This window comes from Phycisphaerae bacterium (assembly GCA_019636475.1).
Classification (GTDB): Bacteria; Planctomycetota; Phycisphaerae; order UBA1845; family UTPLA1; genus JADJRI01.
In genome coordinates this window covers 749,730-807,400 of sequence record JAHBXN010000001.1, presented here as the reverse complement: position 1 = coordinate 807,400, position 57,671 = coordinate 749,730, and the positions used below count along the sequence as shown (strand labels likewise).

The 57,671-nt window shown below is 59.5% G+C and carries 50 protein-coding genes, 1 tRNA gene and 2 pseudogenes (2 of these 53 cut by a window edge); 41 read left to right on the top strand and 12 right to left on the bottom strand.

The annotated features are described in order from the left end of the window. The 7 genes from KF841_03155 to KF841_03125 all read left to right on the top strand — a co-directional run. Positions 1 to 185: the 3' end of an efflux RND transporter permease subunit gene (locus KF841_03155; protein ID MBX3394345.1), read on the top strand. 2,932 nt of this gene lie to the left of the window's left edge; the window shows 185 of its 3,117 coding nt (coding positions 2,933-3,117); its start codon lies off the left edge, out of view; it ends in the stop codon at positions 183 to 185. Between the two features lie 473 nt (positions 186 to 658). Then, positions 659 to 1,027 (top strand): helix-turn-helix transcriptional regulator, encoded by a 369-nt coding sequence (locus tag KF841_03150; protein MBX3394344.1) that lies wholly within the window; start codon positions 659 to 661, stop codon positions 1,025 to 1,027. Beyond that, positions 1,024 to 1,962, top strand: a complete 939-nt coding sequence (locus tag KF841_03145) for a PD-(D/E)XK nuclease family protein (protein ID MBX3394343.1) — start codon at positions 1,024 to 1,026, stop codon at positions 1,960 to 1,962. Before KF841_03150 ends, KF841_03145 begins: the two co-directional genes overlap by 4 nt. 41 nt (positions 1,963 to 2,003) lie before the next feature. After that, on the top strand, positions 2,004 to 4,211 hold the full coding sequence (locus KF841_03140) for a hypothetical protein (protein ID MBX3394342.1): 2,208 nt from the start codon (positions 2,004 to 2,006) through the stop codon (positions 4,209 to 4,211). Between the two features lie 13 nt (positions 4,212 to 4,224). After that, positions 4,225 to 4,668 (top strand): hypothetical protein, encoded by a 444-nt coding sequence (locus KF841_03135; GenBank protein MBX3394341.1) that lies wholly within the window; start codon positions 4,225 to 4,227, stop codon positions 4,666 to 4,668. Further along, positions 4,668 to 5,792 carry a hypothetical protein gene (locus KF841_03130; GenBank protein ID MBX3394340.1) on the top strand — a complete coding sequence of 375 codons (1,125 nt, stop codon included), beginning with the start codon at positions 4,668 to 4,670 and terminating at the stop codon, positions 5,790 to 5,792. Before KF841_03135 ends, KF841_03130 begins: the two co-directional genes overlap by 1 nt. Before the next feature lie 512 nt (positions 5,793 to 6,304). Continuing rightward, complete coding sequence (locus KF841_03125; protein MBX3394339.1) at positions 6,305 to 6,508, top strand: hypothetical protein; 204 nt, start codon at positions 6,305 to 6,307, stop codon at positions 6,506 to 6,508. Between the two features lie 463 nt (positions 6,509 to 6,971). Here KF841_03125 and KF841_03120 read toward each other — a convergent pair whose 3' ends face one another. Next, positions 6,972 to 7,307, bottom strand: coding sequence for a hypothetical protein (locus KF841_03120; protein ID MBX3394338.1), 336 nt, complete (start codon positions 7,305 to 7,307; stop codon positions 6,972 to 6,974). A 1,339-nt stretch (positions 7,308 to 8,646) separates the two neighbouring features. Between KF841_03120 and KF841_03115 the strand changes: the two genes are divergently transcribed. The 15 genes from KF841_03115 to KF841_03045 all read left to right on the top strand — a co-directional run bounded on the left by KF841_03115 (position 8,647) and on the right by KF841_03045 (position 25,854). Beyond that, positions 8,647 to 9,360, top strand: a complete 714-nt coding sequence (locus KF841_03115; GenBank protein MBX3394337.1) for a ParA family protein — start codon at positions 8,647 to 8,649, stop codon at positions 9,358 to 9,360. Between the two features lie 854 nt (positions 9,361 to 10,214). Next, positions 10,215 to 10,460, top strand: coding sequence for a hypothetical protein (locus KF841_03110; protein ID MBX3394336.1), 246 nt, complete (start codon positions 10,215 to 10,217; stop codon positions 10,458 to 10,460). Between the two features lie 46 nt (positions 10,461 to 10,506). Continuing rightward, on the top strand, positions 10,507 to 11,058 hold the full coding sequence (locus tag KF841_03105) for an antirestriction protein ArdA (protein ID MBX3394335.1): 552 nt from the start codon (positions 10,507 to 10,509) through the stop codon (positions 11,056 to 11,058). A 74-nt stretch (positions 11,059 to 11,132) separates the two neighbouring features. After that, positions 11,133 to 11,438, top strand: a complete 306-nt coding sequence (locus KF841_03100; GenBank protein MBX3394334.1) for a hypothetical protein — start codon at positions 11,133 to 11,135, stop codon at positions 11,436 to 11,438. Between the two features lie 83 nt (positions 11,439 to 11,521). Further along, the gene (locus tag KF841_03095; protein MBX3394333.1) at positions 11,522 to 12,205 is read left to right on the top strand and encodes a hypothetical protein; all 684 of its coding nucleotides are present in this window, start codon (positions 11,522 to 11,524) and stop codon (positions 12,203 to 12,205) included. A 588-nt stretch (positions 12,206 to 12,793) separates the two neighbouring features. Then, positions 12,794 to 13,435, top strand: coding sequence for a hypothetical protein (locus KF841_03090; GenBank protein ID MBX3394332.1), 642 nt, complete (start codon positions 12,794 to 12,796; stop codon positions 13,433 to 13,435). After that, the gene (locus KF841_03085) at positions 13,429 to 14,157 is read left to right on the top strand and encodes a hypothetical protein (protein ID MBX3394331.1); all 729 of its coding nucleotides are present in this window, start codon (positions 13,429 to 13,431) and stop codon (positions 14,155 to 14,157) included. Before KF841_03090 ends, KF841_03085 begins: the two co-directional genes overlap by 7 nt. Then, positions 14,141 to 17,182: a TraM recognition domain-containing protein gene (locus KF841_03080; protein MBX3394330.1), complete on the top strand. Its 3,042-nt coding sequence runs from the start codon at positions 14,141 to 14,143 to the stop codon at positions 17,180 to 17,182. Before KF841_03085 ends, KF841_03080 begins: the two co-directional genes overlap by 17 nt. Before the next feature lie 59 nt (positions 17,183 to 17,241). After that, the gene (locus KF841_03075; protein MBX3394329.1) at positions 17,242 to 18,390 is read left to right on the top strand and encodes a hypothetical protein; all 1,149 of its coding nucleotides are present in this window, start codon (positions 17,242 to 17,244) and stop codon (positions 18,388 to 18,390) included. 1,220 nt (positions 18,391 to 19,610) lie between these two features. Then, positions 19,611 to 19,853, top strand: coding sequence for a hypothetical protein (locus KF841_03070; GenBank protein MBX3394328.1), 243 nt, complete (start codon positions 19,611 to 19,613; stop codon positions 19,851 to 19,853). Positions 19,854 to 20,110: 257 nt separating this feature from the next. Next, positions 20,111 to 21,205 (top strand): DUF932 domain-containing protein, encoded by a 1,095-nt coding sequence (locus KF841_03065; protein ID MBX3394327.1) that lies wholly within the window; start codon positions 20,111 to 20,113, stop codon positions 21,203 to 21,205. Positions 21,206 to 21,330: 125 nt separating this feature from the next. Continuing rightward, positions 21,331 to 21,558 carry a hypothetical protein gene (locus KF841_03060; GenBank protein MBX3394326.1) on the top strand — a complete coding sequence of 76 codons (228 nt, stop codon included), beginning with the start codon at positions 21,331 to 21,333 and terminating at the stop codon, positions 21,556 to 21,558. Positions 21,559 to 21,880: 322 nt separating this feature from the next. Continuing rightward, complete coding sequence (locus KF841_03055) at positions 21,881 to 23,671, top strand: ParB/RepB/Spo0J family partition protein (protein ID MBX3394325.1); 1,791 nt, start codon at positions 21,881 to 21,883, stop codon at positions 23,669 to 23,671. Between the two features lie 197 nt (positions 23,672 to 23,868). Next, positions 23,869 to 24,156 (top strand): hypothetical protein, encoded by a 288-nt coding sequence (locus tag KF841_03050; GenBank protein MBX3394324.1) that lies wholly within the window; start codon positions 23,869 to 23,871, stop codon positions 24,154 to 24,156. Positions 24,157 to 24,450: 294 nt separating this feature from the next. Then, on the top strand, positions 24,451 to 25,854 hold the full coding sequence (locus KF841_03045; GenBank protein MBX3394323.1) for a UvrD-helicase domain-containing protein: 1,404 nt from the start codon (positions 24,451 to 24,453) through the stop codon (positions 25,852 to 25,854). A gap of 112 nt (positions 25,855 to 25,966) precedes the next feature. Here the strand turns inward: KF841_03045 and KF841_03040 are convergent, their stop codons facing one another. Together KF841_03040 and KF841_03035 are read right to left on the bottom strand one after the other, a co-directional pair. Next, positions 25,967 to 26,125 (bottom strand): hypothetical protein, encoded by a 159-nt coding sequence (locus KF841_03040; GenBank protein MBX3394322.1) that lies wholly within the window; start codon positions 26,123 to 26,125, stop codon positions 25,967 to 25,969. Between the two features lie 201 nt (positions 26,126 to 26,326). Next, positions 26,327 to 26,638 (bottom strand): hypothetical protein, encoded by a 312-nt coding sequence (locus tag KF841_03035; protein MBX3394321.1) that lies wholly within the window; start codon positions 26,636 to 26,638, stop codon positions 26,327 to 26,329. Between the two features lie 1,023 nt (positions 26,639 to 27,661). Between KF841_03035 and KF841_03030 the strand changes: the two genes are divergently transcribed. Beyond that, on the top strand, positions 27,662 to 27,910 hold the full coding sequence (locus tag KF841_03030; protein MBX3394320.1) for a hypothetical protein: 249 nt from the start codon (positions 27,662 to 27,664) through the stop codon (positions 27,908 to 27,910). A 69-nt stretch (positions 27,911 to 27,979) separates the two neighbouring features. On the opposite strand, the gene KF841_03025 is transcribed toward KF841_03030, so the two are convergent. The 5 genes from KF841_03025 to KF841_03005 are packed head-to-tail and all read right to left on the bottom strand — an operon-like array spanning position 27,980 to position 32,638. Next, positions 27,980 to 28,408: a hypothetical protein gene (locus tag KF841_03025; protein MBX3394319.1), complete on the bottom strand. Its 429-nt coding sequence runs from the start codon at positions 28,406 to 28,408 to the stop codon at positions 27,980 to 27,982. Positions 28,409 to 28,412: 4 nt separating this feature from the next. Then, complete coding sequence (locus KF841_03020; protein MBX3394318.1) at positions 28,413 to 29,819, bottom strand: PAS domain-containing protein; 1,407 nt, start codon at positions 29,817 to 29,819, stop codon at positions 28,413 to 28,415. A gap of 14 nt (positions 29,820 to 29,833) precedes the next feature. Continuing rightward, positions 29,834 to 30,865 (bottom strand): sugar ABC transporter substrate-binding protein, encoded by a 1,032-nt coding sequence (locus KF841_03015; GenBank protein ID MBX3394317.1) that lies wholly within the window; start codon positions 30,863 to 30,865, stop codon positions 29,834 to 29,836. Positions 30,866 to 30,878: 13 nt separating this feature from the next. Next, positions 30,879 to 31,832, bottom strand: coding sequence for an ABC transporter permease (locus tag KF841_03010; GenBank protein MBX3394316.1), 954 nt, complete (start codon positions 31,830 to 31,832; stop codon positions 30,879 to 30,881). Further along, positions 31,829 to 32,638 carry a sugar ABC transporter ATP-binding protein gene (locus KF841_03005; GenBank protein ID MBX3394315.1) on the bottom strand — a complete coding sequence of 270 codons (810 nt, stop codon included), beginning with the start codon at positions 32,636 to 32,638 and terminating at the stop codon, positions 31,829 to 31,831. Before KF841_03005 ends, KF841_03010 begins: the two co-directional genes overlap by 4 nt. Before the next feature lie 176 nt (positions 32,639 to 32,814). Here KF841_03005 and KF841_03000 point away from each other — a divergent pair, with 176 nt between their 5' ends. The 9 genes from KF841_03000 to KF841_02960 all read left to right on the top strand — a co-directional run bounded on the left by KF841_03000 (position 32,815) and on the right by KF841_02960 (position 48,726). After that, positions 32,815 to 33,801, top strand: a complete 987-nt coding sequence (locus KF841_03000) for a tyrosine-type recombinase/integrase (GenBank protein ID MBX3394314.1) — start codon at positions 32,815 to 32,817, stop codon at positions 33,799 to 33,801. A 23-nt stretch (positions 33,802 to 33,824) separates the two neighbouring features. Continuing rightward, complete coding sequence (locus KF841_02995) at positions 33,825 to 34,142, top strand: hypothetical protein (protein ID MBX3394313.1); 318 nt, start codon at positions 33,825 to 33,827, stop codon at positions 34,140 to 34,142. Between the two features lie 152 nt (positions 34,143 to 34,294). Then, positions 34,295 to 37,114: a DUF499 domain-containing protein gene (locus KF841_02990; protein ID MBX3394312.1), complete on the top strand. Its 2,820-nt coding sequence runs from the start codon at positions 34,295 to 34,297 to the stop codon at positions 37,112 to 37,114. Beyond that, a complete protein-coding gene (locus KF841_02985) occupies positions 37,111 to 38,073 on the top strand; it encodes a hypothetical protein (protein ID MBX3394311.1) in 963 nt (320 codons plus the stop codon). The genes KF841_02990 and KF841_02985 overlap by 4 nt, the downstream gene beginning before the upstream one ends. Before the next feature lie 15 nt (positions 38,074 to 38,088). Continuing rightward, positions 38,089 to 41,856, top strand: a complete 3,768-nt coding sequence (locus KF841_02980) for a DUF1156 domain-containing protein (protein MBX3394310.1) — start codon at positions 38,089 to 38,091, stop codon at positions 41,854 to 41,856. After that, positions 41,857 to 42,357: a hypothetical protein gene (locus tag KF841_02975; GenBank protein MBX3394309.1), complete on the top strand. Its 501-nt coding sequence runs from the start codon at positions 41,857 to 41,859 to the stop codon at positions 42,355 to 42,357. Next, positions 42,341 to 45,139, top strand: coding sequence for a DEAD/DEAH box helicase family protein (locus KF841_02970; GenBank protein ID MBX3394308.1), 2,799 nt, complete (start codon positions 42,341 to 42,343; stop codon positions 45,137 to 45,139). Before KF841_02975 ends, KF841_02970 begins: the two co-directional genes overlap by 17 nt. Before the next feature lie 49 nt (positions 45,140 to 45,188). After that, positions 45,189 to 46,994: an AAA family ATPase gene (locus KF841_02965; GenBank protein MBX3394307.1), complete on the top strand. Its 1,806-nt coding sequence runs from the start codon at positions 45,189 to 45,191 to the stop codon at positions 46,992 to 46,994. A gap of 514 nt (positions 46,995 to 47,508) precedes the next feature. After that, entirely contained in the window at positions 47,509 to 48,726 is a 1,218-nt protein-coding gene (locus KF841_02960) for an ATP-dependent helicase (GenBank protein MBX3394306.1), read from the top strand. Here KF841_02960 and KF841_02955 read toward each other — a convergent pair. Both KF841_02955 and KF841_02950 read right to left on the bottom strand, forming a co-directional pair. After that, a complete protein-coding gene (locus KF841_02955; GenBank protein MBX3394305.1) occupies positions 48,692 to 49,351 on the bottom strand; it encodes a hypothetical protein in 660 nt (219 codons plus the stop codon). The genes KF841_02960 and KF841_02955 overlap by 35 nt on opposite strands. Positions 49,352 to 50,855: 1,504 nt before the next feature. Further along, positions 50,856 to 51,545 (bottom strand): cupin domain-containing protein, encoded by a 690-nt coding sequence (locus KF841_02950; protein MBX3394304.1) that lies wholly within the window; start codon positions 51,543 to 51,545, stop codon positions 50,856 to 50,858. A gap of 206 nt (positions 51,546 to 51,751) precedes the next feature. Between KF841_02950 and KF841_02945 the strand changes: the two genes are divergently transcribed. The 7 genes and pseudogenes from KF841_02945 to KF841_02915 all read left to right on the top strand — a co-directional run bounded on the left by KF841_02945 (position 51,752) and on the right by KF841_02915 (position 55,170). Continuing rightward, positions 51,752 to 52,261 carry a hypothetical protein gene (locus tag KF841_02945; GenBank protein MBX3394303.1) on the top strand — a complete coding sequence of 170 codons (510 nt, stop codon included), beginning with the start codon at positions 51,752 to 51,754 and terminating at the stop codon, positions 52,259 to 52,261. 87 nt (positions 52,262 to 52,348) lie between these two features. Next, positions 52,349 to 52,744: a helix-turn-helix transcriptional regulator gene (locus KF841_02940; protein MBX3394302.1), complete on the top strand. Its 396-nt coding sequence runs from the start codon at positions 52,349 to 52,351 to the stop codon at positions 52,742 to 52,744. 3 nt (positions 52,745 to 52,747) lie between these two features. Then, positions 52,748 to 53,482 (top strand): ImmA/IrrE family metallo-endopeptidase, encoded by a 735-nt coding sequence (locus KF841_02935; GenBank protein ID MBX3394301.1) that lies wholly within the window; start codon positions 52,748 to 52,750, stop codon positions 53,480 to 53,482. Between the two features lie 63 nt (positions 53,483 to 53,545). Further along, a complete protein-coding gene (locus KF841_02930) occupies positions 53,546 to 53,806 on the top strand; it encodes a hypothetical protein (GenBank protein MBX3394300.1) in 261 nt (86 codons plus the stop codon). After that, positions 53,803 to 54,105: a hypothetical protein gene (locus tag KF841_02925; protein MBX3394299.1), complete on the top strand. Its 303-nt coding sequence runs from the start codon at positions 53,803 to 53,805 to the stop codon at positions 54,103 to 54,105. Before KF841_02930 ends, KF841_02925 begins: the two co-directional genes overlap by 4 nt. A gap of 15 nt (positions 54,106 to 54,120) precedes the next feature. After that, positions 54,121 to 54,651: pseudogene (locus tag KF841_02920) on the top strand (phage integrase SAM-like domain-containing protein). After that, positions 54,637 to 55,170, top strand: a pseudogene (locus KF841_02915) (site-specific integrase). The pseudogenes KF841_02920 and KF841_02915 overlap by 15 nt, the downstream one beginning before the upstream one ends. A 137-nt stretch (positions 55,171 to 55,307) precedes the next feature. Here KF841_02915 and KF841_02910 read toward each other — a convergent pair. Continuing rightward, positions 55,308 to 55,379: transfer RNA gene (locus KF841_02910), tRNA-Gly, on the bottom strand. 95 nt (positions 55,380 to 55,474) lie between these two features. On the opposite strand from KF841_02910, the gene KF841_02905 reads away from it, so the two are divergent. After that, positions 55,475 to 56,695, top strand: coding sequence for a site-specific integrase (locus tag KF841_02905; protein MBX3394298.1), 1,221 nt, complete (start codon positions 55,475 to 55,477; stop codon positions 56,693 to 56,695). Positions 56,696 to 56,725: 30 nt separating this feature from the next. Further along, positions 56,726 to 57,016 carry a hypothetical protein gene (locus tag KF841_02900; protein MBX3394297.1) on the top strand — a complete coding sequence of 97 codons (291 nt, stop codon included), beginning with the start codon at positions 56,726 to 56,728 and terminating at the stop codon, positions 57,014 to 57,016. 89 nt (positions 57,017 to 57,105) lie between these two features. On the opposite strand, the gene KF841_02895 is transcribed toward KF841_02900, so the two are convergent. Next, positions 57,106 to 57,671 carry the 3' portion of a hypothetical protein gene (locus KF841_02895; GenBank protein MBX3394296.1) on the bottom strand. 463 nt of this gene lie beyond the right edge of the window, so the window shows 566 of its 1,029 coding nt (coding positions 464-1,029); its start codon lies beyond the right edge, outside the window — the gene reads right to left on this strand; it ends in the stop codon at positions 57,106 to 57,108.

Here is a 57,671-nt window from a genome sequence, read left to right as displayed (position 1 = left end):
CGCGTCAGCCGATGGCAATCGCCGTCATCGGCGGCCTCACCACTTCGACCTTGCTGACACTGATTGTCGTCCCGGCGGTATATACGATCGTGGATGATCTGGTGCATCCATCAACCTGGCGCTTGGTGCAATGGTTCCGAAAGCATGATAAAAGGAAAGACGCCCTCCCTTCTTTCAAGTCATAGGGGTATTGGACGACGCGATTGGGGCCTTCGCTTCGCTCGGCGCAGTCTTCACTCGCATCGCGCCGAAGACCGCGATCTGACGGCTCCAAAATTTAGGAGACGCGACAGCCAGCTTCCTAGCGACTGTTTCCGGACTGGATCTGACGCAAATACTACATCTGTCGTAGGTTATCTGCATCGGAAGTGCTTGTCTTTATTGATGTTATGAAAGCGGGCGATGGGATTCGAACCCACGACGTCCAGCCTGGAAAATCGCCAGAAGGTGAACCTAAGCCACGTTCTGACAACGATTAACGGTTGTGGCGCAGAGGTTTGCGTCACTGATTCCGGCCTGTACGCTTACTAGCTAACAACTGTTCTCAGGCTCGTTCTGACGCAAATCTGACGCAAATCGCGCTCGGTCCCTAATCCGGCTTCCCACGAATCTCCCTCCCGAAGTTGACAAACTACTCAACGTTGAGTATATTATCAACATGGCTCAATCGTTCGGACAGCTGCTGCGGTCACGACGCCGAGACGCCGGCATCAGCCAGCGTCGACTCGCCGAGGAAGTGGGCGTGGATTTTTCCTACGTCAGCAAGCTGGAAAACGACCGAATCCCCGCTCCGGCGGGCGACACAATTCTGCGGATTGCCAAGGCCGTCCGCTGCGACGCCGAGGAGCTATTGGCAGCTGCTAGGAAAATGCCCTCTCAAGTGGAGGAGGCCATAGTTCAGGCACCTGAAGCTCAGCGCTTCCTTCAAGCCGCCTCCTCGATGAAACTCTCGCGCAAGGAGTGGGAAGCCCTGATTGGCAAGCTGGAGAGCTTGCGAGATCCTGGCCAGGAGGGCAGCAACGGATGAGTTACCGCTACTCATATTCGAGACGAATCACGCTCGATACCTGCCTGCGACAGTACTTCTATCAGTATTACGCGGCCGACAAGGACTGCCCCTTAAGAGATGAACTCAAGGCTGACGTTCGCCGCCTCAAGGCGCTGTCCAACTGTGACATGCTCGCCGGGAAGATCCTGGAACAACAGATTCGCCTTCACCTCCGTCGCGGTGCCGAATGGAGCCCCGCGTGGTTTCTTCAACGGGCACTGAATGACTTTGATCGCATCGTCGAACAGAACCGAAGTGGAGACACGGCCTCCTTGCGTTCCGACAATGCCCTTTTGGAGTTTTTCGGGCCCGATTCTGCCGCACAAGACGCCACTGGCAGGGCGAGAGGCAAGCTCTCGCTGGCGCTTCACCATTATTTCGACGCTCCAGAATTGGTCCGTTTACGAGCTTCAATCGCAGGCGCTGGCGTGACGGTTGGCAAGAAAATCTCCGGGCTGCGCGTCGGACGCTGGATCATCACCGGTGAAATCGACTTGCTCGTGTTCGATGCGGCGAACTCGCGGATCATAGACTGGAAGATCGGCATATCGCACGGTCCCCAGGATAGCCTGCAGTTGTTCATCTACTCATGGTTCGCGTCCGAAGATGCAGCTTTGCGAGGCACAACCATCACGGCCCAGCGCGCATTTCTCGGCAACGGGACGCTCGAACCACCAACGCTGCTTACCACTGAACATATCCATCGAGGTCGCGCACGTGTGTTGCAGGACATCGAGCTCATGGACGAGCTTGATCAGTACGGGCGAGAAGGTGTTGAAGAGGTATTTACGCCATGCATGAAAGAGAACGTCTGCCGGCGGTGCAAGTTCCAGTCGATTTGTCCGAAGATCACAGCCGCCCCCAACTGGAAACAAACATACGAATCGCTGCCCCTTTTTCAGGCAATGAGCTGACGCTTCAACGACTCCAAGTGCAATCGGCTGATCGTTCGCCCATGCTGCTTCAAGGCGTGTGCAGTTTGCTGAGAACCCGACACGGCGTAATCGCGGTGCCCGCCTCTTCCGCCCAAAGGGAACTGATTGCATGCAATGCGGGCTCTGCGCCGCTGCAATTGGAGGGTGATACCTGGCATGCTACGGTCCACCCCGGTTCGAATCGCCGGCTCAGTGTCGTGGCCGAGCCCGACCAAAGCGTTCTTGCTGAACTCGTGCAGAAGACCCTGGTTCATTCCTTTCATCGTTCAGACCGCTATGTCAGAACCTCTCAGTCAGTCCGCTACTGGCATGACCCCAAGCCGGAGCAGGTCGCTGGCGGCATCGAAATGCTCCCGCGCCTTTCCTTCTCTACGATTGCACTTCCGGATCTTGGAATTGGCGTCATTTTCGATTTTCACCACCTGTTTCAAACCGAGATGACAGTCGCGGACTACTTCGATGAGCACATTCCCGCGAGCGCGCGAGACCAGCGCCGCAGGGAGTTCAATCGCCTTCGGCAGCATCGCAACGATCGCCGGGGGACTCTGCTCTATCAGGTCCGGCGAACCGTAGCACAGGTATGCTATTTTCACGAGTTCGCCTCTGGCACCACCTGCGCCACAACAGGCGCCATTAAGCTGCCACATGAGACTTATGGTTCCCTTTTCGAGTATTACCAGGCAACCCGACCTTCGCTTGAGATCGCTCCAGATGACCCTGTAGCCTATGTCTCATTCCCCGGCATGATCGGCGCGAAGCCTGTCGCTGCCAAACTGCTGCGATTACGCGTTTCGCTTGACCCGCGATTCATGCCCAAGCAGCTACGATCGCGCACCACGATGCCGCCATCAGAGCGGCGCGACAAGCTCTTGCAATTGTGGCGTACCTTGAATCCGAACCCGCTCAAGACACTCGGCCTCCAAATGAACGAGGATCTCTGGCGGCCAACCGTAGATCAGCACGAATTACTTCCCTGCCCGACACTCTCATTCGGATTGGCTCGAGCTGTCCGCCCGCCTGCTGAGCCTTCCGTTCGCGCCTATCGCACATACTTTGCGAGGCGCCGCGACGCGTTGGCCAAGGGAGGCGTATTTCGATTTGAGGAGTCCGTTGGTCGGCAGCTTCATGTAGTCGTCCCTCGGTCAATTGGGGATTGGAGCGACGCCGTGACGGAGGCTCTTGTGGCGGGTGTTGTCGACCTGCTTCAAGACTTTTGCGGGCGCACGTTTAACGTGCGTGTTGTGCAAGCCGACAGCTCTGAAGAAATGGTTGCCAAGCTTTCCGGATCCACCGGGGTCGCGGTGATTGTATTCGACGACCGTGATCGAGCGGCGTATTCGATTCTGTCACACGAGCTGGCGGGCTGGCGTATCAAACGCATGACCAAATTCAAACTGCTGAAAGCGTGGCACGCTCGCAATGCACATGGACAGAATTCTAACGGTTTCGCGCGCCAATGGGATGACATACTGCTGCATTCGGTGTACGACCTGCTTAACCAGATGGAGTGTACTCCGTGGCGAATCGCAGATTGGCCGTATGAGAGCTGCTTGGCCATCGATGTAAGCGAGGCTCGCCGTTATTTCGCACTGTCCCTGCTAATTTGCCGAGACCAAGGCCTCCGCCCTGGCATCTTCCGGACGACTGTCGCCTGGCCGAAGGGCGATCACCAGCACGAAACTATCAATCCTCGCCAACTCGCGGACAAGATCGAGGCGCTAATGAACGACTACAGGGGATCTTCATTTGATCCGTTACGCTCGATGCTTGTGCTTCGCGACGGTCATGAGTGTGGATTCGAACTTCAGGGTATTCGGGAGGGCTTACTGCGATGGAAGAAGCGCGATTACCTCGCCCAGGCTGCGGTTGTCGACGTGCTCGACGTGCACAAGAAAACCGTCAAGCACGCGAGGATGTGGAAGCATCGGTTTTCGAAACCAGCGGACACCGAGAATGCACTTGAAGGGCAAGCGATATATTTGACGCCCAACACCGCCCTCGTCACCTGTACGGGCGCCGCGACGCTATCGCGGCGGGCGACGGCTGACCCGTGCATGCTGGTTGCCCACGATGGCAGTGATCTACGTCGCGGCACCAAGGGATTCTTCGCGCTCTCGCACCTGAATTTCACAAGCCCGGGCAAGGCGTATCGCTACGCGCAGCCGCTTCGAGATAGCGATGAAATCCTAAGAGACCGCGTTGCACGTGACATGAGGGGGATTAGGTAGACGGAGAAAGACCATGAGTCAGGAATGGCTTGACATACAGAGCTTCTTTTCGGATCTGTCGCTGTTGCAAGCGATCAACGATCTCTCGATCGGTATCAAGCACGACCTAGCCGGCGTTTCCGATCCCGACCGCCGTCACCGTGTCCAGCGTGCACAAGAAACGCTACGTCGGTTCTTCGCGGAGTTACAACGACTCGCCGATGTTCCCGAGCAAGAGCGCTTCTTGGGATTAGACGAACGATTGAAAGAGCTGGCGACCGGATTCGAGAACGCCCAGCGGGATGCCAGCAATTTTCACTCAACGCTTATGCGCGCCGGTCCCGGTGCGGCCGCCACGTTGCTGGACGCAAAGGACCGTCGAGCAAAACAGGAATTGCTCGATTGCCTGGCTGAGCTGCGGCGCGTTGTGTCGCGACACCAGCAGGCGAATGTGTCGGCAATCGTCGAGGACTTTTGATGCGCGCGTCGCTCGTGCATGCCAATCGAGACTTGCTGCACCAAATCGAAGTTGTGCAGTCAGCGATCGGCGGCACGCCGACCGTGCGCGAACTGACTGCCTTTGCAGGGCACGTGTCGCAGGTGTGCGCCCAACTCCGTGCCGATGTCCTTAGAACACTCAAGGATCTCGAATTTGATCTACCTGATACGCTCCCGGACATCCTTGATCAGACTCAACGCACAACGCAGTTATTTGACCTGATTAACGCTCGTTTCGCCGCGCCGATCATCCGTCACCGACCTGAAGACCGCCTTGCCCTATTGGTTCTGCGGTGGCTTCACGATTCACACGCCGCGACCGTGTCATTGCCCTTCGGAATCAGTGACGGAGTATTCGCGGTATATCCAACAGATAGAGTACCGCCGATCTACTTGCTGCCCGTCTCACGTCGCCTGACGTTGCTATATCTTCCGTTGTTGTTTCACGAGTTCGGCCATTTGTTGTACGTCTGCCGAAAGCGCGAAATGGACGATTTGGTCGCGGACTTTCAGCGGCGCGTCGGCGATGTACTGGCGCCTGCCACGGTGCGCCAGCGTGGCGCCGGCAGCAGCGATGATTCGTTTCGGCAGCGCGTGATGACCGTGTGGTACAATTGGGTCCAAGAGTTTTTCTGCGATGCTGTCGGCCTTGCGATCGGCGGCGAGTCTTTTCTGAAGTCCTTTTCTCACTATTTTCATCTTCGCTCAACCGAGGAATACTACGTTCCGCAAAAGGACCAACTTATGCGGCGCCATCCCGTCACCCGTTTGAGGGCCCGATTGCTGATTGACAAGGGGGAGCAGGCCGGTCTGCACTCAGTTACGGAGCAGATCCAACAATCATGGAACGACGCAGCCGGCCTCATGAACATCCGTGAGGACTATGAGGGCACCTGGCTTGAGGAGCTCTTCGTGCCTTTGCGCCGGACACTGGACGACATGCTCGAAGAGGCCCATCCCGAGACCAGCGCCAGCCAGAACACCGTTGCCAAATTCAATCCCGTCTCCCTTACGTCGGAGGCGTGGAGGCGCTTCGAGCAAGATCCAGGCTCCTACGGACCCTGGGAACGGCAAGCAATCGAAGAATGCCTGAGAACTGCCTGAGGCGGGCGTTCAGCCGGCCTTTCCATTTCCGTAATGGCCACGGGCGGTTTTTTGCAGGCCCCCCCGCGCACCGCGCCAGCGGGCACCTGTCAAATACCCGTCGTGAGCGATTCTTGACGGCGAGGGCTCCGCGGGCGGGTCACGCGATTTCTTCCTGGGCAAGGTTATTGGGGCGGTTCTTAGCTGGATATAATGCTGCGGGCGGCCATCCGTGGCCCCCATGCTGCTCTTTGAAAACCCGGTGGACAGGCGCGAACGAACGAGTCGCGATCACTCGGCCTTAACCCCCTCGTGGGGTTTACATGAGCCTTCCCGGTCCAGGCTCCAAACAATTCGACCGGAGAGGTTCGGCGTTCGAACGAGGCAAGACTGCCTAGGCCCTTTTTTCCTCGCGACGGTTGTTTCTCCTCCCGTGCTTGACCGGCCTTCCGCCACCGCGGAGGGCCGTTGAAGTGATTGGGTAAACCAGGTCATTGGATGAACCACTGACCTTTAACATAGGAGAACAAGCCATGGCAAACCATGACTTTGAATACAACAGGAAGCGAGGAAGGAAGAAGGGCGATCGGCGTAAGAAGGGACAGTCATCGCTGGGGCTGATCTTATGGCGGATCAAACACACGCTGGTATTGCTGGCGTTTACCGTCATGATGATCGGCATCATGCTGGCCGTGCTTCTGATTTTCGTCGCACGGATCAGGGCCAGCGGCCTCTAAAACGCCGAACAACGCGGGCGCCCGATTTTTCGGTCGTCCGCGTTTACCCTGGAGCATCTCCGCTCCAGGGTTTCTTTTTTGGGTCCTTCCGCCATTTCCGTGGGTGTGTTTCGGTAGGGTTCTGTTCGGTTTTGGACCGTTCTCGCGATCAAACGTGACTGGTGGTTCGATGTTTGGGTTTAGCGCATTCAGGCCCCCGGCAGCCCCGAATCAGGCGAAACCCCCCGAAAACGAAGGATTTCGCCCGTGCCGTACGGCCCCGTCGCGGCGCTCGGGTCGCTCCCCAGCGTTGCCCTATCCTCCGCGACGGCTCGTGCAGCGTACCGGTGGTTGCCGTCGGCCCGCAAGCGATAAACCCCTTTGTATTGCGGCCGACCCACGGAATTCGCGGAAGGGCCCTTTTTTGCTTCATCTCGTGCGCAGTCGCCCATGATCCACTGACACCAATGACACTCCGAGACTCTTACGCCGCCAGACTCGGCTGCCCATTTCTTCCGCTGGCTGGCCTCCCTTTGGCCGGTTGAAGCCCCCGCGACGAAGCAAGGTCGCGGATGATGCGATACAGCAGATTCTTCCGATCAGCCGCCACAATGTCACCTTGGATCGAAGCTGCCTCTCCGCTTCGTACCGGGTCGCAAAGACTGTTGGACTCGGATCGCGCCTTGTCCTCGTCCGCTTGAGAAATGAACTTCCATAGCCCCCGACTTATCACCGCAATGAACAACGCACACGGATTCTCTCCGACGCGCCGTGCATGGACGGCTGCTGCAAATACTCGCAACCGGTCACAGTCGCTCACGCTCACCCATCCACGAGAAACAGCCTCTCCGTAAAGCTGCAACACGCGGCTCGGGGTTCGCAGGTCATCGGGAAGTACGCGGCGCAGTAGGGCGTTTCCTAATACACCAGACTCTTCCCTGGGTTGGTTTTTGTACTCCGTTAGGAGGGATTGTTTTGTTACTGGGGGTGACAATCGGCGTGCAAACCTACGATGGGAGGGTGACACACGTTGCGCAGCGAATCGTGATGAATGCTCACGCTGAGTCCCGCCAGGCGCCGCGAGGCTAACCCGTACGCGGCCCCCGTAAGCCTGAATGTGCCAGTGGTCCGCGGAAAGCGGCGACATCCAGCCCAACTGCGCGAGCTGGCGCCGCGCTCGCTTCACGCTTCGCAGGTGCACCGAGAACGTTGACGCGATGAATGCGGCGGAGCACGAGCCCTCACAACTCCATCCGCCGTTGCGATGATAGAACACGCATCGTATCAGCAAGCCCAGCACGGTCGCTGCTTCGACAGCCGGCCTGCCGGAAGCCAAGTGCCGGATCACGGTCCGCGGAATCGCAACGCTCCGACGTTGAATCGGATGAGTGCATTGTTGAGACGCCCGACTGTGGGCTGTGCCGACGGCGCGACGCGGGGAAAAGCCAAAGTCGGCTGTCAATATCAGCTCGCTTGCGACCAATCTCCGCAAAGCCGCGCGGACTAACCGTGCATCTTTGGCCCGCACGATTTTCACGCATCTTTGCACAACGTCCGTCCGCGCCGGAGTACGTCGACGCTCACCCCTTCTCGAACGCCGTGCCTGAGCCGCTTCTTGCTGCTCCGCGACCTCGTGCAAAGCCAGATACACACGCCAATCGAAATAACTTAGCTGCCTTTCGGTTTGATACGCGTGCCACGCTACGAGGAGGTCTCTCACGGCAAGCCTCCGAAACCCACCGGGTATCCGCTCCATTTCACGTTTACTTTCGACGCCTGTGTTCATAGTGTTGTCTCCCTTTACGAGGGAAGCCAGAGCAGAGTCTCCTCAGCGGGCGGAGCACGAACTCCGACGCCGACGGCGATCACTTTGCCGTTGACGAACACCGCAGACGTGGTAGGATTGGGTTGTTCCGACCAAATCCCCCTCAATCACGCCTCAGTGTGGGTTGCTTAGCCCGTGTGGGGGCTCCTTTCTTCAGTAATTGCCTACTTAATGCCTCCCGGTTTTTCGTTTCTGGCGACGGCGTCATCCCAGTGTCGCCGCACCTTTCATTCCGATTCCAGCATACGACTCTGCGCGCATCGCGCAAGCCGTTTCTTCTTCATCTTCACGAGACTGCGTGCATGCTTGCTTGCAACCTGAACCATGAGCTTGCATGTATGCATGCTTGCAGGAATGGGCACGACTGTGTCATGGTTGCCGTATGCTTGTCGCGATCGTCAATCAAAAAGGGGGGGTGGGCAAGACGACGCTGGCAGTCCATCTGGCGGCCTGGCTGAGAGCGGAAGGACGCCGGGTTGCCTTCATCGATGCGGACGGCCAAGCCTCATCAAGTCCCTGGATTCATGCCGCCGCGCCGGAAGTCACGCTCGTCACGCACCATGCGGCCGACGAGGTCATAGAGGCTGCGGTGAGGCTTCGCCCAACACACGACCTTGTCATTGCAGATGGCCCAGCAAATCTCTCGGAAACCACTCGGGCGTTGCTGCTTGTGGCCGATTTGGCCATCATCCCCTGCGGAGTCACGCTTCCGGAGCTTGAATCGACTGCTGCGACCGTCCGCATGTTGCACAACGCCCGGGCAGTACGTTCGCCGGGCCTGCCGCAAGCCCTAATCGTCCTGACCCGAATCCGGGACAGGCGATTCCACCTGACACGCGACGCACGGGAGGCCGCCCAGTCACTTGGCGTACCCGTCTGCCGCAACGCATTCCACTTGCGTGAAGCCGTTGCAGATGCCCCTGGCCAGCGGACAGTCGTCTGGCGTATGGGGCATCGAGCGAGGGCAGCCGCGCTCGAAACCACGCAACTACTATCAGAGCTGACTGAGCACACGTATGTCCCGACAGACCACGGCGCAGATACTTAGCAAGGAACAGGCAGCGTTTCTCCGGCAGTCTGACTCGACGGCCATAACGTCGCAATCGGCAATTCCTCGGACCCGCCGGCCAACACCCCCTTTATCGCGGCGGCAGAGCCGTCATCGCGAGCTCTCATTGCCGGACAGGCCAACAATTGCGCGTCGCGATGTTCCATTGCACTCCGTCACGCTTCGTCTCAGCTGCTCACTCGTCCGGTCGCTTCGATACGCTTCCGCTCACCGTGTCCTCACTAACGCCGAGCCGGCCACCCAGCAAGCCATCGCAGAGACCGCAATTCGCGATTGGCTCACCGCGAACGGCTTTCAAATCGCAGACGAAAACACTTAGCAGCATCACCGCAGCGACGGCAACGGCAGACCCAGCCGCACCTTGGACCGGCTACGCGTAAGCAGCCCCGCAATTGCCCCACCTGGGCCACCCACAGGCTCGCTGCGCTCGCCTTCTCCCCGGCTGCGGAGAGCAGCATCGCCATCGGCCCCCACCCCCACAAAAATCATGCCAGTCCTTTATCGAGACTGTTTGCCGCAACAGGCAACGGCCGAAAGTCCAATCGATTCGGACCCTCGCACGCCGGACTGTCATGCTTTTTGCACTCGGAGGACACCGCCCCGCCGCCGATGGCGACGCCGCTCAGTTTCTTTTGAAAGGCTGACTGAAAACTCCAGGGTTCGTGAAAGTTTTCAATCAGCCTTTCAAGTGGGCAGGGCCCACTTGAGGGTCGAATCGCTGGGGCGAAGGCCGCACCGATTCGGTGATTCGAAGCGTCGGACCGGAGCATTACCGGATTTGAAACAACTTGGACGCGGTGCAGCCGCGGACAAAAAAAGCAGGAGAGGAAGCCATGAAGATGAAAGGAAGATGTTCGCGATGCGAGCAGCATTGGAACTTCAAACACACTCGCTGGGAGGATTTGGGGCTGGGGGAAGACGACACCGTCGTGCTGGTTTCGTGTCCCGAATGCAACCCGATTCAAGACCGAATTGGATTCTTTGGAAAGAAGACGCTCGCCTTTCTGTTTGCGGTCCACAGCCCGGACCGAAACCCGCGAGATGTTCGATTTTTGCAACTCGAGATTCACCAAGGTTAGACAAACAACACCGGCGGTGTAGCCGCCGATTCATTCAATGGGGACCATGAACACACAAGAGACAGCAAACAAACCGAGGATTTATGTTGCATCCTTGGCGGACTATAACGCCGGACGCCTGCATGGCTGTTGGATTGATGCAGGCGAGTCGTACGAGGAAATCCGCGAGCAGGTAAGGAAGATGCTCGCTGAGTCGCCCGAACCCATCGCCGAAGAGTGGGCTATTCACGACTATGAGAATTTCGGTACGCTTCGCCTCTCCGAGTATGAAGACTTGGAGCGCGTCGCCCAGGTCGCGCGACTCATCGTCGAACACGGGCCAGTCTTTGCCGAATTGGTGAGCCACTTCGGTGGCGCCCGTTACGTTGACGACGCCGCCCAATGCATGGAGGAGGGGTATCGCGGGGCCTTCGATTCGCTCGCCGACTTCACCCAGGAGACGATTGAAGACTGTTACGCCGCTGAGTTGAACAACCTCCCCGACTTCATCCGCTATCACATCGATTACGAGGGAATCGCTCACGACATGGACCTGAGCGGCGATGTGTTGACGATTGTGTGCGGAGGAAAGGTCCACGTTTTCGACAGCAATCTGTAAGCATCTTCAATCAGTCCAACTTCCAATAATCGCCGCCGGTGCAGCCGGCGGCATTTAATGCAACATGAGGAAACATGAAACTCCTAACGAACAAACTCCGACGACAGATTCCGCCGCTCGGTGCCACCGAGAAGGATGCAGACCCTATTCTCTGGGCACGATTCTTCGTGCCCGGGCTGGAGACGGCCTATTACCCGATTGAGTTCGACGGCATCAACCGCTTCAACGGCTTGGTGAAGGCCCTGAATGTTGAGTCGATGAGCTTTTGGCTTGACGACTTGGAGAACTGGCGGTTTTCGGGTGGACGGCGACACGTGCGTGATCGTCGCTTCCGCCCGGTTCGGCTCAGCCAATGGAAGGCATCCAACACGTGCGATTGAATCGCGACGTGTATGCGCAACTGAATCAATTCGCCCGCCGGTGGAGAAATCCGGCAGGCTCTCACACCTGACTAACGAGGATTATGAATGCAAAGACCGAATCACACATCATCGAGAAACTCGACGACTTCAAAAACAACCTGTCATCCATCGTCTCCTATCCCGAGCGATGCAACCTCTGGGGAGACGCCAGGTATCGCGGCAACTGCGATGGACGGCTATTCCTGGGGCTCGTCCTTCGCTATGGTGCTAGCCGCATCGCAGACCCGATGATGGGCTCGGGAACGACCCGTGACGTGGTGAACTGGCTGAACCGAAAGACCGGCAGCGATATTGAATTCTGGGGCAGTGACCTCAAGAGTGGATTTAATCTCCACGCTCACAACCTGACGGGCCAATACGACCTGATATGGGTTCACCCGCCATATTGGAACATCATTCGATACAGCGACAATCCGGCGGACCTCAGCACCTGCGATGATTATTCGGCTTTCCGGGAGCGGCTCACGGTTTGCCTGCGCCGATGCTACGCCGCGCTTGTTCCCGGAGGCCGACTCGCTGTGCTCGTCGGCGACATCCGAAAGCGGGGCCGGTATGTGTCAATGTCAAGGGACCTGTTCAACCTCGAGGGCGAGCTCGGCGAGCTGCGGTCCGTCATCATCAAGGCCCAGCACAACTGCCGCTCTGACGGCAGGTCGTATGGGTCGCTGGAAGACGTCCCGATTCGCCATGAGGTTTGCGTTATCTTCCGAAAGCCCGAACGGTAACCGGCGAGAGGGGGGGCGGTCGAGGCAAGCAAGAGCAGCCCCGCGGCTGTCGTCAACGGGCAGAATCCAGCGTGTCTGATGGCCGGCCGGCCGGCCTCGGAATTCCGACCGAAGTACCGCCCATTTCGGCAAGCGGAACTCGCTCGGATTCCCCCGCCGCAGCCGCCCAAGCCGCTCCCCGCTGCGCGGGACATCCGGCTCGCACATTCTTTTTTCTTCGCTTCGCGACCAACCACATCCCCGCCATCCCCCCGTCTGCGGCCTCGACTGACCGCCCGGCCGCTCCCCGCAACCCGTCGAGCACCAGCTCGTCGCCGACCCGGATTCCCCAGTCTGCGACTTGGGACATCCACCCCCAGCCCTATCATCGTTCAGGTGAACATGGCACGCTCGATGGCACGTTGCATCGTCTCTTTTCGTGCCATGTCAATTCTCAGCCATTCCCATAAAGACCTTCGAGGCATGGCTTTACATTCGGGATTCATGAATTCGCGATAGAGGGGTCTGGCGCCCTTCGCTCTGGAAACACAAAGTCGTACGACGTATACTGCGAGCCCGGAGGCTCAGGCGGCCCAGTGAGTCCCGGCTATGCTTCGGACAGATCGAGATAATCAGATCATCGAGGCGCTTGCGTGTTGCGTGCGATTGTTCTCGCTGCAGCAGCTCGCGGAGTCTTGGTGGCGGGAGAGTGCCGAACCGACCGTCCCAGCCCGTCGGCGCCTGTCGCAACTGGTTTCCGCCAGGTGGCTCAGCGAGAGCCATGTCCATGCCGGTCCCTTGCTCAATTTGAGCCGTCCCATGCAGACATGGGCGCCCGGTGAACTCGCCCCCGACTGCGAGCGCATTGCGCGTGCCCTCGCCCAACGCTGGGCATCAAGCGAGCCACCGGAAAGGCTCACGGTCTTTGTGGCCACGAAAATAGCCCATCGAGAGTTTGGTGGCCCCCCCAAGCCCAAGCGCCTCGACGCGCTCTACGCAACACACGATTTGAACCTTGCGACGGTGTACCTCCATTTTCGCAGGCATCGGCCCCGTGATGCAGACGCTTGGGTTGGCGAGGACCTCCGGCCCAAGGCGGGCTTCCGAATGAAGGATCCTGACGCCGTCCTGGAATACGCCGACGGGCAACCGGACCTCGTCATCGAACTAGGCGGGAAGTACAGCAGGGCTGACATACAGGCGTTTCATGACGATTGCGATCGACGCGGGAGGCGCTACGAACTATGGTAGAACCCGCTCGTCCATCCGGCGTTCGCATCAATGCGCACGACGCTCGCATCCTCGGCGACCATGTTGGCGTCTTCCGCATGACGACCTACGAAGCGCTTAGACGGGTCTATTGGCCCGATGGCGAAATTGATGCCGCCAAAAGCTGGGTTCGCAGAATGAAGTCAGCTGGATACCTCAGAGGCGCTCCCCTGTATGGCAATGTTCGATACTTCTATCCCAGTCATCAAGCCGTCACCGAGTTTCGCCTCGAACCGGGTGCCCAAGGCTTTCAGCGGCCAACCCGCTTGGCGGAAGTTTATGGCCGGCTGGCATTCTGCTGCCTGGGCGAACGGCCGTACCGGCTTCTCAGTCCCAGCGTTTTTTGTCAGGAGTTCCCGGAGCTGGTGATTGGCAAGAAGATTCCCGAGGGGTACTACTTGGACGATTCAGCCAGCCGACGACGTCTGGGCTACATCTTTGTAGACACGCGCCGTGAACCGCGCGCCATTCGTGCGCGTTTGAAGGACTTGATCAGCGAGCGGATTGGGAATGAAGCCTGGAAGCATAATCTGATTCGACCGCGATTGTTCCTGTTCGCCATTGTGACGATCCGCGAGCGAGCCGCCAAGCAGATTGCGCGGTATCTCGACGGTCTGCACCCGGAGATTGAATTCCGCTTCGCGCATTTTCCGGAACTGGGCGAACTCTTACCTACGGAGCGAGGCAATGCGTCTCAAGCCTGACAACGGCCTCGACCCCCTTGCTGTCGAGCAATTGCCTCCCGTTGAAGGAATGGAGCTCGACCACCGCACACAGATTCTCTCGCCCAAAGAAATCGCGCGAGCGGCGCGTTGGATGATCGTTGCTGTTTCCGTGTGGGGGGCGATTCTCGCGCTGGGGCTGAGAATTGTCGCAGAGCTTACCTCTACGACTGCCTTCCTCTGGGTTGCCATTCCGCTCATCGTGATTCAGGCGCTCTATCTGATTGTCGTTCGCGCGCCAGCGTTTGAGACCGTCGGCTGCTTACTCGTAGCACCGGTGATCTGGCTTCTTAGCCAACTTGCCGCTGCGGAACTGCAGGGCCTCATTTGGTTGCTCGCGCTCGCCTTCAGCCTTCCGTTCTGTCACGCGATGATCACCCATCACGCCTATTGGATGCATGCCCATCCCCAACTCCAGCGCACAACGCGGCTCAAATGGCGCTCGGCTTGGCCAGTCGTCTCTCTGTGGCACTGCCTCAGCAGAGTTTGGGCGCCGAATAAGCACACGCCCGATACCAACACGCCGCTTGTTGCCGCCGAAATCGCGGAACGCGCACGCTACGACTTTGGATACGTGTACGTCATCGTCGCATTCCTTGCGGCTCTGCTTGTCCAGCTCCTGATTCCCCGACCATTCTTCGGGGGCATCTGCGCGGTGTTCACGTTTAGTGCGCTACTTCTCATTTACGGGGGCTATCAGGCTGCGATGTACGATCGCAAGCAAAGCATCGGCAACATTCTGGCCCGCGTCTGCCATGGCTGGAGCAACTGGCTGACGTACAATTTGCACGACACGCCCGCACCCGGCGTATTCCGCAGTCCCCATGGCAACGCCCGACGCCGACAAACCTCAGCGTACTGCGCGACCATCCTGACGGCCCTTGCCGTCGTTCCGCTCTGCGCGTACTTCCCGCTCATGGCGCTAATTTGGGGACCTGGTCCGTGGGAGGTGGCAGCCGCCAAGTCCTGGGCGTTCAGCGAGGTCATTCGCGACCACCGCCTTTTGCTGGAGCCTGAGCCGCGGGCCATATCCGATGCGTATCTACGCCAACTTTCCGCGACCGACCGTGAACGATTCGATGCGGCATTCAAGCAGCAACAGCGAGTCGGCGGACAACGCCCAACCAGCCTTCCCCTCGACTCGCATGAGTCCTACCTTCTCGCGACCTTGCAGGGCATATCTCGCGGTGAGCCGTTCTTTTTCATTTCCTTTGCGATTTCGGTGCTCGCCTCAGCGCTTGCAGCGCCGGCCTTGCTCTTTTTGACTTCCTTTGCCGTCGGTGCACGCGTCCTACTCCATCATCACGCGACCTTAGAGGGTGACGCGCCCGCCGATGGCGACCAGACTCAACCGGCTGCACGATATCACCGCAAGCGAGTTGTATCCCGCTGGCAGGCCTATGCCGAGCGTTTGGCCGAATCCGAATTCAGCGCACAGAATGCGGAGAAGCAGCTCGTTCGTGAGGCTGACCACCTCTTTCTCGGATTCAATCCCGAAGCTGATTACCCCGTCCTTCTTGATGCGCGCATCCTGGCCGAACACGCGCACATCACCGGCGATTCCGGTTCAGGCAAGAGCGCGCTGGGCATCGCGCCGCTGGTGGCTCAACTGATTGGGCGTCCTCAATCAAGCGTCGTCATCATCGACCTCAAGGGCGACCCGGCCTTGTTCGAGGGCACGCGCCTGGCCGTGAAGGCTGCCAATCTGCGGCAGAAGAACAAGAACAATCGGATCCAGTTTCGATGGTTCACGAATGTTCCGGGCCGAACCACGTTTGGCTTCAATCCATTCTTGCAGTCGCACATGGAGCATATGACCCTTTCGCAAAAGGCCTCCGTCCTGCTGCAGTCGCTTGGACTGGATTACGGCGAGGGGTATGGCACCTCGTACTATTCGGCGGTCCACCGTGACACCCTCGTTAAGGTGCTGCGCGATGATCCTCGGATCAATTCTTTCCGAGCCCTGCAGAAATACTTTGTGGACGACCTGCGGTCCCGGCGCCACGACTTGCACATCGACAAGAAGCAGCTGGAGGAAGCCGCTCACCTGTACACGGTCGTTGATAGCCTCTCAGAGTTCGATGCACTCAGCATCACGCCCGAGAGCGTATCCAAGGAGATTCTCGAATATCAGATCGATATGCCGGCCGTGGTGAGCCGTCCGCACGTCATCTATTTCTATCTTCATTCCGCCCTTGAAGAGACGGCAGTGCGCGAGATCGCCAAGCTTGCGCTGCACTCGCTCCTCAGCGCCGCCGTCCACAGGGGACGGTCGGGGCACCAGGTCTACGTGTTCATTGACGAGTTCCAGCAGGTCGTTTCCCAGAATCTCGAAATCATCCTGCGGCAGGCGCGCAGTGCGGGCATGGCTGCGATTCTGGCAAATCAAACGATCAGCGATCTCAAGCGTCGCGACGTGGATCTGATTCCGACAGTGCAGGGCAACACGCGGTATCGTCAGGTCTTTTCCGCCAGCGACCAGATCGCCCAGGAAATGCTAAGTCGCGCCTCCGGTGAGAGCATTTACTATCTGGCTTCGGCCGAGATGATGGCCAGCTACCTACTGGCGGACCAGGTCGCCAAGCGATTCGGACAACTCATGCCGTGGGCTTCCCCGACCGACTCCGACCCGGAAGGTTCTCTTTCGGTCACCGAGCACATCGGTCCCCGCATGCGCCCGTCGGACATCCTGCACTATAGCGATCGAGAGCGCTTCAGTATTGTGCAGGTTACGCGCGGACGTGGCCTCACCCAATACGGCGGTTGCTCGTTCCCCATGGTTTCGGATTTCCACATCACATTCAAGGAGTTTGAGCAACGCGCCGACGCGCCCTGGCCGCAACCGCGGCCAGGTACCATGATACAGGCGCCGTCGGGGGTGTCGGACTCACGCACCAAGGCCGCTGAGGTTGTCGCGGAAGTGGCTCGCACGCCTCATCAAAAAACGATGGTGCAACGACTTCAGGACCTGCACACATTGCTCGAGGAAGGAGAGCCAGAGAAATGATATCACGCGAGCGCCTCAACACATTGCTGCCCGTCCGCGCGTCCGGCGGTCGAATCGTGATGTTTCTCGGCGTGGTCTTGGCCGTGACCGTCATCGTCCTGGTCGTACGCTTTGCGATTCCGCGTGTATCCCAACAACAACCCGTGGTTCCGGAACAGCCGCCGGTCCTATCTGCCGAGAAGAACATCGTCGACTCGATGGACCGCGAACGACGCAGCATGAATCGCGTCAAACTCCAAGCCGCAGCCCTTGAACTGAAAGAAGCGCAGGCGGCCCTCGCCGGCCTCAAGCAGCAACTGGAAGCTTGGGACACAGAAGTGCTCGCGCTCATGAACAACGATGAAGGCCGCCGGTTGGCGGCCGACGACGGTCTTGTCGAGAAGTTTGCCGCTTCATTTCGAAAAGAAGACCTCTGGACAGTCGCGCAGCTTGAGGCGGCCGAAGCTCGGCTGAAGCTCTTAATGATCCCGGTCGAAGAAGCGACCAAAGAAAACACCGGCGACTACGCCCCATCCGCCGACTGGTCCGCACAGGTCGAACGCGAGCAACAGGCGCTCACGACTGCGGCGAAGGCCTATATGGACCTTCGGCAGGTCATTATCACCACATTGCGTAGCGCCCCTCAAGCCCCGGCACAAATCACGCTTCAGGAAGCGCTCGACCGGTTGGACAGCAGACTCGCCCAAGAGCGGGCAGAGGTCATCGAGACTGCCGTCCGCGACGAGCATCAGCGCAAGACCGAGGAACTTGCCAAGGCCGAGGCCGAGCGTGCACGCACGGCTGCCGAGCAACAAGTGGCCCAAGTCGAGTCCGCTCGTTTGCGCGCTTTGGCACAAGATGCCGCCGTCCAGGCTAAGTATCAGCCGTTCCTCGCGAAGGGCCGCTTTCTCATCAACCATCCGGACATCTTGGGTTTCTCGTCGAAACACCTTTTCATCGATGGTCCGGCGGAACTCCCATCGTATAACGACCTTGTGCGTTGCGGTGCAACACGTGACTTGAAGACCTTCATAGCGATCGGAATCGGCAAGTCGAAGTTCTATGGACCGTACACGAAGGGCCGTCGTTATTTCGAACGCAACGACCGCCCGCTGTGGACGACCGCCTATCCCCAGACCGATGCACAATGGGCCGAGTATCGAAAACTCTTCGAGGAGTTCCAGCAGCTTGCGCCCGTATGGCGCGATATGGGCTTGCTCAGACCCTGACTGGCGTAAAAAAAAGAGGCGTAGGGAATCGCTCCCTACGCCAAAACCGATTAGTGACCTTCTCTCAACCAGGCCGACATCCGATCAACGCACCGTCGTGCATCGTCAATGTCTTCCGGCCGAAAGGACTTCGCTATCCGGTTGCGTCCCAACGAGCGCACCAAGTCGAGGTTGAAGTACCGCTCTCCTTGTCCGTTCCAATTCTGCCATGCGCGAATCACCATTTGCCCATAGCAAAACTCCTGGAACGGCGGCTTCGAGCCTGGCGGAATGTCAACCATGACCGGAGCTTTCGGCCGGTCCGAATTGGCCAAACGGAAGCTCTCTGGTCCGATGAGAAGAAGTCGAAGTAACCATAACATAAGCGTTTTTACTCTCAGTTAGTGCTGTTGATAATCCCTCCTGATTCCACACCGCCACCTTGCCAACAGCCCATGGGCCGGAGGAAGCTAGCGCTGCTATCAGCAGATCATCACCAACACGCCGGAGCTGGTCCTTGCGTCTCTCATCGCCTTCGCTTGTTGGGGAAGATGCCCGCGCACTTGTAGGGCCCCGGCGGGCGAGGGGCCAACGAAACCCACGAAGGGGTTGTTTCTCAGCGAAAACGGCGCTCTGCGGTTGTCAAAGAGCCGGGGCTGCCACTGACGGATTATATCCGCTGGGCAACGGCGATGCGCGTCAGAAATACGGCGATGTCGAGGAACCCTCCGGCTCAGGCATTACCGGCAGGTGGGGATGGTCCGTCGAGGAGCGACGCACACCGGGTCTGCCGTCGCCGCCGCCTTCGGGTCCCAAGGGCCTGCCGGCCTCGACGGGGCGAGGACCCGAAGGCGACGGCTTTAGACGGCAGACCCGCCCGATGATCGAATTGAATTCGCGAGCTCTATGGGGCGACGCGTGGCGGGTTGACGCTCTGCGCCGAGCTGTGCTACGGTCGGCCGGTAAGCAGTTCTTTCCCATGCCGCAGCCCGCGGCAATTCAATCGCTGGTATCACGAACGCACCCTCTCCGGCTGGACTTGGCCTCATTGCCGCGCGGGCCTGAGAGGGGTGGCGTGCTTGCAAGGTTGAACAGGAAGGAGGTGCAACGTCACAAAATCGTCAGCGCGGCTACAGGGGAAGCACTGCGTGCGTTTGACCGCCCGCGCGACGCACCAATCGGAGTAGGAACCAATGACCGAAGTCAATGAAATTGCCCCAACCCGGGCAGGAGAAGACGCAATGCCCAAGGACAAGGAGAGACCGGCTCACGAAGTGCGGCTCGGCCGCATCAAAGCGACGATCTGGGCGAACGAAGTGGAGAACGGCGTGCGGCACAACGTGCAGCTCCGCCGGCTGTACAAAGCGGGCGACAAATGGGCCGAGTCCGACTCGTTCGGCCGCGACGATCTGCCGCTCGTTGCCAAGGTGACCGACATGGCTCACACCTGGATCTTCGAGAATTCGCAGGACAGGCAGGCCTGATTCCAACCACGAGAGGTTGATTCCGGGCGACCGCCCGGCAGCACGTCAACCTCTCGGCACTCAGCCGCTGTGATCCCAGCCGACTCCGTGTGATTGGCGACCTGGCGTGCCTTGCTCCTTTTCATCGATGCTCGGGAAGACGACACCACGACCGCTCTCGTCCACAAGGAGTTCATTCCCCGCGGCCGAGACCGGTGGTGCACATCCGGGTCTTCCAATCAGGTTTCAATCCAACATCACGAAAGGAGCTATGAACCATGCAGAATCTCACGCGTGCCCATGATGAGCTGTTTTCGCGCGGGGCCGACGAGTCCTTCGCCACGTTGCAGGATCTCTGGCAGCACTGCCAGGATGAGAAGCAACGCTCGGTGGACCGCTGGCATCCGCCTCAGGCCCTAAAGACCGAGCCGAACGGCGGGCGCTTTCGCATTGCCCTAGGCGAGGACGGGACGTTCGACATGAACGAGTGGAGCTACTCCCAGCTCTGTCGGCTGGCCGGGGTGAACAAGGACACGCTCAACCGGGTGTCCGCAGCGACCGCCAGCCAGATTTTCTTCGAGACCTTGCCGCGTGACGGCAAGCCGCTTCAGGCGCTCACGATGGAGAAGACCGTCCGCGCCATGCACGGGGCCGCCTATACGCGGCTCTACAACGCGGACCTGCTGTCGATGGTTCGCGAGTTCGCGACCGACTTTCAGCCACCGCAGAAAGCAGGGACGCCTGTGACAACGAATCCCGCAGCCGACGACGACCCGCCGTTTGACGCGGACGCGGCGCCGGAGATTCCGCGCGGCACCGGGCTGTATTGCGGCGAGCAGGACATGTTCTGCTTCCTGATCGACCCGACGGGCTGGGCGGAGATCAACGGCGAAGCCTTCGCTCCGGGGTTCTTTCTCTGGAACAGCGAAGTCGGCCGACGATCGGTTGGCATTCAGACGTTCTGGTTCCAGGCGGTCTGCGCTAATCACATTGTCTGGGACGCCGTCGAGGTGGTCGAGTTCACCCGCAAGCACACGGCAAACGTGCATGAGTGCTTCGGGCAGATTCGCACGATCATCGAAAAGCTGGTCGCCCGGCGCGACGAGCGCCGCGACGGCTTCGCAACCGTGATGCGAAAGGCGATGCAGACGCAGCTCGGCTCCAACGCCGACGACGTGCTGAAGGTCTTGGCCAAGCAGGGTATCGCCCGCGCTGCGGCCAAGGAGGCGGTCGAAATCGCCGCCCGTCGTGGCCGCTTCACGATCTTCTGTCTCGTGGATGCGTTGACGAGACTTGCAGGCAAGCTCAAGAATGCCGGCGAGCGCACAGAAGCTGATGAGCGGGCCAGCGCGTTGCTGGCCCTGGCGGCCTGAATTCAGGTTGCTCGAACGGTTACCCCCAAGGCCCACGCACCACCGGGCCTCATTTCACCGCCAACGTGCTCGCAGGCGCCTGACTGCCGCTTGCGCTTTGCACGAATACATGGCACTGTACAGATATGAATTCCCTGTTCGTCATCTACCCGCCCAATCCCGAGGCGGCCCAGTATCAGGCTGCTTGTCGCGAGAACATCGACTTCGTGCTGGAAATGTTGGAAGCGATGCGGATCGAAGCCGATATGGTCGGGGATGCCGAGGCGGCACGCTTCTGGGCGGGCGCGATCAACGTCATCGCGGCCTTCGGCCCGCGCAGCTCGGCCCGCGTCCTCCATTCACGCAACGGCTGAGGCGCTCCGTTGACCTTGGTCGCACTTCACAGCGAGCTTTGGTGGCGTCACGCCTTTCCTTTTACGTTGAAACATGGCACGCTTCGCTTGGCCCATCTTTCACATCTCGATTTCGGTAGAGGCCCAGATATCGCAGCGTTGCGCGGTCCATGGTCCGCGAGGCGCTGCCGTGTCGTACGCAGATAGGTTTTCAGCCGCTTGATTCGGTCCCGGATGGGATCGGGTGTCTGCCGTCAGCGCTTCTGCTTTCGCATCGCCATGCGTAACTGCCCGTCCGCGTGGTCGGGCGCGTGTCCCATTGTCCTATTTCAGGAGAATTATCATGGCCACCTCGAAGAAGAAGGCGCGCGCCCCGGTCGCGCGTCGCATCCAACTGCTGCCCGTGGATCGGCTCGTACCGTCCACCGAGAACGGTCGCCGGCCGGTCAGCAACAACTCGTTGAAATCGCTGGCCCGGAGCATTAAAAGAAATGGAGTGCTGCAACCGATCCTGGTTCGCGTCCATCCGGAGCAACCGGACTCGTGGGAGATTCGGGCCGGATATCGGCGCTGGCGGGCAGCCAAGCTGGCGGGATTGGAGACGATTCCCGCTATCGTCGGCAAGCTCGACGACGAGGCTGCGTTGGCGGTCACCATCACCGAGAATCTGCAGCGGGAGAATCTTCATCCGCTGGAGGAAGCCGCTGTCATTCAAAAGGCGCTCGACCACGGTTTCGATGTCGAGGCGGTCGCGGCTCGTCTCGGCAAGAACCCGCAGTTCGTTGCCCGGCGGGCGTCGCTGACGCGGCTTACTGAACCGTGGCGCAAGGCGGTCATTTCGGTGGATTCGCCGGCAAGTCGACTATCGCCAGCACATTTGGAACTGATCGCCCGATTGCCGGACGAGACCCAGGCTGCGCTGGCCGAGGACGAGTTCTACCCGGTGTTCAGCAGAGGCTTTCCGAGCGTCGAGGAGCTTCGGCGAATCATTGATGGCGGGCTCCACACGCTTGCCGCCATGCCATGGTCACCGGACGACGAGGCCCTCGACCCAACTGCGGGGGCGTGCCGTAACTGCCCGAAGCGGTCGGGCGCGCATCCGCTTCTATTCGATCCCGAAGAAGTCCCCACCAACGGAAAGTCCGCCAAGGACGATCGATGCCTTGATGCCGCTTGCTTCGAGCGGAAGCAGGTCGCCCACGTGCAGCGTTGCGAGGCACAACTTCGCGGTGCGCATCCGAATCTCGCGCTGGTCCAGATCGGCAGCGGATCGGGCAGTTCGGCGCTGCATGAGGCCTTCGGGGACCGAATTCACCGCGTGTACGCGCCGCGATTCGTGAAGGCGAGCAACCCCAATGCCGTCCCTGCCATGCAGGTCGATGGGCCGAAGGCCGGGAAGCTGGTTTATATCGACGCTGGAGATCCACAGATGCCCGGCCACAAGAACGGCCGTCGAAAGGACGAAAAGACGGACGAGAAGAAGCCCCTCACACTCGACGAGCGTCGCGCCCGGCATCAGAAGCGCCGCCAGGCATTTGTCGTGAAGCAGGTCGAGACGCAGCTTCGCAATCTCACCGTCGAGGATGTGTCGCGAATGCTGGCAGCGAAATCGGCTGACGACGGCCGCAACGAATCACCCCTGGAGGTGCTATCGCTCTTGCTGTCGTTCGGAACATCAGGGCGTGCGGATCGCATGTACCACGAAGATCCATGGGACCGCTACGACCGACTGCGCGCTGTTGCGCTCGAAGAGCGAAACGCCTCGGCGGTGCATGACGTTCTGCAGATTTGGATTCGACGGCTGACGATGCACGACAGCAGCCGAGTCGGTTTTCAGGCCTTCGAGGCCCAGCGAATGTGCAAGATTCTCGGCATCAATCATGCCGAGATTGAAGCCGAGGCCGTCCGCACGCTTCCGCAGCCCAAGAGCTGGGGATTGCCGCCCGAAGAGGCGCCGTCGGATGTATCATCCGATGAGCAAGCCGCTCCCGAAGGAATCGCAGTGGCCCCGTCTGATCGCTCTGCCGATGCGGGAGGCGTCACGGACGGCAACCAGCACGCGCCACGTCCAAAATCCGCTCGACGCAAGGCGCCTAACCGGAAAAAGTCTCGAAAGCGCGTTCGCGCGGCATGACATGGCGTGACACCCGGCGGCGCCAGCCGCCGCTGGGTGATCATTTTTTCTTGCGGTATTCGCCATTGGTTTCAACGAAGTACGACACCCAGCCCCTACGAGCACCCCGTGGAGGAAGCACAGTTGCACGCCGTCTCGCCATAACGGAGTACCGGGTGGAACGCTTTCGGTCCTCGCACACGGAATCGAGGTGCGTCATGGCCAAGTCGGGAAACAAGCCGGTCCACGAGGTCCGGTACCGCAACGTCAAGGCCGCGATCTGGCTCAACCAGACCGCCAAGGGAACCATGCACAACGTGACAGTCTGCCGCTCCTACCGGGACGGCGAGACCTGGAAGAATGCGCACTCGTTCGGACCCGCGGACCTGCTCCCGCTGGCCAAGGCGCTGAACGAAGCGCATTCGTGGATTCACGAGCAGTTGATTGCGGCTCGAAATACGTCGTCGCGTGGCGACGAGGGCCGCAAAACAGGTTTGAAACGCTGAGCGTTGTTGCGAAGGCCGAGCATCCACCCGGCCACTTGAATAATGCCGCCGCGGCACGATTCCAGATTGTCCGATTGGTACTGCGGCCAATGCGTGCATTTTCACGCGACTTGTGTCATTCTCCATCGTCTCACCACGTGTTCTGACCGTCCGCAGGTGCGGTCGGTCGCGCCGCATGTCGAGTCGTTCTTTCTCCTCTCTCTTTGATCAGTGCAGTTGAGCCTTGCGCTCGGGGTGCGCATCACTGCGATGGCAAGGCTGACCGAAGACTCGGTTTTTTTAGAGGGAGGTTCTATGACCCAGACAGACCTGACCAGGGAATTGAACCATCAACAGCGCCAGGTCGTCGAAGCTCCGGCCGGTCCGATGCTCGTGTTGGCCGGCGCTGGGACGGGAAAGACGCGCGTCATTACCGCCCGGATTGCACGCCTCATCCGCGATGGCACCGCTGCGGAACATATCCTTGCGCTCACCTTTACACGCAAGGCAGCTGACGAGATGCGGCACCGCCTGAAATTGCTGCTCGGCTCTCGCGCCGGCGGCTTGACCGTTTGCACGTTTCATGCGCTCGGATTTCGGATCATGCGCGAGCAGTGCGGCCGGATCCGTGAAGACGTCAGGCTTCGTGTCATAACGGAAGAGGAGCAACGGTGCGTCATCAGCGCTTCGTTGCAGGCAAGCGGATTCAGCGATGACGTTGGTCGCGTTCAGGCCGCGATTTCCCGCTCCAAGAATCAGGGCCTATGTCCCGAGGAATGCCGCCGTTCTGCTGCCAATGACTTCCAACAGGTCGTGGCAGACGCTTACACCAGATACCAGGCAGCGCTTGCCGAAACCGGTTCGATCGATATCGACGACATGGTGCTCCGTCCTGTTGAACTACTCGCGCGCGATGCGGATGTGCGCTCACGATATCAGCGGCGCTGGCCGACCGTGCTGATCGATGAGTACCAGGATACGAATGAAGGTCAGGATCGTCTGGCTCACTTGATTCTGGGCTCGGAACGCGACGTTTGCGTCGTCGGCGACGATGACCAGTCGATTTACAGCTTTCGCGGCGCCGACGTGGAACGCATCCGCCGATTCTCCGAACGCGTCCCCGGCACACGCACCGTCACGCTGGAATCAAACTATCGCTCTCGCGCACCGATTGTCGCGCTTGCGAACGCAGTCATTTCAAAGGCCGCGAATCGTTGCCCAAAACGACTCACCGCGGAAGCCGGCTCCGGCAATCCGGTCGAATGGATGATCGCCGCCGACGAGACTGAGGAGCGGCAGTTCGTTGCGGAGTGCCTGCGAAGGCGCTCTAGCACCACCAAGTGGTCCTCCATGGCGGTGCTCGTTCGGAGCCACAAGCTGGTTGGCTCATTCTCGCGCGAGTTCCGGCGGGCCGGGATTCCGTGCGCAACGGGCCGTGCGAACGCCGACGGCGTCGCAGTCTTGACGTTGCACCAATCCAAGGGGTTGGAGTTCTCCATCGTCGTGCTGCCGGCGATGGAGGATGGGACGATCCCGCACGGAAACTCCGAGGGCGACATGGATGCAGTCGAGGAGGAACGGAGGCTCTGCTACGTCGGCATTACCCGCGCACGCGAGCGGCTGCTTATTACGTCAGCCCGGCGACGGGGCACGATTCCGGCAGAGCCCTCTTGTTTTCTGACAGATCCGGGTTCGCTCGGATTGTTCCGTTGGCTCTGATTCGCCATTCCGACAGGGTCTCTTGGCAAGGTTTTGTTCGCGCCTTGCCACCCCTCCGATGCTGTCGGCGATGGAACCGGGCTCCTGTCCGTCATGGAACAACTTGTCCGGGCTAGCACTGACTCGCCAGAAAGCCCAGCAATGTCGCGTAGGCGAGGATGTAGTGTCGCCCGTGCGCAAAGAGGGCGGCCAGGGGCAGTAGGGCGAAGGTTGCAGCCGCGGGGTAGCCAACGACAAGCATCGCGCCGAGAATGAGGGGTGCAGCAGGCATAGCTGGCCACTTAGCACATCATCCTGCTAATGTCACCTATCAGCACTCAAAGTCGCTGGCGAATAGGTTCTCAGCTTGCGGCCAACAAGCGGCGACTGGCCGTCGTATTTTCCCGTCGCAGATCGAGGCGCGTGCTGGGCGCAAAAAAAAGACGCCTCGGTTGTTAAACCGAGGCGCGGAAGGTAAAGAAGAAATGGGTGCCTAGACTCTTCCGAGCCGACGATAACCCCTGGACAGGATCAGGTACGCCTCGTCGTCTGGTGTCACAATCACGTCGCCAACCGAAGTTGAGCGACATGGTTGAACAATCGCCGTGACGCCGACATTTAGCGACCAATCCTGATCGACGTTGTTCGTCAGCAGGATAGCCTTATCCAGGTTGTACGTGTCCACCTCGGCTACAAGTTTGTAGCCGGCCGGAATTTCCGCACACGGAATTTCAGGCCATTGAAAGGTGGGGTTTTCAACATGGAACACCCGGGTCTTTCTTCTTTGTGATTGTCGTTGTTTCATATTCCTCCATAACGAATGCAGTTGCTACACACACCGGCAGGTTTCCCTGCCGGCTTGCAAAACAACGCTTCGCCGAGGCCATGAGCGACGACAAACGCACCTTCCTTTGCCGGTTTCATATTTAGGCTCCCTCACCGGTCTTGGGAGCATGTGAACCCCACGAGGGGGTTGAACTCCGAGCCGCATGCGATGCACTTGAGAAAGAACAGGGCGACCGGGTGCGCCCGCATCGTCCATTCGCCGTATTGTACCGGCTGCAGCCCTCGGAAGAAGCGATCCGGCCTGCCCGATTGCCCGGTTTAGTTGAACCCCCGCCAGCTCGCACGCCCGCCCGATGCACTTTGTGTGGACCGACAACCTCTCTTGCTGGCAGGTTAGAACGTGGGGGTCATTGAGAGGGCAAGATCGGTCAACCCCTATCCCCCAGATCGCCCAATGTGCCAAACTGGCAGCGCTATGCATGGGTGCCGCTTGCCCGCCGAGACTGGCTGCGCTCCCCGCCCAAACCGGCATAACGATCCTCCCGGCCGGTGCGGCCGGGCCTTCGCGCACGTTTGGGAAGAGCGTCATGGCTGAATCGGGAAACGCGCCGGTTCTCGAATTCCGGGACCGCAACCTCAGGGCTGTGCTCTGGCTCAACCAGGCCGCATGAGGTACGATGCACAACGTGACGGTCAGCCACTCCGACCAGGATACACGTGGTAATCGGCGCGCAAAATGGACCCGCCCTCAGCGTTTCCAGATGCTGGTTTCCCGATGGGAAGACCGGTGATCGCGGAGACGAAGGATGCTGACGGTGGACGATTACGGCGAGATTCGCAGGGCCCATCGGGATGGGATGAGCGTGCGGGCCTTGGCCCACACGCTGCACCACTCGCGGCGGAAGATCCGGGAGGCGTCGGCGACATCTGAGCCGCACCGCATGCCGGCGAAGCAGAGAAAAAGTGTTGAAAGTCGAATGGAACTGCGGTAAGATGCCTGTAAGTGCGCGTTGTACGGTGGGTCGTTCACTGGAGTCATGCTATGGATATCTCACTGCCTGGGAAGAAAACAGAAGTTGGGTCTCCGGCGAGATGGAAGTTGGTTGAAGGCGCTGCTGGCAAAGGGCTCCTTTATCTCGCCCTCGTGAATGCATCAGGGGAGGTTCTTAAGAAGTTTTCGGTGACGAAAGATATTGGGGATAAACTGGCGAGATTGAGCGTAAACGATATCGTCAATATCACCTTTGATGCGTGTAAGAGCAAACTCGGCCTCAAGAGATGGGGCGAATAGTCCCCCAAGTTACTGGATTGCGACACGGAACTTTCAAGGCCCGTTGCAAGTGCGTGATGAGGTTGTTGGCTACTCGACAAGCTCGAGTATTCGATTTACGAGTCGCTCGGTTCGAGCCGTTCGCTTCGGGAGACAGTTTTCCATCGGAATTGCATTGTCCTGCATGAATTGCCGAAGGGCCTCGGCTTGGGTTCCTCCTTCGCACCAAATTGAAACGACAACGACATGCTTCCAGAGCGCGCGGCAACCTGCAGCGATGAGTTTCTCGTAAACGATTGCTCCTCCTAGCTCGGCGTCGTCCAATCGCATATCAAGCACCAAGACATCTACCGGCGCATCGGGCGAGGCGATTTGGCGCAGTTTCTCCTCCGCAAGCCGAGCCATTTCGTCGGTTGCGCCCGCATGCACGCAAATTGCGTCGTGATTTCGTTTATTCAGGGCGCCTTGCATTTGAAGTCGATGATTCACGTCGTTGTCCAGAATCAGCACCGTTGCCATTTCTTCACCCCTTTGGGAACGTAAACACAAATACATTGCCTTTGAAGTCGCCGCCGCGACTTGGCCTAATCTCACGAGCACATCCGTGCATCTTGGCTATTCGATCGCAAAAAAACAATCCGAAGCCGGCTCCTGGTCTTTGCCGGCGGGGGTCAGGATCATGCTGCTTTCGTTCGCCCCGCTTCCATAGTCGTTCTAGTTCGGTCGAATCACCGTCCAAAGGTTCACCTGCGCTGAAGAATGCAATCTCCACAGCGCCGTTCCGCCTCTCTGCCCGAACCGCCAAAGGCTCGCCACTGATTGGGCGGCCATACTTGTCATGGTTCCGAACCATTTCCATTATGAGCATTCTAAGCAGGTGCACATCGCCTTCAAGCTGCAAGTCATCCGGCACGCTGTCGTAGTTGATGCTCCATTGAGAGCTCACCGGAAGGGGACCATTGCCCGCACCGCGGAGGAACGCAAACATCCGATTCATGTACTCTAAGCAAGCAAACCGAAACGATAGCTGCATCATTGATCCTCGGCTACCGCTTTGCATGAATGTCGGATCGCCCAAGTACCATCGAAGGAAGCGCAGGTAGCCCTCCATAAAATGAATCGGGATAAACGTGTGCCCAACCCATCCATTAAAGACTTCGCCCGTCATGCCCGAATCAATACGCGACGGATCTGGATCCCCTGCGCGCGCAAGCTCAAGTAAGTTGGCTGCCTCTGCGCGCACCTCCGACGAATAGCTTTCGCACTGGGACTTCCAATAGAGAAGATTTTGAAGTTTGTCGTGTAGGGCCTCCAGCAAGCCAGACACCCAATCATGCACCAGAAGCTCAACAATCGCTTCCGTCGTTCGAGTGGATGCCCTGAACTCCTCGTCGCTGGCGATGGAAACAGTACCTAAGACGTTACCATTGGGATCGCAGATACGAAATCTCGTCGTAACATTCGTACGATAGCGGCCGGTGTTGTCGGTCCAATGCTCAATTGCTCGTAAGGGCCCCATCGACTTCAGCGAGCGCAGATCCTCGTCGCGTACGGTATTCCGAAGGTCAGCGTCCTCCAAGATTACATCGTCTGAACTCTGACCATGAGGGTCAATCTTCGGATAGTCCATCCTTCGTAGCGCTGCGGCGTTCAGATACGCGTAACGTCGATCAGCAGTCTTTACATAGACTTGTACCGGGAGTGCATCGAGAATCTGCGCGGCCAAGCCCGAATGTGTCAGGCTCAGGTCAGAAGCGCACGATGCGCGCAGCTCGGTGAACCTACGAATGCGGGGCGGCAAGGCTTGGTCTTGCGGGTCATAGGATGCTTCGAGAGGCTGCGCTTGCAGCGTCGCTATCAGGGCGTCCCGCTCTTTCAATTGCGCCTCTAGGTCTTTAATGCGGGCGGCGTAAACATCGGCCTCGTGCATTGTCTTCTCCTGTGCTAGTGACGTCGAAAGGCGGCCGCAGTCTCTTTCGTGATTACCTCAACAGGCACAGTAATCTGAGCTGGAGGCACGATTGCACCTGGAGTAATTCCCCTCTTTGCGCGCACCAAGCCCTCATGATATCCTTCAAGCAGTTCAAACGCGAGAAACGTCATGAATTCTGTGTTCTGTGCCACCGATGCGGCTACCCATCCTTGATCAATTAGGTCAAGGAGATCGTTATCGTAGTCCCAGCCGGTGACCACAACGTCCCCTGCCTTGCGATTTAGCGCCTTCAGAGCTTGGACGGCGCCGATTGCAGATCGCGAATTGCACCCAACAATAGCAACAATATTCGGATTCTGAACAAGAAGAGCGCGAATTTGCTCTCCGCCATGTTGTTCGTCATACTTATCCTCAATCGGATCAAGCACTGTAAACCCCTGTGTTTGCTGGACGGCGTCCCGAATACCTTTCGCCCTGGCTTCCTGTTCTGGGTTTCCGGCTTGCGCGTAAGAAATAAGGACTGCCCCCTTCCGCGACACGGCGCCAACAGCGTAGCGACCGATCCGCTCTCCAGCCTGCTCCAGTTCCGATGTGATATAGGTCAGTTTGTGCACTTCCGGCGAGTCAATTAGGTATGTAATTACCGGCACATCTGCCGACTCGTAGTCGCGAAGGATTGGAGCAACCGACGCCGCGTCCGCAGGGGCTACGACGAGTCCGTTACAACCGCGCGCAAGGATCGACCGCAATTCGGCTCCCTGCGCATTGGCATCTGAGTTGTGTGGCCCCCCGAAGGTTGCTGTAGTACTGTTAGATGTCGCGGCGAGCTTTTCCCACGTCAGGCGGCTTTCCGTCCAGAACGGAACATTCGCGACAACGACATTCATCTCAAGGTGAGTTGATTCAGTTGCGTGAGGTCTACTTGCTTCAGGTGGACTAACTTTTGGCGTCGCGAGCGGGCATGTATAGCGTCCTGCAGCGAACCCAACAACAGCGGCAACGAGTGCCGCGCCGACAACCCAAAGTGCGTGCTGACGATTCATCAGACAATCTCCTTCAAATGCGCGAACACTTGCCGGACAGTCCAAGGCGATCAAGCATGATTGCGATCATGACTAGCGACCCGATCATGCAATATCGCCAGTAAGTCGATATCCCCATTGCCAGAACGAGGTTCTGTATCGCTACGATTGTAACGAGGCCTAGCGCCGCCCCAAGCATACTACCCCGCCCGCCGGCAAGTGTCGCTCCACCCAAGACGCATGCGGCGATTGACTCAAGCGCGAGATCCTGGAAGACGAGCGGCGATGCGGCCTCCGAACGGAGCATTTGAATAAAGCCTGTTAGGCTTGCACCGACCCCCGCGATCCAATACGCAAGCATCACTCCGAACGGAACATTAAGTCCCGATAGGCGCGCTGCATGTTCGTTACTGCCTATTGCATAGAGATGCCGGCAGTGCAGTTGTTGCGAGAACAGTACAATAAGCAAACCAAGAAACAGGAGCGAAGCAATAATGGGCAAGGGCATGTTGAGCATCGATGCGTGCGTTAGTGGCATGAGGGGAACAGCCAGTGAACCGGTTGTCTTTCCATCACTAAGTACCAAGGCTAGGGATCGGACTATCCACATCGTGCCCAGCGTTGATATCAGAACGTCCAGTCGCCAAAGACCAATCAGCAGACCATTCAGAGTAGAAACCAGGAGGGCTGCAATTCCTCCTAATGCGAGCGCGAGGGCCAAGCTATGTCCTGATTGAAGAAGCAGCCCAGCCACGATTCCGGAAAGTGCTGAATTAGCTCCGATAGAAAGGTCGAAGCGGCCCACTACCATTACCGACTGCATGCCAACGACTGCTGGTAGTATACATATGGCTTCCGAGAGGATCACGAGGATGTTGCCCGTAGTCAGAAATCTCGGGGCGAAAAGCGGGGCTGCCCCGACGATAGAAAAAAGGGCGACTAGCGGGAACGCTATGCGCCCTAGGCGCGCGAGTTCGTTGAAAGTCATCCTTCCGCTCCCGAAAGTAACTGGAGGAGCTCGGCGTCGGTGAGATCGCCGATGCTTTGAACTGCTGCTAATCTGCCCTGGCGCAGCGCGATCACGCTCGTCGCGACTTCACGCAACTCATTCAAGCGGTGCGTCGAAAAAATTACGGTAACCCCGCGCTCAACCTCTTTCCGCAGGTTTTCAAAAAACGTCGTTCGTTGGTGGGATCCTAGCGAATTAGTCGGTTCATCCAACAAAAGGATCTTAGGATATCTTAACAGGGCCTTTGCAATTGCGAGTACCTTTCGCTCGCCGCCCGAAAGGCGCATCGCGAGACGAGTGACCGACGGGAAATCCTTGCGTAGAAGCGACAGGGTCTGTTTGGCAGTGTGCTTGCAAGCAGCGCGACGAATGAAAGGAATGCCGAGTATTCGCGTAATGGCCTCTTGCCCGAGCATCAGGTTCTCTGCGATTGACAGGTCCGCGCACACAGCATCGTCTTGTGGAACAAATGCAACTCCGGCGCGTATTGCGTCCGCTGGGCGACGGAAGAAGCGTTGTTCGCCCAACATCTTAACAACACCGGAATTTGGCCTGAGTTCGCCGCTCAGCAGTCGAAGCAGGGTTGTCTTTCCGGACCCATTGTCACCCACAAGCCCGATTAGGGCTGGCCCTCTAACTGAAAGAGAGACTGAACGGAGAGCTTCGATGGCACCGAATGAGAATGAAATGTGGGACAGCGACAGGACCTCTACGGCTTGGAGGCCTTCGTACGGTCGGCTGCCCCGCGCACTCTCAGGTTGCCTGTCACGTCCACGTCGGTTCATTGCTGGCGGACCTTTATCTATGCGTGGGGATCCATTCGCTCCAGCTTTCGCTGTGTCGGGTCCGGTGCAGGCGGTCAAGACTCGGAACGCACAACTCATACCGGATTCGTGTCGGGCCGAGACTCCCTCGACGAATCGTCATGCGCGTGATAAACTGGATTATCACGTGGAAGGGCATGACTGAAAAGTTGGCAGATTCGAGCATCAATTCGCTCGCAAAACGATCGGCAGGGAAACCCGCCATCGCGACCCTCGATTCTCTCGCGGCCATACCGGAAGAAGCCGTTTGGCTTGCCAGACAGAAGTCACCGCGAACCCGCCGGGCCTATCAGGCCGACGTCCAGCACTTCATGCGGTTCTGCAGAATCGTCGCTCCCCAGGAGCTTCGCCAAGCTGACCACCGTGCCATCATCGCCTGGGAGCGGTTCATGTGCGAAGCCGAGGATGCCGAAGCATCTACCGTCCGGCGGCGGCTGGCGGCATTATCATCGCTGTTCAAGCACCTTGTCGAGTATGACCTGGTCGACCGGAACCCCGTGGCGGCTATCCGCCGCCCGGCAATAAACCGCGACGAGGGCTTCACGCTCGCCTTCTCCAAGGCCCAGGCCCGGAAACTGCTCGACCACCCGCCCGCCGACACCTTGGCCGGGCTCCGTGACCGGGCAATTCTTTCAGTGGGACTTCAAGCAGGCCTTCGACGGGCCGAGATCGCCGGGCTCCGCGTTGGCGACCTGCACCAAAATCGCGGCTTCGACTCGATCCGCGTCATCCGCAAGGGTGCCAGAAAGGACGCCCTCGCGCTTCACCCGCAGACGGCCCAGCGTGTTCGCGAGTACCTCGCCGCAGTCGGACACGCTGCCGATTTCGACGGACCGCTATTTCGTCCGCTCAGCCACAACGGCCTTTCACGGGAGCCCCGCAGGCACATGGCTCCGGACGCCATCGACCGGGTGCTGCGGAAATACGCCGCTCGGCTCGGCCTGACCCGCGGCTACTCCGCCCACTCCATGCGGGCCACGTTCATCACGACCGCACTCGAAAACGGCGCCAGCCTGGAGCAGGTCCAGCGGGCCGTCGGCCACCGAGACCCATCCACGACGAAGCTCTATGACCGCCGGGGCTACAACCCCGAAAAATCGGCCGCGTTCTTTGCGAGTTACTGACGGCGCGCCATAATGGCCTCGTCATGGCCAAGCTCGCCGAGAAGCTCCATCCCGACCGTTTCACCGAGATGTCGCCGTTCATGGCGGCGGTGGTTGGATTCGTATTGGGCGAGTCCTGGACCAGGCCGGAAATCGCCGAGATCACCGTCAGCGAGACCGAAGATCTCGTCTATGTTCGCAGGAGCGGTGGCGACGGTTTCGACGGGCTTCAAAGCCTGACCGACTTGCGGCAAAACTGGAATCGGCTGCTCGACGCGGCCGACCTAACTCCTGACGAGCGGCGCGAGGCGGTTCGGCTGTTCTCACAGCGCATAACGGTGGTTCCAGGCACGGGGGTTTAGCGCCTTCGGGCAGCCAGTCGATCGCCGCGATACAGCCCCCGACCGGGCTTTCCGGCTGTACGGGAGCGTGCTCCGACGTACAATTGCGGTTCCGTCAGAGACTTGCGCTAATACGCAGCGTCGTTTCGGCTTTTTCTGGGAGATGGGCCTGGATGCTCGGACTTCAGCTACGAGATGAATTTCTTGGCACGAACACGCCGGGCACGGCAATCTCCCTTCGCCGAAACGACAATTTGGGAGCGGCGCAGCAACCGGCCGACCGCATCCTCGAAATAACCTACCCCACGGGCGATGTTCAAGCGGCCCTTCGCGCCCTCAGCGTCGGGAGGCCGCAAAAGCCGATGGCTCTGCTGGGCGACCGGGGCCGCGGTAAATCGCACATCATGGCGGTCGTGCACCACGCCACGATGGCGCCGGACGTCGTCCAAGCGTGGGCCAGGAACTGGGGCAATCGCCTTGGCAGCCAAGCTCTCGCCAACCTGCAGCTGCAAACCGGGTATTTCGCGATCTCGGAAGCGGTTCACAATCACGAGTACCCGTTCCTTTGGGATCTGATTTTCGACCGCCATCCTCAGGGCCAGCGCTTTCGCGGGCGGTTCGAGCAAAGCGGAAGCAATGTTCCCTCGCGCTCCCTGGTCGAAGAGATGTTTCAAGCCCAGCCAGTGGTGCTGATCCTCGACGAGTTCCAGAAATGGTTCGACGGCTTGCCGGAGGTCGGCCGCGATGGTTCGCGACAGCGCGACATGGCGTCCAATTTCGTTCAGAATCTGTCTGAGCTTTCACGCGAGCGTCCGGAACTCGTGATGCTCGTGATCTCTGTCCTGAACAACACGACGGAGGCATTTCAGCAGGTTCACCGTGACACGCCGGTCGTCGTGAATTTCCTAGGGCCAACGGCGAAGCAGGACCGTCAGCTTTTGCTGCTCCACCGCCTGTTCAAGAACCGGGACAACATCAGCAGGGCTCAGATCGACCAGCTCGTCACCGCGTACGCCGGTGAGCGATACCGCCTGCGATTCTCGCACTTGCCGGCATCGGAACGAAATCGAATCGCCGAAGAAGTAGTCACGCTTTGGCCTTTCTCGCCGGAGCTTGTGAACTTGCTTGAAGATCACATCCTGATGGCCCAAGCGGCCCAGGAAACGCGCGACCTGATTCGCATTCTTGCCGCCGCATACCGCGAACGCGGCGATGCCGTGCCGTTACTCACGGCCGCCGATTTCTTCGTAGATGCCGACACGCACGGCGTCCAGGCACTCTTGGAATCGATTGCGGCGCATGGAGCGCAGAGCGACCTGCTTGAAATCGCGCAGCGAAACCTCGACGGAATCAAGGCGCAGGGTGAATCGACTGTACACAGCCGCGAAATCATTAGCGCCCTCTGGATACGATCGATGACGCCGGGCCGAGAGGCGGGCGGTACGAAGGAGGAGCTTCAGCTCGACGTAACGCGCGACACGCCTGTGGACGACAACGCGTTTCTTGACGAACTGCTAAAGACGAAGGACAGCAGCGTCAACATCCACGGGTCCGACAACCTTCAAGGCCGAATCTGGTTCGGCCGCGAAGAGAACGCGAAAACGAAGGTCCGCTCGACGGCTCGCAATGACCGCCTTTGGGCGGCATCAGGCACGCCCGGCGCAACGACCAGTTATTCCGGCAAGGATTTGGAACACATCCGCAAGACGCTCCGCTACATCCTCGAACCCGAAAACCGCCAATCGGTTTCGAAGGTCGTGGTGCTCGGACCAAACTGGGAGAACGATCCGTGGAGCGATATCGACGAATCGGACCGCCCAGCGACCTGGACTCAGCCAATCCTCCTTGTCATTCCGACGCCACTCGATGAGCCAGCCGGTTCCATCGAAAAGACCCTCGGCACGTGGCTCGCGACGAAGGTACAGTCCAAGCGGAACACCGTGCGATTCCTTCTCCCCGCCGTCGGCAGCAAGAACCTGTACCAGGACACCAATCTGCGATTTGTCGCCCGCTGTGCTTACCTCACGTCACAGGCTTGGAAGGACGATCCGCACTATCGCGGTCTCAAAGATGAGTTCGAGCGCCCGTTACGTGATGCGTTGAGAACGCGTTTTGATCGATTCGCGGTTCTCAGCCGTTGGAACTTTCGCCAGCCCGAGCAATGCCGGTTTGACGTGGAGCGGATCGATGTCGAACTGGTTCGCCAAAAGGGCGCTATTCCCGTCGCGATCGACGAGCAAATCAAACGAGACTTGTTCGACGCGACCGATTTTCAGTCACTCGTCATCGATTCGGCACGCAACGGTGACGACGTGAGCCGACTCATCGACGGTTTGCGTGAGCCGCCGCCATCGGCCGAGAAGAGCGCGATCCCGTTTCTCGGCGACCGCGATACGTGCGAAGAAGTTTGCAAAGTCGCCGCCAAGGGCAAGGTGGTCTTCAATGTCGCCGGCACATGGGTCGCACGGCTTCCCGATCACGCTGACGAAGACGAGGCATTGCGCTACATTCGGCCGAAGGCGTTTCGCGGCACACAGGAGATGCGGCAAGTTCAGCTTGCCTTACCGGCGGCGGCAGGCTCGGGCGCTGTCTCGGGGCCGACGCCACCCCAGCCGACACAGCCCGTGCCGGGCGGCCTTTTTCCAACCGATACATCAGCCACTGCGACCGGCGGCGCGCAGCCAACCGGCAACGACCAGCAACCGACGCAGCCCCAAACAACGGGCGCGGGGCCGCAGCCCATCAACCCACCGGTCACACCAGTTATTCCCGCCCAAGTTCGCGCCACCGACGGCGCAACGACGATTGTGAATCTGATCGGCAGCTTCGAGCAATGGGGCGTTCCGGCCGACGCTGCGCTCGACCGAACAAAGATTGAATTCGAGGGCCTCTCCGTTCAACAGGCCAAGCAGATTCTCCAGCGTCTTCCGTCTCATATTCGGGCCAAGCTCGAAGTGTCATTTCGACCGAACGGCGGGGGCGACGGCGCATGAGGTCGTGGCAGGACACCATTCTTGGCAATTTGACCGCGCGAGATACGTGGACCGAAATCTTCGCGTCGCTTTGCGACATCGCCAAGACGACCGCGTCGCCGTTGGAGCTGCACAGCCAGACCATTCCGCCCGACCGGCTGCTCGCCGAGGCCGGGTGGGATCTGTGGCAGGAATACCCCGGCGCCGCGCCACGCACATCAGAGGCATTGCGTGAGTGGTGGCCGACGGTCAACGCAACCGGCCGCGCCGTCCTGGTCCTTGATGCCTTTTCGTTGCGCGAAATGTTCGTCCTGCTCGCCGTAGCCGAGCAACGCCAAGTCGTGCCAACGCAAATCCGCGTCACCGGCTCTGAGATTCCATCCGATACGGACAGCTTCGCGGCTGCTTTCGGCGCACAGTCGCGCGCTCGGCTCGCCAGTGGCTCCCCGCCCGCCAGCTTTGCCTTGAATTCGCAAGATCTGGCGGTCGACGTTTTCAATCATCCGTTTGAAGACGCGGTCGGCGCTATTCGGCCCCGTCGCGACGTGTTCGTGTGGCACACCTGGCTTGACGACATCCTACACGTTCACGAGCGCTCGCCCGACCAGGTGAATTCTGTCGCAAGGCAGACGATTCAAGGCCCCGGCTTCTGGCAATTCGTCGATGCGCTCCGCCAGGGCCGGCGTTTGATCATCACGTCGGACCACGGCTACGCGCTATCACGCAGCTTCGCGACAAACGAGACGGATGAAGAAGTTGTCGCCGTTCTGAAAGACGCCTTCGGCGCGTCGCGCTGCAAACCTGCGACGAGCGCGTGGACTCACCGGCTCATGCCGCCCGTCGTCTTCACGCACAATGGCCACCACGTGGTGATGGGCCAGCGGAAATGGAAGGTGCAGGGTGGATACCCGTACCTCTGCCACGGTGGGATGAGCCTCCTGGAGGTGGCGGTCCCCTTTATCGAATTGCCAGCGCTGTAACGGGGGCATGAGCACATGGCGAAGACACCACGAGACGTTCCCAATCAAGCGCTGCTAATCGACGTTGAGCCGGACAATCTGCTCAACATGAACGAGCGCGCGGCGAATGCCACGGGCGAGTCCGCGACCAACGGGAAGCGCAAGTCCAAGAAGAACGGCGCCGACGGCTTCGAGCCGCCCAATCTCGCCAAGGCGATCCGCCTTCCGGTTCCCGATTTCTCCGATCCGAATCGCCGCAAGACGTGTCTTGAGGTCGATTTCCCCATCGCGCCAATCAATGCGCTCGCGAAAGTGGAGGTCTCCTCTGGTCCGGCACGGAAGCGCGTGTACTGCATGAGTAAATGGTGGGCTCGACGTGCATCGAGCGTATTTAAAAGCATGCTAATCGGTGCGTCAGCAGAGGCTCCCGACAATCCCGAGGAGGCCGCAAAGCTGATCTGGGACCACTATTACTGCAACCATCAGAAGGCAGGTAGTTTCAAAAAGCTCCGCGTGCTCGACCCGTTCATGGGCGGCGGCACGACGCTGGTCGAAGGCAGCCGGCTCGGGTTCAAGGTCACCGGCGTTGATCTGAATCCTGTCGCGTGGTTCATCGTCAAGAACGAGTTGGCGTGCAGCGACCCGGCCCAGGTCAAGGCGTTCTTCGACGAGATCGAAGCCGAGGTCAAGCCGCAGATTCAGCCCTTCTACACAACGACCTGCCCGCGCGGGCACAAAGGTCGTTGGATCGACGTGCGAACCGACCAACCGGCACCGGCGGAAATCGATCCGATCAATCTTGCGCCGGAGGGCCGCAAGCACTATCGTTGGGAAGGCCCGGAAGTCATTTACACGTTCTGGGCGAAGCATGGCCCTTGTGCCGGCAGCCAGGGCCAGCCCTGCGGCCACCGCACGCCGATCTTCCGCTCGCCGGTCATCGCCGAGAAGAAACTCACCGCCTATTACCTGCCCATCGACTGTCCCGCGTGCGGCTATCAGTTTCACGCCGAACTCGGTGAGACACGCATGGCGCCCGGCGCCGAGCGCGTCATCGTCGAAGACGAGACGCCGTTCACGGAAGTGACCCAATCATTCGCCCAGGAGTTGAAGGACTACTCCAAGGGCGCCGCGATGGAGAAGCGCCAGCGAGTCGAGCGATTGCTCGCGGCCATCGAAGCGGAGCCGGGCTTCAGGTGCCCACATTGTCAGGCGTTCGCGGGCGAGGAGACCAAGCGCGTGCTCGCGCGACATGCGAAGACCAGTACGCGCGTCGGCGACATCAAGAAGAAGGATTTCGGGATCGAGTCGAAGCACGTCTTCATGTACCTGCTGATCGATCCGAAGTGGTTCGACGGTGCACCCGAGAAGGACGACGAAGGAAGAGAATACGGCGGCTGGGCCGGCGCGGAGCCGGAAGCGACGGCCCGATGGTGGCGCAAGCGGATGGAGGGGCTGAAACTGATTGAGGTACGCGGCCGCGTGAAGCTCGCTGACGACGCCACAGCGAACGAAGAGTCGGATGACGAAACTGATAGCGATGTATCCGAAGTAGGGTCAGGCGATGACGGCGAAATCGAGACCGACCGCAAACAGTTTGGGCCCCCGGCGCGCATCACGCTTCGCGATGGGCGAGTAATCGAAACGAGAAGCGGCACGGTTCCCGGCAAATCGGCGTTTCGTTGTGGCGTGGACGGAATCGGGCAGGACATTCTCACGTCTGTCGGCAAGACGAGGCATACAGCACCTGTTGCCCCATACGCCCTTCAATGCTTGTGCCCAGCGTGCAACGCGGATGGCTATACCTACAGCGGTCGCTTCTTCAAGGACGTGACAAGCGAGGATGTCCGGCAGTTGATCCTTGCGGAGGAGGAGTGGCAATCCCGACGGAGCACTGATCTCTCCGGATACTGGCCCACCAGTCAATGTTGGGATGCGTACATGATGCGCGCAAACGGCGGTGTAAACCGAGGCTGGGGATACACACATTGGTGGAAGATGTTCAATTCCCGCCAACTCTTGGTCCATAGCCAGCTGATGCGAGCAATCTGTGCGCATGAACCGGACCGATGGCCTATTGATGTTCGCGAGCAAGCGCTCGGAGCGTGGCAAGAATTCAGTCGTCATCAGTCAATGTTCTGTTTTTGGGATATCCAGCAGGATTGTCTCGCTCCGATGTTGGCGAATGCCAATTACCACCCGAAGAATCTGGTGGTTGAGAACAACCAGTGGCTTTCCGTTGGTCGTGCAAATCTCGCCAGTTGCGTCGATGGTGCGCTAACCGGCCTTCAGTGGTGCAACGACCCTACTGAACTCGTTCTCAACCCAGATGAACATGGTCCACGCACGCTGAAAATCGCGACTGAAGACCCTGTCCCGCCTGAGTCAAGCCGACTGCTTTGCGCATCGTCAACGGAATTGGGCGAAATGGAGAGCCAAGCGTTTGACATGGTGATCACCGATCCACCTTTTGGGAATAATTTGTTCTACGGTGATCTGGCAGACTTCTTTTACGTATGGATGCGACTACCGTTGCTTAGGTGGTACGAAGGTATGCCGGAGCGAGCATACTTTGAGCCGGAGCGGACACCACGGGCGATTGAAGCAGTGCAAAACTCCGTTGAGCATCCAGACGATCGCGAACAATGGGAGCAGGAGCCGATTATTGAAGAGCGGTGGCTCAGCACGATTCGTGAGCACACGCATGACGAGACCTTACTGCCTGGCGAAGGTAACCCCTTATATCGGCGCGAGCCGGCTTCTCAATTCTACTGCGACACTCTAACGGCATGCTGGACCGAATCGGCGCGCGTTCTCAAGCCCGGTGGCATCATGGCGTTCACATTCCACCACAGCGCCGACGCACCGTGGGTGGACGTGCTGGAAGCCCTCTTCAATGCCGGGTTCATCCTTGAGGCGACGTATCCCATCCGCAGCGACGAGACGAAGGGAGAGACCGCTGCATTCGGCTCCAAGAAGATCGAATACGACATCATTCACGTCTGCCGCAAGCGGCTGGAGATGCCCGAGCCGGTAGCGTGGGCCAAGATGCGCCGCTGGGTGAAGGATGAGGCTGCCCGCTACAAGACGCTGCTGGAGCACGTTCACGGCCGGGCACTCAATGCCGCCGACGTGCGCGTCATCCTGATCGGCAAGTCGCTGGAGTTCTACAGCCAGCACTACGGCCAGGTGTTCACCGGCGAAGGCCAGGTGCTCCAGGTGCGCGAAGCCCTGCTGGGCATCAACCAGTTGCTCGACGACCTGCTCGCCTCAGAGCCGGGCGCCCGGCAGCGCCCGCCCGAGTGTGAGCCGGCTTCGCGTCTGTATCTGAGCCTGTTCCATGACCGGGACGAAATGAGCCGCGACGAGTTGAGCAAGACGCTCCGAGGTACGGGCGTGGAACCGAACGACCTGCAAGCCCGCGGCTGGGCGCGCATCGTCGGCACGAAAGTGCATGCCCTGCCGCTCGACGAGCGAATGACGTATTTCACGCAGCGCGGCCGGACACGCAAGGCGGCATTGAAGACCGACCTCGACCAGGCCCACTTCCTGATCGGCGCCGCCCGCGACAGCAGCGGGCTGAGTATCGACCGCGAGTTGGATAACTGGGCCGGCAGCCTGAAGCGCTCCACCGATGCGATTCTGAAGTGGTACGCAGAAACGGCACGCGAATCGCACGCGAAGGAGGCGGCCATTCGCGCGATCAGATTGGTTGAGGCATGGCGAAGCAAGCCGCGGCGCGTGGAGGCTGAGCAAATGACGCTGTTCTCGATGCTGGAGCAGCAGGCGGAAGGCGGAGCCGCGTAGATGGACGAATTTGTCGATTCCAAGATGTGGCTGACGCGCGGTTCGAGCGTGATCTTCGACAAGGTCATGCTTGGTCCGCTGCTCACCGAAGGCGCGCTGATTCCGCTGCGGCAAGCCTTGAGTTGGCTTTCGTCGTGGCCGAGCGCGACCCCGACCGGCGGAAAGACGGTATTGGTTGGTGGGTTGGAGACGGTTCTGGAAATGCTGGCGGTAAGCGACGCGGAGGACTTCGTGCGTCGGTACATTCGCCCGCTCATCGCTGAGTTTCAAAGTTGCTGGCCCGAGCATGGCCTCGTCTTTGGATTGAATACCGAGCCCGGACGACTGATCGAAGACCCGGTAAGCGAGATGGTGAATCTCAAGCGACGTGACGATACCACGATCTGCCTTTCGACCGAGCTTTGGAACGGCTCTGCCGTGACGGACATGCGTCGACTGGTACGCACCGACCGTGCGTCCGGCCAGAAGGTTCGCGGAGGGTATTATGCCCCGCGCTCCTGAGCACCCAAATATCGAGGTCGGGAAGCCCGTTTCGCACGGCGAGTTGGGCGAAGGCGTCGTGCTCGGCATCGAGCCGACGGGTTTCATCCGCGTCTATTTCCGCACGCACGGCGAGCGACAGGTGCCGGCCGATGCGCTTGCGGGAGCGATGACGTGGGAACAGCGGGTGCTTTCATCACTTCGGCCCGGCACGCCGGAAGCGATTGAACGGCTGGCGCTGGCGATTGAGGCCGAAGAGCTGCCGTTGATGGAGAGCGCGGCCGTTCTCACGTCGGCGAAGGTGGACCTGTTGCCGCACCAGGTCGTGCTTGTTCATCGAATGGCGAATGCGCGGCCACGGCGTTTTCTGGTCGCCGACGAAGTCGGGCTGGGAAAGACCATCGAAACTGCGCTCATACTCCGCGAGCTGGCGTCACGCGGAGAGTTGCAGCGGGCGCTCATGATCGTGCCGGCCGGCTTGGTCGAGAACTGGCGGCGCGAGTTGAACGACGTGTTCAATCTCGACTTCGAGGTGTTCGGCTCCGAAGGCGACGTGTCCGACCGCAAATCGAACGCATTTGCGAAGCACAATCGGATGATCGCTTCGATTGACACGCTGAAACGCCCACAACGGCTTCGCCGAATCAAGGAGGCGCCGGTTTGGGATCTCGTCGTGTTCGATGAGGCTCACCACTTGAGCGTCTACAAGAGTGGGCGCAAATCGACCAAGACTCAGAATTACAAGCTCGCCGAGGCGATGCGCGAGCATTCTCGCGACCTGTTACTCCTGTCGGCCACGCCACATCAGGGCGACCACTATCGGTTCTGGATGCTGGTGCGCTTGCTCGACCCCTCGCTTTTCGAGGACGAGTCGGACATGGTGGACAACCGGCATCGGCTCAACGCCGTCGTCATCCGCCGTACGAAGGCAGATGCGTGCGACGCGCGCGGCGGACCGCTGTTTGCCCGACGGCAGGTGCATACCGAGGCTTTTTCGCTGAGCGACACAGAGAAGGTGTTCTACTCGGCGTTGTCCGACTATTTGAACGAGGGCTACGCCCTCGCTGAGCAGCTTGGCGGCAAGAGCCGGGCGCTCGGCTTCGTCATGACGATCTTTCAGAAGATTGCCGCCAGCAGTTTTTCGGCTGTGCGTGCCACGCTTCGCAAGCGGCTGCTTATGTTGACGCTGCAAGAGGCCATCGAACGCGACGAGGCGCTTGACGTGGACGGGCGAAATCGAGCTCTCGACGAAGCCCGCGATCAGATTCGCGATCTCCACGGCCTTCCGGCAGACGCAATCGGTCGGGCGCAAGTAGACCAGATTCTCGCCGACTTGAAGGTGCAGTTGCTCCGTAAACGCGATGAGAGCTTCGAGTTCGTGAAAGCACCGGAGTCGATGGACGATTCAGAAGCCGCCGCCGCAATGACAGACGAGACCGCGGCAAGCATGGTGCTCGTGGCTCTGCCGGAAGAGCGCCGCCGAATCCGCGAGTTGCTCGACCGCTTTCCGCCCCAAACCGAGACGAAGACGACCGTATTGCTCGGCGCGCTGGAGCAGCTTTGGAAGTTAAATCCGCAGGAGAAGGTCGTGATCTTTACGACCTATCTCGGGAGCATCGACAGCCTACGTACCGCGATTGAGTGGAAATTCCCTGGCAAGCGCGTCGAGGTGCTCAAAGGTGGCGACCACGGCGCCAAGACGGCCGCTCAGAAGCGTTTCAAGCGGCCGGACGGTCCGTGCGTGCTGCTGACGACCGCCGCCGGGCGCGAGGGCATCAACCTTCAGTTCGCCCGCGTCTTGTTCAACCACGACCTGCCGTGGAACCCGATGGACCTAGAGCAGCGTATCGGCCGCATCCACCGCTACGGGCAAGAACACACGGCCCAGGTGTACAACCTTGTCGCCGCCGACACGATTGAGGGGCAGATTTTCCTCTTGCTGGAGGACAAGCTGCGCGAGATCGCCACGGCACTCGGCAAGGTGGATGACCAAGGTCAGATTGCCGAGGACCTGCGCTCGCAGATTCTCGGCCAACTCGGCAGCCGATTGAGCTACGACAAGCTCTATCAGGACGCCCTGCGCGATCCGTCACTTCAGCGCACCAAAGAAGAACTCGAAGTCGCGATGTCGAACGCCAGCCTTGCACGGCACGTGGTCTTCGAGCTCTTCCAAGACTTGGAAAAGTTCAATCTTGGCGAGTATCAGAAGTTTGATGACAAAGGCGAGGGCATGCGGCGACTGGTCGCGTTTGTGCAGCGAGCTTCTGCACTATTTGGCGGTCAGTTCGTGTCGAAGGATGACACGCGATACGTTCTGATCGATCCTGACAAAGCAGAGACGCCCTTTACGACCGACCGAGACGAAGCTCTCCGCGAAGAAAACGTCGAGTTGCTTGGCCTGGAGCATCCTGCGGTTTCTCGGCTAATCGAAAGCTGTCGGCAACTTGAGGCAGAGCGGCGTTTTGTATCAGCACGAACGGAGTCCGACCTCCCGGGGCCAGGATTGAGTACCGTCTGGAGAGTCATTGTTCAGGCGGACGGCGGGAAGGTCGACAACCGAGTTGTACGACTCGGCTTCGATGAATCCGGCGACCGCTCTCTCGCCATTGAACGTGTGGTCCGTTCGTTTGGCGGTTTGAAATCCAGTGATGCCCGACCCGATACGCGCGATGCAGGAGTCCTTGTCGCTCGGTTCCGGGATGCGCTTCATCGAGAGATGAGTCATGCAGGATTGCTGTCAGAACGTGGCAGCTATTCGACGAACCTGCTGGGCGCGGTTGCGATTGAAGCGGGAATCGGCTGAAACGGCGAACGCAAGGGGCGCCCCGGACCACTGGAAGCGAGATTTGTGAATGAAAATCGCGCGCATTCGCATTCAGAACTTTCGGGGTGTTGCGTCAGGAGAGCTTCACTTCAATGGACATACCGCGCTGGTCGGCGATAACAACAGCGGAAAGTCAACCGTCCTCGAAGCGATAGATCTTGTCCTAGGCCCGGAGCGACTGTCCCGGCGCCCAGTAGTCGACGAGCACGATTTCTATGCTAGCCGCTATCTCAACAAGGATGGCCCGGCGATCGAGATTCAAGTTGAGGTCATTATCATCGACCTCTCGGACGAGCAGAAGCTTCACTTTCGTGACCACCTGGAGTGGTGGGACACTGTCGCGATCCAGTTATTGGAAGGTCCTCCACCCGAAAGAACGGATGATCCCACGGTCCTTCCCGCGCTTCAGGTCAAATTCGTCGGGCAATATGACGAGGAGGAGGACGACTTTTCCGGGGCCACGTATTTCATGTCCCCCACGCTCGAAGATGGGAGCCGCACGCCGTTCCGAACTTCGGACAAACGCTTGTGCGGTTTTTTGCTTCTGCGGACGCATCGTACTGGATCGCGAGCGCTCAGCCTTGAGCGCGGGTCGCTGCTCGACATTATTCTCCGACTTCAGGAGAAGCGTCTGCAGATGTGGGAGGATGTCCTAGAACAGCTTCGCCACCTTCCCGTCGCCGACAAGCCCGAACTCGGCATCAGCGACACGCTATCAACGGTTCAAACGGCCGTTCGCGCGTTTGTCCCATCCGAATGGGCCGAAAATCCGCACATGCGCGTTTCCGACCTTACGCGGGAGAATTTGCGACGCACGCTCACGGTATTCATGAGCAGCGGAGCGAAGCAAGAGGATGGTTCAGACCATGCGGCGCCGTTTCAGCATCAGGGGACCGGAACGATCAATACGCTTGTCCTTGCACTACTATCCCAAATCGCGGAACTCAAGCAAAACGTCATCTTCGCGATGGAGGAACCGGAAATCGCGCTGCCACCGCACGCACAAAAGTGCATCATCGACAACGTCAGGAGCAAGTCGGCTCAGGCGATATTCACGTCACATTCGCCGTACGTGTTGGAGGAATTCCCACCTGAACAGGTACTCGTCATCCGGCGCGAGTCGGGCAAACTGACGGGCATTCCTGCGACCTATCCACCAGCTGTTAAGCCGAAGACCTATCGTACTGAGTTTCGTGTTCGTTTCTGCGAAGCGCTGTTGGCCAGGCGAGTCCTGATCACGGAAGGGCGTACCGAATACGACGCATTCCCTGCCGCAGCTCGTCGGCTGAATGAACTGCATCCGGACCAATTCACAACTTTGGAAGCGATGGGCATCGCAGTCGTGAACGCTCAGACGGATTCCCAAATCACGCAGCTCGGCAACCACTTCAGAAGACTCGGAAAAGCCGTATTCGCCGCATTCGACCGACAGGGCGCCGCCAACAAGGCCGCCATTGAGGCGGCCGTAGACCACGCATTTGAAGCCCCCGAGGCTGGCTTCGAAGACGTCTTGCTCAATGGTGTTGCAGAGACGGCTCTCAGGCGCTTCGCTAGCGGTCTTGTCGCCGAGGGGGCGTGGCCAGCCCATCTTGCCGACCGTACGCCGAGCGACGCGATGCCGCTAGCCGATTTGCGGAGCTCTTTGCGCGAATACCTAATCTGGTCCAAAGGCGACAGCGGTGCGGCGGACCTACTCGCAGTGTGTGTACTGGATGAGATGCCGCCCTTCATCGTCGACACCTTACGATCGATTCGGGCGATTGTTGCTCCGCCCGCGCCGGTCGACGTCAACGAGCAGAACGCACCCCCAGTGGCGGAAGGCCCCGAGCAGTAGTGGAATCGACGCAAGAGTGGAACTCTCAATCGACAAACGGCGTTTCGTTGAATCGAACGGGCATGCTCTGGCGATGGGAGGACCGGGTTGCGGGAAGACATTCGTCGCACTATGCAAGGCGCAGCACGAAATCGAACTGCGACAGCTTCAGCGAGCCCAGCGCATTCTCTTTCTCAGCTTTGCTCGGGCGACTGTCGCCCGAGTTGCGGAACAAGCTCGGACGTTGATATCGACGCCTACGCGATCGTGCATCGAAATCAACACGTATCATGGATTTGCTTGGGCCCTCATTCGGAGCCACGGTTATCTCTTAACGCAACGGAGGTGTACTCTCCTTCCTCCACCGACTGCTGCTTCGCGTCTCGCCGACGTTTCGGCGGAATCCCGGAAGGGTGAGATGCTTAGATTGCGCGACCAGGAGGGCCTACTGCACTTTGATCTGTTTGCGACGACGGCAGCGGAGCTTTTGACGCGAAGCTGCGCCCTTGCGCACATTGTCTGTAGCTCATACCCTATGATCATTCTCGATGAGTTCCAAGATACGAACGCCGACGAGTGGCGTCTGATTCAATCACTCGGGCAGCATAGCCGTTTGATCGCCCTCGCCGATCCCGAGCAGCGCATCTACGAGTTTCGTGGAGCCGACCCCGCACGCATAGGCGACTTCATCAATGCATACGCTCCTGCACAGTTTGACTTCAGCGGTGAGAACCACCGGAGCAATGGAACTGACATCGTCAACTTCGGGAATGACCTGCTCACCGGGGCAAACAAGTCCAGTCGCTATTCGGATGTGACAGTTGTTTCTTATGGATTCTATCGCGACCGCAGCCAGCACTTTGCGGTGAAGGCAGCGCTAATTCACGCTATGAGACGATGCATCGCTAGTAAGCCGGGCGACTGGTCGATTGCAGTGCTCGTTCCAAGCAAACGGTTCATGCTCACCGTCTCAGACTACCTATCCGCTGAAGCTGACGGGTTCCCAGCCCTCAGCCATGACGTGGCCCTGGACACAGAAGGGCCGGCCATCGCAGCTGAGCTCATTGCAGGACTGCTTGATTCAGGTGTGGATATCGCTTACACGGCCGCCACACTCATTCGTGAACTCTGTGCCCACATTCGGGGGCGTCGTGGTACGACACCACCAACGAAGAACGACCTAAAGCTGACCGACGCTCTTTCGACGTATCTGGAGACCGGTGCTGCGAGGGGCAGCACTCGGCTCGCTCTGATCGCAGATTGCCAACGTATCGCCGTCGCCCGCAAAGGGATGACGTTAACAGGTGACCCCGAAGCTGATTGGCTCGCGGTTCGTCAGCTTCTTGCCGACTCGGAAGTCGCGCACATCCAACAGGTCGCGGAGGATGCTAAGTACCTCAGATTGCTTCACAAGGGGGCGCTATTGCGCGCACGGTTGGGCGACCTGTGGCGCGGCAATCGCGGTTATCCTGGGGCCGCTGAAGCCGTGCATGATGCCCTGTTACAGGAGCATTTCTCCGCATCGACCCGCGTGTGGAAGGGCGTAAACGTAATGACGATTCATAAGTCGAAAGGTAAGGAATTCGACGAAGTGATCGTCTACGAGGGCGCATATCAGGGGCGCATCGTGCGAGCTGAGGCATCGGCGCGAGAGATTGCGCAGGCCCGCCTGTCACTGAGGGTGGCGGTGACCCGCGCAATGACGCGGACTACGCTCCTCACTCCCCAGAGCAACCCCTGCCCGTTTTTGTAGTGTTCGAAAATGCTATGGCGAAAGGTCGAACAATCGAACGCTTCCACGGAACCGCTTCGATCGGAACAGCGTCGTACCCGGCCGCACGACGGGTACGGTTCACGGCTCGCCAAATGGTTAACACTTGTGCGCGGATCGGTGCGTACGGCTGCATCCGGATTCGGGCGAACTCTACGGCGAGTGTGATTTCCGAGCGTCGGCAGGCCAATTCCAAGAAGTGGGCCTTGAGTCGCGCGTATTCATCAACCGCGATTCTCACGCACACGCGACGATTGCGGTGCGAAATTGTGTAGCCCGCGTATCGGATGGGTACCCGCCGTGCATCCCTCACCTGCCCATCTTCTTCATCAAAAAACTCGTGTTTGCCGTGCGTCGCCATGAGCAGGAAGAACCGTTCATGACGGATATACTGCATATTCGCCAGGCCGCCGCGTTTTCGTCGGCAGCGTTCCTTCTGTGAAACGGCGACGCCATAACGGGCGATGAGTTTCTGATCAACAAGCTCGGGATCCTTGTGCGGGGGGATGCGCCCCGACACGTAGAACCAATAGCCGCGGGCGACGTAAGCAACCGCCACCTGCTGAATGAACCCGTCCACCGAAGTCGCCCTACACCGATACTGCATGTCCCGCCGACGCCTGATACTGCCCGATAGGTGGGGATTGTTCACGGCACAATCCCCAAGGCCGTTATGCGAAATCGCATTGCAACCGTGACTTCGGCTTCCTGTACCGACCGGTGCGGGAGCCTGCGAATCGTCGCGGACTTGCGGGTGCTCATATTGTCCGGCCTTACGGCCGGCCCGCTATCGCCCGCGAACCGATTCACGCTCCACCGCCACCCACGCATACAGGACCAGCAAGCATGGACCGCACGGCTCGAAATCGGAGCCATGCCGCACGCCTGCCTTCGCCGATTGCTTACGGCTGTCGCGCCGCGCGCGACTTGTTTCTAAGTTGTACGCGGCTAATAATAGAACAGCCCAAAGCAGGAACCTGACGCACCCGAGGCACCCTCAAGACGTACCTCGAGTGTCGTCATCAAATGCGTGTGCCCCAGGCAGCCGGTCCACCACGACCAGCCGCGTGGGGCCACGTTGTTCCTAGCCAAAGGTTGCGAGGCGGAACGCCTCGTCAGAACACTCATTCGGACGGGTTCATGCCCGTCGCCTCTTTCGTCGTCGCTCCATGCCGAGGTTACCAGCCCCGGCGCGAACGAACGGCCACTGCCTTGCAGCCGCTTCGCCGGCCTCCCGGCCGCTTCTACTCAAGGCACACTCCCGGACTGAAGCATTTGAATCACTCAGCTGATCATGCCGAGCACCGGTCACCACACCGGCCGCTTCAGTCCTTCCCGGATTAGCGATCGTCTTCATTCAACCCGTCACGTCGCTAGAGGGTGTTATCCCTCCAAGCCAGGTCGTACGCGCACCGCTCCCGCGGTGGCATCGTTTCCACGAGCGAATCGCTCGTGATTTCTGCGGGCCGAAACAAGAAGCACCCGCCTACCCTTCGACCTGGATCTTTCGCGGTTCAGCACCGTCTCAGGTTGAAATTCACCGGCAAGCCCTTGCGGGCCTTTCATGGTTGAGCTTTTCACCGTCGGGCTTCTTTCACCCGATCGCCGAGCCTGATCAAGGGCCCGGTTCCCGTCCTCGCGGACGCAGAAGCTCCCCACGCCGGCCAGCGTTGAACGAACCTCACGGGTCTTGCACCCGAATTGTCCCGCATAAACGAAACTGTGGTCCGAACCCCGCGGGGGGATTTGCTTCGACTTGCGCCGAAGCTCACCGCCTTTGACGACCGCAGCCCTCATCGAGACGCAAAATAAGCGCAACTCGACAAGGGTCTGTCTCCGTCGCCCCGCCTCCCCGCCACGTCATCGGATAGAACGTCGGAATTGACCTTGATTGGTGGTCAAGGATTTGCGCCGACGAGCCTCCGTCGATCTGGACGAGCCATTCTCATGGCATCCAGCTCTACGGGCCGACACATTGGCGGGTGGTGAAATCCGCCCCCTTGGCTCGGTTGGTAAGGCCGAGTTGAACGGGTTGTGTCGCCAATCCGAACGGTGTCGCGCAACGTGATTTCCGTCACTGACGACCACGAGCCAAAGCTCGCGGCTCGAACCTACCGTACATCCGACTTGCTGGCACCTTGCGATTCCTGACAGATCCTCTGCAGTTTGCGCGGAGTCCAGATCAGCTTCGGCAGCGTGTATTGTCGCGGGTCGTCAAGCTCTACAAGCGGTGCGTGATAAGAAAGCAGCAGCAATCCCTCTTCAGCAGCGCTAAACGTGTGCATCAGCCCGCGCGTAAACGTCAGCGCATCGCCTGCCTTAACGGGAATAGACCGAATCCGCTCTCCGGTGAACCGCTCCAGCGGCTCGCTTGAAATGTGGAACAACCCTTCGCCGTCAAGCACGACGATGAAGCGGTCGGAGAACTCGTGCATATGCATCGGCAGGTCGAGCGTGCCGGGGTCGAATCGAAGCTTGGCAAACCCGTCATCCCTGCACTCGTCGAGTAGCTCCTGTGCCGACCACACGGCACCAGCGATGCTGTTCGTCTGCTCGAAAGGCGCCTTCAGCACGAGCGGAAACTCGTTCTCGGCGAGCGCCACCATTTCGCGAACAAGCGGTCCATCCGTCTCAGGAAATCCGAGCTTGAGCGACCGGGTTGTCGCCCACACTCCACCCTTCGGAGGCGCCACCTCCTGAATGGCAGCGCGACCGAGGTCTAGGAGCAGTCGCAAGCTTTCGTGCCCTGAAATGCCTCCCAGCAAACCCGCACTGATCGTTGAGGAAATGGTCTGCAACATGTCCGCACCTCCTTTCGGCTTGACTCTCCGGGCGCGGTCCGGCAAGAAGTTTGGTACTTGTACGGTACATCGGCCGGGCGTCAAGGGGTATGGAGCATGGATTTCGGTCTGGCCGAACAGCCGGGCTCACAGAATCTGAACGAATCGCAGTCCTTGTTGAGGAGTACAGGGCACTTTATCAGCTGCTTCTTTTTCGCCTTCGCGCGATGGACCAACGTGTTCCTGCTGCTGGTGGGTTGCTCGGTGTCGTTTTGGGCAGCGTCCCCGTGGTGCCGAAGGAGACCCAGCTTCTATTCCTAGCTGGCGCCCCAGCCTGCCTGGCGTGGATTGCAGCTACCACGTTCGGCCATGCACGGTCCAAAGAGGACCACCTGCGACGAATCGACGAAATCGAGCGGCACGTCAACCAGATTGCTGGGGAAGAGTTGCTCGTCTTTCAATCTCAGCATCCGAACCGTCAGGCTGTTACTGCGGGCCGAACCGGAGCGGCCGCCATCATGGCCGTTGCGAGCGCCTGCCTAATCGCTTTTGCGGCATGTGCTTTCCTGTTCCAGACGCAAACCAACGTCCCGCCGCCACTTGCGATGGCTTACAACGGGTACGTCCTTGTGTCCGCTGGTTACGTCGCCGTAGCGTTCCGCTCGTTGCGGCGCTATCGCTACCGGCGGTCCCCGGCGAGTCCAAGATTGCCGTTCGCGGCGATGCGACACGAGTAACCAGGCTGGGAAAAGAATTCCGGTTCCAGAGGCTTGACTTCTCCGGATCGGTTGTTAGCATATAAGCGTACAGTACGTGAGAAGCCAATGCCACGACACGCACGATCCAGTCCGGAGCCGGTGGGCGAGTTGCTTCGCCGAACTCGCGTCGAGAGCCTGAACAAGGGATTACGCGAGATGGCCAAGATTCTCGATATCGCTCCAGCCCACCTTACAGATCTGGAGCTTGGGCGACGCACTCCGTCCGAGGACCTTCTCAGGCGAGTCAGCGGAGCATATGGCATTCCCGAGTCAACGCTGCGGGCTGGATGGGCACGTCCCGACGCGATTGTCTCGGAAGTAGCCACCCAGGATGCTATGACGGCTGAAAAGGTGCCGGCACTTCTGCGAAATGCTCGTCGACTCACACGTGACCAGTGGGACGCGCTGATCGAAGAAGCTCAGCGTCTATCAGCGCAGAAGGATTCACGAAAGGCGAAATAGTCGATGCGACCCGCGCTAAGCTACCGCTATTTCGAGCCACGATGGGGTTCTCGCCAGGTGGACCGCCGTGCGTGGGAGTGCCTTGAGAGGTGCCGCAAGCGCCGGAAGCTGGAGACACTGCCGCTTCCGATTCCCGTCGAGGATTGGATCGAGGGTCCGTTACGAATCAAGTTCGGCTTCGCCGACCTTTCGCGGCTCGGCTCTGACGTGTTGGGCGCGGCCTATCCAACAAAACCGGAGATCCTCATTGACCAACAGGTGCTGACGAACGAGGGGCGTTGTCGGTTCACTGCGGCACACGAACTCGGCCACATCATACTTCACTCCAAGGTGGCCCGTACGTTTAAGGACACACTCGACTACGGATTCAGCGCCCGTAATCAATTCGAGCGTGAGGCGAATCGCTTCGCTGCTGCTTTCCTGATGCCGCTCGTGTTGCTAGAACGCGAACTCCTGCAGCTTTGCGACAACCGACGGACGAGCCGCTCCGAATGCATAGCAGCGCTGATGGAGCCAGCGGGAGACTCCGAGGCACTCTGGCGGCGGTTCCTGTCTGCATTGCGACGGAGGTTCAACGTTTCCACGCAAGCTGCCGTGATTCGCTGCTCAGACATACAACCACGGATACGCAATACGCAACCGTTGCTTCCCCGTGCTTTGGTTGAGAAGTTGATTCAACCGGCTCCAGACCCGCAGCAACAACTCGCCTTCGGCGGAGGAAGCATTTCGATGGGTTGAACCGCGAAAATTTTTTGCAGTGGCTGTACGCAAGTTAGCGTACACAGCGCGGAGGATGAGAACATGACAGCGAGAGCAGGTGAAGCGCCCGTTCACGAGGTACGTGCCGGCGCTATCAATGGTGCCGTATGGAGCAAGACATCCACCCTCGACGGTCGGCCAGTCTTGCAGCACAGCATCAGAATCGAGAAGCGTTATCGCGATGAACACACTGGAGAGTGGAGAAGCACGGGATACATGCGTCCGGACGACCTGCCGAGGCTGGTGCTCGTTGCAAATAAGCTGTTCGAGTACCTCACTCTGCGTGTGGGGAAAGAATCATGAACCAAGATCGTGATGATCAAGTGGTCGCAACGCACAACGCCCCAGCGCGGCATCAAATGCCCGGTTCGGCTTTGCCCGGAGACCCACTTTGGGCATATCCTGAGTTGCTGACTGAGGCCGAGGCAGTCCGCTACCTCCGTCTCGATACCATCCGCGGGCTTCGCAATCCCGGTGAAACGCTCGCTCGCTATCGAGCGATAGGACTACTTCGAGGCACGCAGGTGTCGAAGTCCGTTTTCTATCGGCGTGTTGAACTCGATCGGTTCTTGGATCGTCTGACAAACGAGAACCCGCGATAAGGATCGGCCACCGCCATGCCCCCGGTTGTCACACTGGCAACGCAGAACGTTCGAGCCGCCAACGGCAAGCGGTATCGATATTACCAACTCCGTTGGTTTGGCCCGGACGGCAAACGCTACAGCCAGAGCGCCGGCCGCACAGATAAGCTCTCACGCCGTCAGGCTGAGAAGCTCCGCCGGGCGAAGGAACTTGAACTTCGTCAGAGACCGGGACTTGCCAGCCCGGGCCGGATCCCCACGCTCGCAGGCTTTCTTGAGTCGTACATCGAGTCGCGGCGCTCCGAGCTTGCACCGGGTTCACTTGAGCTTCATGAGCGCACGGCCAAGTACTTAAGGGGCTTCTTGGGTGACGAACGCCGCCTCGACCAGATCACGCGCTTCGACGCTCGCGAGTTCAAGACCGCACTCGCGAAAGGTGAGCTCGCGAAGCTCAATCAACGCGTCTTCAAGAACATCAGCCCGCTGACCGTTGACCAACATGTCCGCAATGCCCGCACGATCTTCAACCGCGCGGTCGATGACGACCTGATAATGTACAACCCGTTCGACCGGCTCGCCGGCGGCGTGCCTCCAATCGAAAAAGACTGGCACTACGTCACCGTGGACGAACTCGGCAAACTGCTCGACGCCAGTCCCAACCAGGCTTGGCGGACGCTTCTGGGCCTTTGCCGGCTCGCGGGACTCCGACAGGGCGAAGCTCTCTCACTGCGGTGGTCCGACGTGGACTGGAACAAGGGGCGGCTGATGGTGTGGGCGCAAAAGACCAAACGACGCCGGGTCGTGCCCATCGCTCCGGAGTTGATGCCGATTCTTCGCGAAGCGCTTCGGGAAGCGCCCGAGGGTGAACCGCTCGTGATCAGCGGCATCGTCGCCCAGAACGTCTGGCGCGACTTCGGCGTGATCCGCAAACGTGCCGGTGTGCCAAAGTATGCGAAGTGGTGCCACACGCTCCGCAAGAACCGTGAGAGCGACTGGATGGCGGCGGGCTTCCCGTTCCACGTCGTGGTCGAGTGGATGGGCCACTCCGACGAGGTGGCCCGGCAGCACTATCTCCGGGTGAACGATGCCGACCTTGACGCCGCAACCCGCACCGTGATCGCCGCCGAACAGACGCAAAAACTGACGCAAATCACCCCGGAGCCGGCTTTGGACCCGGTCGAGGACGAGCCGCAAATCCTGAAGCTGGAAGACTTTAAGAAGAAAGCGGGCGATGGGATTCGAACCCACGACGTCCAGCTTGGGAAGCTGGCATTCTACCACTGAATTACGCCCGCGAAGGCCGTTTTCTACTACATTTTCGAGGCCGCTTCTACTACAATTTCCGGTACGGCAACCCGGCAATCGACCTAACTGCAAAGGAGGACGAGCCGTGCCGAAGCAGGGACCCAACCACCACAAACGAGTGCCGAAGCTCTCCTTCACCGCCAACCAGGGCATCGGCTGGCACGTGAGCTACCGAGACGACGACGGAGTCCCTCGCCGTCATCGGTTCGGCATCAAAGAGCGTAGCGGCGAGCCGCAAGCAAAGCTCCTCTATCACGCTTGGGTCTTGGAGCACCTTGGCGGCGAGAATGTGAAAGCGTTCCCGACCAAGGCCAAGCGAGCCACCAAACCCAAGAAGGACAACCGGATACTTTCAGGGAGCTTGCTCGAAATATCAAGTGGCTTCCTCGATTCCGAGGAGGCTCGGGCACGGAAGGGGCACGAGCCGAAGCGACGCGGCACCATCGCGGCCGAGGTCTTTCGCGACCGCCAAAAGGCCGTGAAGGACTTCCTCGCCTTCATCAACGCCGAGCACGGGGCCGGAGCGACCGCCAGGATGCGACTCTCCGACCTGAAGATGGAGGACATCGAGGACTTCAACCGGGCGATTGTAAAGCAGGGCTTTTCGGCTTCGCAGGTTGCGAAGCGGCTTCAACTCGTAAAGGCCATCATCGACCGTGCCGGGAGACCCGAGCACGGCGGTCAGATGCTCACCTGGAATTGGGATTCCCGCGACGTGTCGCACGGCAAGCCCACCAACGAGCGGCTCATGCCAACACGGCGTCAAATTCTGAAGATGCTCCGCGGCACCGACCTCCGCGGCCGCACGATGATTTGGCTCGGCATCGGCCTTGGTTTTGGAGCTCGCGACCTCGCAGCGATTCGCGTTGGTCAGATTACGAAAGACGCCTACGACCTCCGCCGCAGTAAGACCGGCGTGCAGCGATTTGGCGAAACGCCGCCGCGGGTTTGGCACTACGTCTCGATGTATCAGGCAACGGAGAAGCGGCCGACAGGCCAGCTTCTCTTCGTGACGCGACACGGAGTGCCGCTCGTGCAGCCGACTTCAAACGCTGTGACGCAGTGGTGGGACAAGCTTCGGAAGAGGGTGGGGGAGAGCAAGGAGACGCTTCCCGGTTTCTACACGCTCCGTCACCTCGGGGCGACCGAATTCGGCTCTCGGCCCGGAACCTCCATCAGCGAGGTGAAGCGATGGCTCGGGCACTCAGCGAGCTCCGACATGGCCGACGTTTACATGCGGCCCGTCCGCCCCGAGTATCGTGAGGTTGTCGAATGGGCACGCACCCGGTTGCTTGGAAGTGCATAACCACACCAGTCCAATGGGACGAAGCCGCAAATGGTTGATGACATCGAGTGCCGCATCGTACGGGCTATCGATATCGTTGAAGTGATTCACGAGAAGACGGCCGTGTCGCCGCTCGGAGACGAGTGGATTGCTCGCTGCCCGTTTCATCACGACATGACCTACTCCCTTGGCGTCAGCCCCTACCGCCAAGAGTTCCGCTGCCTTGCTTGCGGTGCAGCCGGCAACGTCATCGACTTTGTGCGGAGCTTCAACCGCATCCATCGCGAAGACGCCGTTCAAATGCTCGCACATCGGGCCGGACTCAATATCGAACCACGTTAGGGCGGCGTCCGGCAGGAAGGCGGTCGTGCTTCTCTGACTCCACGAAGCGGCCAAATGAACGTCGCTCAGGCTCCAAACCGCGACTACTCTCAGATGAGTGAACGGAGGCCAGCAGCCACTCTTGCAAGCAGGTCTATCAGTTCAAGCACGTCCGCATCACGAAATACGAGTCGTTGGCCGACTGCATAGGTCCGGTCGCCGGATTTGTCGAGATAGGCCTGGTCAACGATACCCTGACGATGCGAAAGCACGTGCCGTCGCTGAAACAGGAGCTTGAGCCGCTGCAGCTCGCCGGCGTCGAGAAAATCCCCATAGCCCTTGCCCGTCGCCTGCATCCACAAAGTCGCGGCATCGTCGAGACGCTGAAAGACGTTGCCCTTCCGGATAAACTGCGATTCATTGGGGAGCTTCGCAAAAAGAGCTTCGTTTAGCCGTTCGAATGCACCCACGAGCCGGGGAAACTGGTCTTCAAGGACCTGCCGAATCGCGTCGGCTGCCGCATCGGCTGCCGCATCGGCGTTTGCCTCTTGCTCGATTGCACTTCGGATACCGGCAAAGGCTGCCACCGTTTTTCGAACCGTTTCAAGCGTATTGTCGAAGCAGGATGCGGCGGAGTTGTGCCCGCACGCCGGACAGAAGAACGACGCTCCGAGCG

Excerpts from the sequence above, each read along its gene's own strand:
- KF841_03150 (MBX3394344.1), top strand. The coding sequence starts at position 659 with ATGGCTCAATCGTTCGGACAGCTGCTGCGGTCACGACGCCGAGACGCC.
- KF841_03145 (MBX3394343.1), top strand. The coding sequence starts at position 1,024 with ATGAGTTACCGCTACTCATATTCGAGACGAATCACGCTCGATACCTGC.
- KF841_03140 (MBX3394342.1), top strand. The coding sequence starts at position 2,004 with ATGCTGCTTCAAGGCGTGTGCAGTTTGCTGAGAACCCGACACGGCGTA.
- KF841_03135 (MBX3394341.1), top strand. The coding sequence starts at position 4,225 with ATGAGTCAGGAATGGCTTGACATACAGAGCTTCTTTTCGGATCTGTCG.
- KF841_03130 (MBX3394340.1), top strand. The coding sequence starts at position 4,668 with ATGCGCGCGTCGCTCGTGCATGCCAATCGAGACTTGCTGCACCAAATC.
- KF841_03125 (MBX3394339.1), top strand. The coding sequence starts at position 6,305 with ATGGCAAACCATGACTTTGAATACAACAGGAAGCGAGGAAGGAAGAAG.
- KF841_03115 (MBX3394337.1), top strand. The coding sequence starts at position 8,647 with ATGTATGCATGCTTGCAGGAATGGGCACGACTGTGTCATGGTTGCCGT.
- KF841_03110 (MBX3394336.1), top strand. The coding sequence starts at position 10,215 with ATGAAGATGAAAGGAAGATGTTCGCGATGCGAGCAGCATTGGAACTTC.
- KF841_03105 (MBX3394335.1), top strand. The coding sequence starts at position 10,507 with ATGAACACACAAGAGACAGCAAACAAACCGAGGATTTATGTTGCATCC.
- KF841_03100 (MBX3394334.1), top strand. The coding sequence starts at position 11,133 with ATGAAACTCCTAACGAACAAACTCCGACGACAGATTCCGCCGCTCGGT.
- KF841_03095 (MBX3394333.1), top strand. The coding sequence starts at position 11,522 with ATGAATGCAAAGACCGAATCACACATCATCGAGAAACTCGACGACTTC.
- KF841_03090 (MBX3394332.1), top strand. The coding sequence starts at position 12,794 with ATGCTTCGGACAGATCGAGATAATCAGATCATCGAGGCGCTTGCGTGT.
- KF841_03085 (MBX3394331.1), top strand. The coding sequence starts at position 13,429 with ATGGTAGAACCCGCTCGTCCATCCGGCGTTCGCATCAATGCGCACGAC.
- KF841_03080 (MBX3394330.1), top strand. The coding sequence starts at position 14,141 with ATGCGTCTCAAGCCTGACAACGGCCTCGACCCCCTTGCTGTCGAGCAA.
- KF841_03075 (MBX3394329.1), top strand. The coding sequence starts at position 17,242 with ATGTTTCTCGGCGTGGTCTTGGCCGTGACCGTCATCGTCCTGGTCGTA.
- KF841_03070 (MBX3394328.1), top strand. The coding sequence starts at position 19,611 with ATGCCCAAGGACAAGGAGAGACCGGCTCACGAAGTGCGGCTCGGCCGC.
- KF841_03065 (MBX3394327.1), top strand. The coding sequence starts at position 20,111 with ATGCAGAATCTCACGCGTGCCCATGATGAGCTGTTTTCGCGCGGGGCC.
- KF841_03060 (MBX3394326.1), top strand. The coding sequence starts at position 21,331 with ATGAATTCCCTGTTCGTCATCTACCCGCCCAATCCCGAGGCGGCCCAG.
- KF841_03055 (MBX3394325.1), top strand. The coding sequence starts at position 21,881 with ATGGCCACCTCGAAGAAGAAGGCGCGCGCCCCGGTCGCGCGTCGCATC.
- KF841_03050 (MBX3394324.1), top strand. The coding sequence starts at position 23,869 with ATGGCCAAGTCGGGAAACAAGCCGGTCCACGAGGTCCGGTACCGCAAC.
- KF841_03045 (MBX3394323.1), top strand. The coding sequence starts at position 24,451 with ATGACCCAGACAGACCTGACCAGGGAATTGAACCATCAACAGCGCCAG.
- KF841_03040 (MBX3394322.1), bottom strand. The coding sequence starts at position 26,125 with ATGCCTGCTGCACCCCTCATTCTCGGCGCGATGCTTGTCGTTGGCTAC.
- KF841_03035 (MBX3394321.1), bottom strand. The coding sequence starts at position 26,638 with ATGAAACAACGACAATCACAAAGAAGAAAGACCCGGGTGTTCCATGTT.
- KF841_03030 (MBX3394320.1), top strand. The coding sequence starts at position 27,662 with ATGGATATCTCACTGCCTGGGAAGAAAACAGAAGTTGGGTCTCCGGCG.
- KF841_03025 (MBX3394319.1), bottom strand. The coding sequence starts at position 28,408 with ATGGCAACGGTGCTGATTCTGGACAACGACGTGAATCATCGACTTCAA.
- KF841_03020 (MBX3394318.1), bottom strand. The coding sequence starts at position 29,819 with ATGCACGAGGCCGATGTTTACGCCGCCCGCATTAAAGACCTAGAGGCG.
- KF841_03015 (MBX3394317.1), bottom strand. The coding sequence starts at position 30,865 with ATGAATCGTCAGCACGCACTTTGGGTTGTCGGCGCGGCACTCGTTGCC.
- KF841_03010 (MBX3394316.1), bottom strand. The coding sequence starts at position 31,832 with ATGACTTTCAACGAACTCGCGCGCCTAGGGCGCATAGCGTTCCCGCTA.
- KF841_03005 (MBX3394315.1), bottom strand. The coding sequence starts at position 32,638 with ATGAACCGACGTGGACGTGACAGGCAACCTGAGAGTGCGCGGGGCAGC.
- KF841_03000 (MBX3394314.1), top strand. The coding sequence starts at position 32,815 with ATGACTGAAAAGTTGGCAGATTCGAGCATCAATTCGCTCGCAAAACGA.
- KF841_02995 (MBX3394313.1), top strand. The coding sequence starts at position 33,825 with ATGGCCAAGCTCGCCGAGAAGCTCCATCCCGACCGTTTCACCGAGATG.
- KF841_02990 (MBX3394312.1), top strand. The coding sequence starts at position 34,295 with ATGCTCGGACTTCAGCTACGAGATGAATTTCTTGGCACGAACACGCCG.
- KF841_02985 (MBX3394311.1), top strand. The coding sequence starts at position 37,111 with ATGAGGTCGTGGCAGGACACCATTCTTGGCAATTTGACCGCGCGAGAT.
- KF841_02980 (MBX3394310.1), top strand. The coding sequence starts at position 38,089 with ATGGCGAAGACACCACGAGACGTTCCCAATCAAGCGCTGCTAATCGAC.
- KF841_02975 (MBX3394309.1), top strand. The coding sequence starts at position 41,857 with ATGGACGAATTTGTCGATTCCAAGATGTGGCTGACGCGCGGTTCGAGC.
- KF841_02970 (MBX3394308.1), top strand. The coding sequence starts at position 42,341 with ATGCCCCGCGCTCCTGAGCACCCAAATATCGAGGTCGGGAAGCCCGTT.
- KF841_02965 (MBX3394307.1), top strand. The coding sequence starts at position 45,189 with ATGAAAATCGCGCGCATTCGCATTCAGAACTTTCGGGGTGTTGCGTCA.
- KF841_02960 (MBX3394306.1), top strand. The coding sequence starts at position 47,509 with ATGATCATTCTCGATGAGTTCCAAGATACGAACGCCGACGAGTGGCGT.
- KF841_02955 (MBX3394305.1), bottom strand. The coding sequence starts at position 49,351 with ATGCAGTATCGGTGTAGGGCGACTTCGGTGGACGGGTTCATTCAGCAG.
- KF841_02950 (MBX3394304.1), bottom strand. The coding sequence starts at position 51,545 with ATGTTGCAGACCATTTCCTCAACGATCAGTGCGGGTTTGCTGGGAGGC.
- KF841_02945 (MBX3394303.1), top strand. The coding sequence starts at position 51,752 with ATGGACCAACGTGTTCCTGCTGCTGGTGGGTTGCTCGGTGTCGTTTTG.
- KF841_02940 (MBX3394302.1), top strand. The coding sequence starts at position 52,349 with ATGCCACGACACGCACGATCCAGTCCGGAGCCGGTGGGCGAGTTGCTT.
- KF841_02935 (MBX3394301.1), top strand. The coding sequence starts at position 52,748 with ATGCGACCCGCGCTAAGCTACCGCTATTTCGAGCCACGATGGGGTTCT.
- KF841_02930 (MBX3394300.1), top strand. The coding sequence starts at position 53,546 with ATGACAGCGAGAGCAGGTGAAGCGCCCGTTCACGAGGTACGTGCCGGC.
- KF841_02925 (MBX3394299.1), top strand. The coding sequence starts at position 53,803 with ATGAACCAAGATCGTGATGATCAAGTGGTCGCAACGCACAACGCCCCA.
- KF841_02900 (MBX3394297.1), top strand. The coding sequence starts at position 56,726 with ATGGTTGATGACATCGAGTGCCGCATCGTACGGGCTATCGATATCGTT.